54 protein-coding genes (2 of these 54 running past the window's edge) are annotated in these 56,536 nt (G+C 58.5%); 29 read left to right on the forward strand and 25 right to left on the reverse strand.

Translation table 11 applies throughout. The features are described from left to right. Together pepT and A6U86_RS36025 are read left to right on the forward strand one after the other, a co-directional pair. Positions 1-398, forward strand: partial view of a peptidase T gene (gene pepT / locus A6U86_RS15010; RefSeq protein ID WP_068392523.1) — the 3' portion only. It extends 835 nt beyond the left edge of the window; the window shows 398 of its 1,233 coding nt (coding positions 836-1,233); its start codon lies off the left edge, out of view; it ends in the stop codon at positions 396-398. A 280-nt stretch (positions 399-678) separates the two neighbouring features. Then, a complete protein-coding gene (locus A6U86_RS36025; protein WP_068392526.1) occupies positions 679-1,461 on the forward strand; it encodes a hypothetical protein in 783 nt (260 codons plus the stop codon). A gap of 99 nt (positions 1,462-1,560) precedes the next feature. Here the strand turns inward: A6U86_RS36025 and A6U86_RS15020 are convergent, their stop codons facing one another. Together A6U86_RS15020 and A6U86_RS15025 are read right to left on the reverse strand one after the other, a co-directional pair. Next, positions 1,561-2,172 carry a hypothetical protein gene (locus A6U86_RS15020; RefSeq protein WP_068392528.1) on the reverse strand — a complete coding sequence of 204 codons (612 nt, stop codon included), beginning with the start codon at positions 2,170-2,172 and terminating at the stop codon, positions 1,561-1,563. A 142-nt stretch (positions 2,173-2,314) separates the two neighbouring features. Beyond that, the gene (locus A6U86_RS15025; protein ID WP_068392530.1) at positions 2,315-2,938 is read right to left on the reverse strand and encodes a glutathione S-transferase family protein; all 624 of its coding nucleotides are present in this window, start codon (positions 2,936-2,938) and stop codon (positions 2,315-2,317) included. Between the two features lie 280 nt (positions 2,939-3,218). Here A6U86_RS15025 and A6U86_RS15030 point away from each other — a divergent pair, with 280 nt between their 5' ends. The 5 genes from A6U86_RS15030 to A6U86_RS15050 all read left to right on the forward strand — a co-directional run bounded on the left by A6U86_RS15030 (position 3,219) and on the right by A6U86_RS15050 (position 9,125). Then, complete coding sequence (locus A6U86_RS15030) at positions 3,219-4,124, forward strand: hypothetical protein (RefSeq protein ID WP_141683710.1); 906 nt, start codon at positions 3,219-3,221, stop codon at positions 4,122-4,124. Positions 4,125-4,515: 391 nt separating this feature from the next. Next, a complete protein-coding gene (locus A6U86_RS15035) occupies positions 4,516-5,013 on the forward strand; it encodes a spore coat U domain-containing protein (protein ID WP_068392534.1) in 498 nt (165 codons plus the stop codon). Between the two features lie 25 nt (positions 5,014-5,038). After that, a complete protein-coding gene (locus A6U86_RS15040; protein ID WP_068392535.1) occupies positions 5,039-5,758 on the forward strand; it encodes a molecular chaperone in 720 nt (239 codons plus the stop codon). Then, on the forward strand, positions 5,730-8,144 hold the full coding sequence (locus A6U86_RS15045) for a fimbria/pilus outer membrane usher protein (protein WP_068392536.1): 2,415 nt from the start codon (positions 5,730-5,732) through the stop codon (positions 8,142-8,144). The genes A6U86_RS15040 and A6U86_RS15045 overlap by 29 nt, the downstream gene beginning before the upstream one ends. A gap of 15 nt (positions 8,145-8,159) precedes the next feature. Then, positions 8,160-9,125: a spore coat protein U domain-containing protein gene (locus A6U86_RS15050; protein WP_068392539.1), complete on the forward strand. Its 966-nt coding sequence runs from the start codon at positions 8,160-8,162 to the stop codon at positions 9,123-9,125. Between the two features lie 76 nt (positions 9,126-9,201). On the opposite strand, the gene A6U86_RS15055 is transcribed toward A6U86_RS15050, so the two are convergent. Together A6U86_RS15055 and A6U86_RS15060 are read right to left on the reverse strand one after the other, a co-directional pair. After that, positions 9,202-10,932: a GGDEF domain-containing protein gene (locus tag A6U86_RS15055; protein WP_068392541.1), complete on the reverse strand. Its 1,731-nt coding sequence runs from the start codon at positions 10,930-10,932 to the stop codon at positions 9,202-9,204. Positions 10,933-11,209: 277 nt separating this feature from the next. Beyond that, positions 11,210-11,518 carry a hypothetical protein gene (locus tag A6U86_RS15060; protein ID WP_141683711.1) on the reverse strand — a complete coding sequence of 103 codons (309 nt, stop codon included), beginning with the start codon at positions 11,516-11,518 and terminating at the stop codon, positions 11,210-11,212. Positions 11,519-12,078: 560 nt separating this feature from the next. Here A6U86_RS15060 and A6U86_RS15065 point away from each other — a divergent pair. From A6U86_RS15065 to A6U86_RS15075, 3 genes are all read left to right on the forward strand, one after another. Next, entirely contained in the window at positions 12,079-12,624 is a 546-nt protein-coding gene (locus A6U86_RS15065) for a GNAT family N-acetyltransferase (protein ID WP_068392546.1), read from the forward strand. Between the two features lie 79 nt (positions 12,625-12,703). Then, on the forward strand, positions 12,704-13,663 hold the full coding sequence (locus A6U86_RS15070; protein ID WP_068392549.1) for an acetylxylan esterase: 960 nt from the start codon (positions 12,704-12,706) through the stop codon (positions 13,661-13,663). Continuing rightward, a complete protein-coding gene (locus tag A6U86_RS15075) occupies positions 13,660-14,388 on the forward strand; it encodes an esterase family protein (protein WP_068392551.1) in 729 nt (242 codons plus the stop codon). The genes A6U86_RS15070 and A6U86_RS15075 overlap by 4 nt, the downstream gene beginning before the upstream one ends. Positions 14,389-14,429: 41 nt before the next feature. On the opposite strand, the gene A6U86_RS15080 is transcribed toward A6U86_RS15075, so the two are convergent. Then, complete coding sequence (locus A6U86_RS15080) at positions 14,430-14,618, reverse strand: hypothetical protein (protein ID WP_068392552.1); 189 nt, start codon at positions 14,616-14,618, stop codon at positions 14,430-14,432. Between the two features lie 352 nt (positions 14,619-14,970). On the opposite strand from A6U86_RS15080, the gene A6U86_RS15085 reads away from it, so the two are divergent. Further along, on the forward strand, positions 14,971-17,307 hold the full coding sequence (locus A6U86_RS15085; protein ID WP_068392553.1) for a glucose/quinate/shikimate family membrane-bound PQQ-dependent dehydrogenase: 2,337 nt from the start codon (positions 14,971-14,973) through the stop codon (positions 17,305-17,307). A gap of 59 nt (positions 17,308-17,366) precedes the next feature. Here A6U86_RS15085 and A6U86_RS15090 read toward each other — a convergent pair whose 3' ends face one another. From A6U86_RS15090 to A6U86_RS15100, 3 genes are all read right to left on the reverse strand, one after another. After that, positions 17,367-17,945, reverse strand: a complete 579-nt coding sequence (locus A6U86_RS15090; protein ID WP_068392554.1) for a mitochondrial large ribosomal subunit protein uL15m — start codon at positions 17,943-17,945, stop codon at positions 17,367-17,369. 70 nt (positions 17,946-18,015) lie between these two features. Beyond that, on the reverse strand, positions 18,016-19,299 hold the full coding sequence (locus tag A6U86_RS15095) for a DUF763 domain-containing protein (RefSeq protein ID WP_068392556.1): 1,284 nt from the start codon (positions 19,297-19,299) through the stop codon (positions 18,016-18,018). Between the two features lie 111 nt (positions 19,300-19,410). Further along, entirely contained in the window at positions 19,411-20,547 is a 1,137-nt protein-coding gene (locus A6U86_RS15100; protein WP_068393955.1) for an aminotransferase class I/II-fold pyridoxal phosphate-dependent enzyme, read from the reverse strand. Between the two features lie 123 nt (positions 20,548-20,670). Between A6U86_RS15100 and A6U86_RS15105 the strand changes: the two genes are divergently transcribed. Further along, complete coding sequence (locus A6U86_RS15105; RefSeq protein WP_068392558.1) at positions 20,671-21,345, forward strand: transcriptional regulator; 675 nt, start codon at positions 20,671-20,673, stop codon at positions 21,343-21,345. Between the two features lie 45 nt (positions 21,346-21,390). On the opposite strand, the gene A6U86_RS15110 is transcribed toward A6U86_RS15105, so the two are convergent. From A6U86_RS15110 to A6U86_RS15130, 5 genes are all read right to left on the reverse strand, one after another. After that, on the reverse strand, positions 21,391-22,128 hold the full coding sequence (locus A6U86_RS15110) for an aspartate/glutamate racemase family protein (RefSeq protein ID WP_068392561.1): 738 nt from the start codon (positions 22,126-22,128) through the stop codon (positions 21,391-21,393). Between the two features lie 4 nt (positions 22,129-22,132). Then, positions 22,133-22,954 carry an ABC transporter permease gene (locus tag A6U86_RS15115; protein ID WP_068392563.1) on the reverse strand — a complete coding sequence of 274 codons (822 nt, stop codon included), beginning with the start codon at positions 22,952-22,954 and terminating at the stop codon, positions 22,133-22,135. Between the two features lies 1 nt (position 22,955). Further along, on the reverse strand, positions 22,956-23,867 hold the full coding sequence (locus A6U86_RS15120) for an ABC transporter permease (protein WP_068393956.1): 912 nt from the start codon (positions 23,865-23,867) through the stop codon (positions 22,956-22,958). Between the two features lie 66 nt (positions 23,868-23,933). Then, on the reverse strand, positions 23,934-25,232 hold the full coding sequence (locus A6U86_RS15125; protein WP_068392566.1) for a PotD/PotF family extracellular solute-binding protein: 1,299 nt from the start codon (positions 25,230-25,232) through the stop codon (positions 23,934-23,936). A 29-nt stretch (positions 25,233-25,261) separates the two neighbouring features. Continuing rightward, positions 25,262-26,350, reverse strand: a complete 1,089-nt coding sequence (locus A6U86_RS15130) for an ABC transporter ATP-binding protein (protein ID WP_068393958.1) — start codon at positions 26,348-26,350, stop codon at positions 25,262-25,264. A gap of 269 nt (positions 26,351-26,619) precedes the next feature. On the opposite strand from A6U86_RS15130, the gene A6U86_RS15135 reads away from it, so the two are divergent. The 3 genes from A6U86_RS15135 to A6U86_RS15145 are packed head-to-tail and all read left to right on the forward strand — an operon-like array spanning position 26,620 to position 29,865. After that, positions 26,620-27,333: a GntR family transcriptional regulator gene (locus A6U86_RS15135; protein WP_068392568.1), complete on the forward strand. Its 714-nt coding sequence runs from the start codon at positions 26,620-26,622 to the stop codon at positions 27,331-27,333. A gap of 60 nt (positions 27,334-27,393) precedes the next feature. Beyond that, a complete protein-coding gene (locus A6U86_RS15140; protein WP_198929061.1) occupies positions 27,394-28,596 on the forward strand; it encodes an amidohydrolase family protein in 1,203 nt (400 codons plus the stop codon). A 42-nt stretch (positions 28,597-28,638) separates the two neighbouring features. Then, positions 28,639-29,865, forward strand: coding sequence for an amidohydrolase family protein (locus A6U86_RS15145; protein WP_068392570.1), 1,227 nt, complete (start codon positions 28,639-28,641; stop codon positions 29,863-29,865). Positions 29,866-29,895: 30 nt separating this feature from the next. Here the strand turns inward: A6U86_RS15145 and A6U86_RS35625 are convergent, their stop codons facing one another. Both A6U86_RS35625 and A6U86_RS15150 read right to left on the reverse strand, forming a co-directional pair. Continuing rightward, the gene (locus tag A6U86_RS35625; RefSeq protein ID WP_169055480.1) at positions 29,896-30,036 is read right to left on the reverse strand and encodes a hypothetical protein; all 141 of its coding nucleotides are present in this window, start codon (positions 30,034-30,036) and stop codon (positions 29,896-29,898) included. A gap of 402 nt (positions 30,037-30,438) precedes the next feature. Beyond that, on the reverse strand, positions 30,439-30,693 hold the full coding sequence (locus A6U86_RS15150) for a hypothetical protein (RefSeq protein WP_068392571.1): 255 nt from the start codon (positions 30,691-30,693) through the stop codon (positions 30,439-30,441). Positions 30,694-30,903: 210 nt separating this feature from the next. On the opposite strand from A6U86_RS15150, the gene A6U86_RS15155 reads away from it, so the two are divergent. The 6 genes from A6U86_RS15155 to A6U86_RS15180 all read left to right on the forward strand — a co-directional run bounded on the left by A6U86_RS15155 (position 30,904) and on the right by A6U86_RS15180 (position 36,986). Further along, positions 30,904-31,599, forward strand: coding sequence for a FadR/GntR family transcriptional regulator (locus A6U86_RS15155; RefSeq protein WP_068393961.1), 696 nt, complete (start codon positions 30,904-30,906; stop codon positions 31,597-31,599). Then, positions 31,596-32,762: a PLP-dependent transferase gene (locus A6U86_RS15160; RefSeq protein WP_068392573.1), complete on the forward strand. Its 1,167-nt coding sequence runs from the start codon at positions 31,596-31,598 to the stop codon at positions 32,760-32,762. The genes A6U86_RS15155 and A6U86_RS15160 overlap by 4 nt, the downstream gene beginning before the upstream one ends. Before the next feature lie 41 nt (positions 32,763-32,803). Next, positions 32,804-34,063: a sugar ABC transporter substrate-binding protein gene (locus A6U86_RS15165; RefSeq protein WP_068392575.1), complete on the forward strand. Its 1,260-nt coding sequence runs from the start codon at positions 32,804-32,806 to the stop codon at positions 34,061-34,063. A gap of 90 nt (positions 34,064-34,153) precedes the next feature. Next, positions 34,154-35,089: a carbohydrate ABC transporter permease gene (locus tag A6U86_RS15170; RefSeq protein WP_068392578.1), complete on the forward strand. Its 936-nt coding sequence runs from the start codon at positions 34,154-34,156 to the stop codon at positions 35,087-35,089. Between the two features lie 3 nt (positions 35,090-35,092). Beyond that, positions 35,093-35,923, forward strand: coding sequence for a carbohydrate ABC transporter permease (locus A6U86_RS15175; RefSeq protein ID WP_068392580.1), 831 nt, complete (start codon positions 35,093-35,095; stop codon positions 35,921-35,923). 4 nt (positions 35,924-35,927) lie between these two features. Continuing rightward, positions 35,928-36,986 carry an ABC transporter ATP-binding protein gene (locus A6U86_RS15180; protein ID WP_068392585.1) on the forward strand — a complete coding sequence of 353 codons (1,059 nt, stop codon included), beginning with the start codon at positions 35,928-35,930 and terminating at the stop codon, positions 36,984-36,986. A gap of 16 nt (positions 36,987-37,002) precedes the next feature. Here A6U86_RS15180 and A6U86_RS15185 read toward each other — a convergent pair whose 3' ends face one another. After that, the gene (locus A6U86_RS15185) at positions 37,003-38,148 is read right to left on the reverse strand and encodes a Xaa-Pro peptidase family protein (RefSeq protein WP_068392588.1); all 1,146 of its coding nucleotides are present in this window, start codon (positions 38,146-38,148) and stop codon (positions 37,003-37,005) included. A gap of 206 nt (positions 38,149-38,354) precedes the next feature. On the opposite strand from A6U86_RS15185, the gene A6U86_RS15190 reads away from it, so the two are divergent. The 4 genes from A6U86_RS15190 (at position 38,355) to A6U86_RS15200 (ending at position 40,593) form a co-directional block, all read left to right on the forward strand. Then, positions 38,355-38,582, forward strand: a complete 228-nt coding sequence (locus A6U86_RS15190; RefSeq protein ID WP_068393962.1) for a DUF1127 domain-containing protein — start codon at positions 38,355-38,357, stop codon at positions 38,580-38,582. 69 nt (positions 38,583-38,651) lie between these two features. Then, positions 38,652-39,503, forward strand: coding sequence for a helix-turn-helix domain-containing protein (locus tag A6U86_RS15195; RefSeq protein ID WP_068392590.1), 852 nt, complete (start codon positions 38,652-38,654; stop codon positions 39,501-39,503). 80 nt (positions 39,504-39,583) lie between these two features. Beyond that, positions 39,584-39,745, forward strand: coding sequence for a hypothetical protein (locus A6U86_RS35630; protein ID WP_174074365.1), 162 nt, complete (start codon positions 39,584-39,586; stop codon positions 39,743-39,745). A gap of 206 nt (positions 39,746-39,951) precedes the next feature. Next, positions 39,952-40,593, forward strand: coding sequence for a hypothetical protein (locus tag A6U86_RS15200; protein ID WP_068392592.1), 642 nt, complete (start codon positions 39,952-39,954; stop codon positions 40,591-40,593). Positions 40,594-41,358: 765 nt separating this feature from the next. Here the strand turns inward: A6U86_RS15200 and A6U86_RS15205 are convergent. The 9 genes from A6U86_RS15205 to A6U86_RS15245 all read right to left on the reverse strand — a co-directional run bounded on the left by A6U86_RS15205 (position 41,359) and on the right by A6U86_RS15245 (position 51,864). Next, complete coding sequence (locus tag A6U86_RS15205; RefSeq protein ID WP_068392594.1) at positions 41,359-42,624, reverse strand: ATP-binding protein; 1,266 nt, start codon at positions 42,622-42,624, stop codon at positions 41,359-41,361. Next, positions 42,621-43,352, reverse strand: coding sequence for a response regulator (locus tag A6U86_RS15210; RefSeq protein ID WP_068392596.1), 732 nt, complete (start codon positions 43,350-43,352; stop codon positions 42,621-42,623). The genes A6U86_RS15205 and A6U86_RS15210 overlap by 4 nt, the downstream gene beginning before the upstream one ends. Positions 43,353-43,600: 248 nt before the next feature. After that, a complete protein-coding gene (locus tag A6U86_RS15215; RefSeq protein ID WP_068392597.1) occupies positions 43,601-44,656 on the reverse strand; it encodes a hypothetical protein in 1,056 nt (351 codons plus the stop codon). 18 nt (positions 44,657-44,674) lie between these two features. Further along, positions 44,675-46,000: a glycosyltransferase family 1 protein gene (locus tag A6U86_RS15220; RefSeq protein ID WP_068392602.1), complete on the reverse strand. Its 1,326-nt coding sequence runs from the start codon at positions 45,998-46,000 to the stop codon at positions 44,675-44,677. 34 nt (positions 46,001-46,034) lie between these two features. Next, positions 46,035-46,898 carry an FkbM family methyltransferase gene (locus A6U86_RS15225; protein ID WP_068392605.1) on the reverse strand — a complete coding sequence of 288 codons (864 nt, stop codon included), beginning with the start codon at positions 46,896-46,898 and terminating at the stop codon, positions 46,035-46,037. 128 nt (positions 46,899-47,026) lie between these two features. Further along, on the reverse strand, positions 47,027-48,199 hold the full coding sequence (locus tag A6U86_RS15230; RefSeq protein ID WP_068392607.1) for a polysaccharide biosynthesis/export family protein: 1,173 nt from the start codon (positions 48,197-48,199) through the stop codon (positions 47,027-47,029). A gap of 57 nt (positions 48,200-48,256) precedes the next feature. Further along, positions 48,257-49,270 carry a helix-turn-helix transcriptional regulator gene (locus tag A6U86_RS15235; RefSeq protein ID WP_068392609.1) on the reverse strand — a complete coding sequence of 338 codons (1,014 nt, stop codon included), beginning with the start codon at positions 49,268-49,270 and terminating at the stop codon, positions 48,257-48,259. Between the two features lie 657 nt (positions 49,271-49,927). Further along, positions 49,928-50,662 (reverse strand): ABC transporter ATP-binding protein, encoded by a 735-nt coding sequence (locus A6U86_RS15240; protein ID WP_083196843.1) that lies wholly within the window; start codon positions 50,660-50,662, stop codon positions 49,928-49,930. After that, the gene (locus A6U86_RS15245) at positions 50,659-51,864 is read right to left on the reverse strand and encodes a capsule biosynthesis protein (RefSeq protein ID WP_068392612.1); all 1,206 of its coding nucleotides are present in this window, start codon (positions 51,862-51,864) and stop codon (positions 50,659-50,661) included. The genes A6U86_RS15240 and A6U86_RS15245 overlap by 4 nt, the downstream gene beginning before the upstream one ends. 341 nt (positions 51,865-52,205) lie before the next feature. On the opposite strand from A6U86_RS15245, the gene A6U86_RS15250 reads away from it, so the two are divergent. The 4 genes from A6U86_RS15250 to A6U86_RS15265 all read left to right on the forward strand — a co-directional run. After that, complete coding sequence (locus A6U86_RS15250; RefSeq protein WP_068392615.1) at positions 52,206-52,514, forward strand: hypothetical protein; 309 nt, start codon at positions 52,206-52,208, stop codon at positions 52,512-52,514. Positions 52,515-52,537: 23 nt separating this feature from the next. Continuing rightward, a complete protein-coding gene (locus A6U86_RS15255) occupies positions 52,538-54,661 on the forward strand; it encodes a capsular polysaccharide biosynthesis protein (RefSeq protein ID WP_068392618.1) in 2,124 nt (707 codons plus the stop codon). After that, positions 54,661-56,037, forward strand: coding sequence for a glycosyltransferase family 1 protein (locus tag A6U86_RS15260; protein ID WP_068392630.1), 1,377 nt, complete (start codon positions 54,661-54,663; stop codon positions 56,035-56,037). Before A6U86_RS15255 ends, A6U86_RS15260 begins: the two co-directional genes overlap by 1 nt. A 77-nt stretch (positions 56,038-56,114) precedes the next feature. Further along, on the forward strand, positions 56,115-56,536 hold the beginning of the coding sequence (locus tag A6U86_RS15265) for an FkbM family methyltransferase (RefSeq protein WP_068392633.1). The gene runs 631 nt beyond the window's last position; the window shows 422 of its 1,053 coding nt (coding positions 1-422); it begins with the start codon at positions 56,115-56,117; the stop codon falls past the right edge of the window.

The following is a 56,536-nucleotide window of genomic DNA, read 5'->3' on the forward strand; positions in this document are numbered from 1 at the left end:
GTCTCATCATCCGCGATTTCGATGACGCAGGGCTCGCCGTCAAGGAGGCCATGCTGGAGCAGATCGTCAAGGACGTCATGATGTCCTATCCCGGCTCTTCCTATACATTCACGGTCAGGCATCAGTACCGCAATATGAAGGCGCTTCTTAATCGCCATCCGCAGATCGCCGATTATGCCGTGGAGGCGATCCAACGTGCCGGCATGACGCCGGTGCGCGGCAGTATTCGCGGCGGTACGGACGGTTCAAGGCTCTCCTTCATGGGGCTTCCATGCGCCAATCTTTTCGCCGGCGGTCATGCCTTTCACTCTCCGCTCGAATGGGTCAGCCGGCAGGACATGGAGAAATCGGTCAAGACACTTGTCGAATTGGCGAAGATCTGGGCTGAGCGCGCATAGTCGCGCGCTCCCTCGGAATAGATTTCGTTCCTAATACTCAAGCATAACGGCCCTGTTGCAAAATAAGGCATCTCTACCGGTTTGAGGTTGGTAGCGTTGTCATTGCGCAAGGCATTCGTGTAATTTGTTATTGCAGCATTACTAAATTAGATTATACTATAAGTTGGTCTTGGGAGGAAAGAACAATAAGTTTGTCCATTCATTCCAACTCTACGGCGCGCGCGCTCCGACTATCAGAAACTGGCTATTCAAGCAGCCTAAACTGAAACGGAGTTTAGTCATGAGAGTAGGATCTTCACGGATAGCGATCGTCGCATCCGCATTTCTTCTGTTGACTTCGACTGCTTATCCAGAGCCCGGCGGAGGTACGGATCACGGTGGCGGCCGGTCCGGAAGCAGCGGTGGGCTCGGCGCGGGTCTTGGCGTCTCCATTGGTGGAATCAATGCAGGCCTGGGTGCCGGCCTCGGCTCCAAGGGACTTGGTGTCGGTGCCGGCGCTTCCGTTGGCGGCGCGAATGGCGTCAATGCCGGCCTGGGTGCCTCGGTATCCGGAACAAGTGGCGTCAATGCGGGTGTCGGTGCATCCGTCGGCGGATCCAACGGCATTAATGCCGGCGTCGGCGCATCGGCCAATACAGCCGGTGTCAACGCAGGTCTTGGAGCCTCTGTCGGTGGGGCCAGCGGCGTCAATGCCGGCGCTGGCGTCTCTCTCGGCGGGTCCGGGGTCGGCGTTGGGGTCGGTGTGGGAGTCGGCGGCGGTTCAGGTAACGGTAGCGGAGGAACCGGGACCGGCACGGGAACTGGAACTGGAACTGGAACTGGTACGGGCTCCGGCAGCGGTACTGGCGTGACAACCGGCGGAACGAACGGCACGGGCGGTTTCGGCTCGGGACGTACCGGCACAAGCACACGGACGCTGGCCGCTTTCCGCACGATGTCGAGCGCCGAGCAGAAGCGCATGCTGATCGCCTGTCGCCAGGTAACGGCCTCCGGCAATTTCGACGCGGGCCTTGTCAGCCTTTGCCGGCTGCTGCGCAGTACCGCGAGTGCCGGCGGACTATAAGCATCTGCTCCAGCCGCTTTTGGCTAAGTCAAAGCATACGCAGCCGTTGCTGTTCAAACACGGCAACGGCTGCTGATATCTGCTTTCGAAGTTGAGGATTTACCAGTCTGCGTTCGCGACATCGTCAAGCGCCTGTCGACTGCGGCGGAGCATAATGACAGGAGCATCCACGGCGCGGCTCAACAGGTGGCGCGCGCCAGCCAGTGGGCGAAATCCTACCCTTTCCTCCACCACGGGAGGTGGTTCGCTGGCCACGAGAGGCTGCTCGGCCTGGGCATATTCCGCGCCCGCAATCAAGGGGTCGCGTGTTTCACACTGCGGCAGGCAACGGTCGAACCGCTCGGCATCGCCGGAAGCTGCGACCTTGATCTTGACCGTATCGGAACGCGAGGCAACGTGTTTCGCCGGCGCCGGATTTTTCACGGACGCCAAGGGGGATGGCGTAGGAACCGGCACAGTCATCAATTGGCGGGCGGGGCTTGCATCAATCGCGACCTGCAATTCGTTTGTCGTGGGATGTTGCAAGGATTGCGCGTTGCTGATCGTGATGCGACCGCTCTCATCGAAGAACCGCATGGCGCGCTCCGTCGGCGCGGTTTCAACGATCAGATAGAGAGCGCCAACCACCGTTCCGCAAACCGCAAGCGCGGAACCCAGCCTTCGGGTCGCCTCGCTTTGGCCATTCCACCATCTCATAGGCTGCGTATCCATCGACCGCTCCTTTTGACAAGATCTCAGCCAGCCATTTTGGCGAGAACTGTGGCGCGGCTTTTACCGAAACATGGCTAATTGCAGACCTTTTGCAAAGAAATGTTGATGGGGATGGCTTGTTAGCCGGTTCAACACAGAAGGTTTATAGGCCGCCATTCAATCCGAATTCCCTGAAGCCTACCCGCGAACATAGCCGTTCGTAGTAGTCCTCGATAACCGGGAAGTCTGGCTTGGCTGCCGGCAATGCTCGCCAGCGATGGATCGAGAGGCCTATGGGAATATCGGCAAGCGTAAAACTACTGCCGCAGATATAGCCACCATTCCGATCGATCTGCGCAGCGACGCGACCGACCAGATCGGAAAACACGTCCAGAGATTGAGCGATGACGGCCTTGTCCTGATACGCCGGATTCTTGCGCACCAGACCCTGGAAGGCGACGCGCCAGCTATTGTTGAAATCCGAGACCTGCCAGTCCATCCATTTCTCGATGGAAGCACGCTGTTTCAGATCATCCGGCAAGAGATCCGTGCGGCCGCGGCTCGCCGCAAGGTAGCGCAGTATCGTGTTCGATTCCCAAAGGATGAAACCGTCATCATCGATGACGGGCACCATACCGGCCGGATTGAGGCGCAGAAACTCCGGAGACGATGTCGGGCGCGAGCCGCCGCCCCAATCTTCGGTGCTGTAGTTCAGATCGAGCTCGGCGCAAAGCCATAGAACCTTGCGTACATTGATAGATCCGCGATAGCCAAAAATCGTCAACATTACGGGTGATACCTTCACTTCGCTTCAGCGCGATAGTCGCGGCATTGCATCGCGAAGCAATTGCTAAATTGTCATTGCTACAATTCGGGAATGGGCGCGTTTTTCCGAGCCCTGCGAGCAAGCATTTGATGCAGGATCGCATCATTAAGCTTTATCTTTAAAGTTAATCCGGACAGTCAGCAGACAAGCAAATGATCTTGTGATCTTATTATGCCGTGGCTGGAGCTGGGGACTGACCACGATTCCTTCATGAACCTCAAGGCAACGAACTGCGGCGCCCATGGTATTAACGGCAAAAGAGCTTGGTCGTAACGAGCATTTTCTTTCGGCTATACTGCAAAACGCACATGAGCTTATGGCTATTTACAGCGAGAATCCTCGCATAGCCTCGATTATGGCTGCTCAGCAGCGATGGCTTCTTGCGCATGCCGGATTCTCATTGTCGCTCGGTTACCCCGACGAGCCGATACCGGGGCTCTATAGCAGCCGCTTCATCGATTTCGCGGTGAAACATGGCCTTGCCAGCCGCAACACGGCAGCTGCCTTCCTCAAGGAAATGCAGGCCTACAAGTTCATTCAGCCCGTGCCGCGCAGTTCGGATCGCCGTATCACGCTGTTCGAACCGTCCGCTCTCACCCGTGAATATATGGCACGTTGGCTTCACACACATCTCATCGTGCTCGACACGCTCGACGGCGGCGAGCGGATGGCCAAGGTCGCCATCGATCCGGATGTCATCTGGCGGATGCATCCGATCATCGCCAAGCGCATCATGGACAGCGACATTCTTCGCAATCCTGGCGTGACGTTCAGCCTGTTCAACTGGGCGACATCGGGCGGTGCGGTCATGGACTACCTCATTTCACGGATAAGCTCGATCGATTTCGGCGCCGACAAGGTGCTGATCGGCCCACTGTCGATGAAGGTCATGCAGAGCCAGTTCATGATTTCCAGAACGCATCTGAAGCGGCTGTTCAAGCGGGCAGCCGAATTCGGCAGCGTTGGCTGGGTCGGTGCGCCCGGCAAGAGCGGCTTTTGGCTATCCCATACGTTCGTCTCGGAATACTGGAACTATCAGGCCGAGAAATATGCGATGATCGACGCCGTGAGCCATTCGATGCTTTCCGGCTTCAGCTGCAGTCGCGAGAGATCGGATGCGGCAATGTTGGGACTGACCAGCAACTGACGATCTACGGTTCACCCATTCGTCTCATAAAGGCGCCAAGAATAGGCGACATCCAGCGCTCGGAGCATAATGTCTTTGTCGCGGCCTAATGGAATCACATTCTAGCTATTATCATTGTTGAAACTTGATGGCCGCTAGAAGTCAAAAAGGTATTCTCGCTGTAATTGTTGAATCGCAAGACTGGTGAATCGACATAACATTAACCATCTTTCTCAAAAATAACGTTTATATACAAGTATTCGCTAAATAAATTTGGCCTATACTACTGCTTTGGCTCTTTGATACTGCCTCACCACATACACTCGGTTTCTACCTCATTGCCAGAATCGATAACATATGATTAGTTTCTTATATTCTGATGTTTTCGAGAATGTGGTTAGGGGGAATGCGAATGCTGAGAGTATTACGTGGCGCCGTTCTTTTGGGTGCCGCTATGACCATCGCAGAACCATCCGCCATGGCCGCCACTGCGACCGGCAATATGAATGTTCGCATCACCATTCAGGCTCAATGCGTGATCCAGACCGCCAGTGATCTCGATTTTGGCACCAACGGCGTTATCGCTACCAATATCGACCAGACCAGCACCATCGGCGTTCAGTGCACAACGGGGCAGACCTACAATATCGGCTTGAGCGCTGGCGCAGGATCTGGCGCGACGACGGCCGTCCGCGTCATGACGGGTCCGGCGTCGGCGACCATAAATTATGGTCTTTACCGTGACAGTGCACACCTGCAGCCTTGGGGCGTGACGATCGGTACAGACACGGTATCGGACACCGGTAACGGCAGCGTCAAGAATGCTACCGTTTATGGTCGGGTTCCTCCGCAGGCGACACCTGCTCCCGGCGTCTACACCGACACAGTGGCGATCACCGTCACCTACTGAAAACCGAAAAGCCCAGGAGGCCGCCATGCAACGCAGGTTGCCACGCATTGCTGCGACTATGCTTTTGCTTCTGAGTACCTACAGCGTGAATGCCGCATCGTTGCGAGTGGCGCCCACCAGCCTTGAGCTTATCGCGCCCTCGGGAACCGCCGTCCTCAATCTCGGCAATGATGGGGATCATCCCATCAATGTGCAGCTACGCGTCTTCAAATGGAGCCAGGCGGGCGGCGTAGAGCGGCTCGAACCGACGAGAGACGTGGTCGCCAGCCCGCCCTCCGCGAAAATGAGCCCGAACGGCCAGTATGTCGTGAGAGTAGTTCGCACGAGCAAGGCCCCGGTCAGAGCGGAAGAAAGCTATCGGGTCATCGTCGACGAACTGCCGGACGCAACGCGCGCTCGGGCTGGAACAGTTACGCTGATCATGCGCCACTCCATCCCGATTTTTTTCAAAAAAGCCGATGTGAAGCCGGCGGATGTCTCATGGAATATCAGCAGACAAGGCAACGGTCTCTTTCTAACCGGAAAAAATAATGGCGAAAGCCGCTTCCGGCTGTCGAATGTAACACTAGTACAGGGAGCCACGAAGATCGGTGGTCGCAGCGGCCTGGTCGGATACGTCCTGAGTGGCGCAACGATGCAATGGCCCATCACGACAGCAAAATCTGTCTCCGGCACTGCGATTACCTTGCAAGGCCAGAGCGATCTTGGGCCGTTCAATGCCAACGTCGCCGTTACCAAGCGTTAGGGCCGGCACCGTTCTTGTAAGCGTCCTTCTTTCGGTTTCGGTGCTGCGTGCTCAGGAAATTCCCAATCTGCCGGCAGCCGCTGTAACCGCCGACCAGCCCGCGGGCGTGCGCGACGTCTACCTTGAAGTATTCATCAACAATGTTTCGATGAAGATGATCGGCAATTTCAAACAGCGCCCGAATGGTTCGCTCGCAGCAACGGCCGAGGAATTGCGCGAAGTCGGCATAAAGCCCCCGGCAGACACCGGCGACGGCAAGCTTATCGAACTCGGCGCCCTGTCCGGCCTGTCATACCAGGTCGATGACCAAACCCAGCGGCTCTATGTCCAGGCGACCGACAAGGGCCGTACGCCCCACGTCATCAATGTCAGGCAGCAGGAGGAGAGCAAGATTCCGACACCGCAATCCGGCTATGGCGCTGTGCTCAACTACTCCCTCTTTGCGAGCTCCAACAGTCTGACGAAAAGCGACACCAACATCTTCCAGGGAATATCCGGCTCGTTCGATGCCCGCATCTTCAGCCCGTACGGCACACTCAGCCAATCCTTCATTGCCGGCTATTCCAACGGCAGTCTCGACGGCTTGACTCGCCTCAACACCACCTGGAGCTATTCGGATCCGAAAAGGCTGGTCACCTATCGCGCCGGCGATCTGACCACTGGTGGCCTGTCCTGGACGCGGCCGGTCTATTTCGGCGGCATCCAGTTCCAACGCAATTTCGCGTTGCGCTCCGATCTGGTGACCGAACCCCTGCCCGCTTTCGCCGGAAGTGCTGCCGTTCCTTCGACCCTCGAGATCTATACGCAGAATGTCAGGACCTATTCCGGCGATGTCCCCGCCGGGCCGTTCGAAGTCACCAACCTGCCCGTCTTCTCCGGCGGAGGACAGGCAACCGTCGTGTTGCGCGACAGCCTCGGGCGAGAAACGACACAGACATTGCCGTTCTATTCTTCCAATCTGCTGTTGCGCCAGGGCCTTATGGATTTCTCCGCGGAACTCGGCACTCCCCGGCGGAACCTCGGAACGGAATCCGACGACTATGACGGCCGCATCATGGGTGTCGCCACCGCTCGCTACGGGTTGACCGATTGGCTGACACTGGAGGGGCATTTCGAAGGCGGCTCGGACCTGCTGAACGGTGGTGCGGGCGTCGCCTTTCCGGTGGGGACCTGGGGTGTGGCCTCGGTCGCGGGCGCGGCAAGCAAGAGCGGCGACCGGTCCGGCGCGCTTCTGAATGCCTCCCTGGAACTGGACTATGCCAGGTGGTCATTCTATGCGCGCATGCAGCGTGCCTTTGACGATTACGACGATATTGCATCCGTGTCCGCCAGGCCAACGGCCAGTACCTCGGGAGAGTTTACGATATTCAGCGCCGGCGTGCCGCGCGCCATAGATCAGGTCACCCTCAGCGTGCCCACGCCGCTCGACCTTTCCAGCCTCAACCTTTCCTACACGCGGCTTGAAAGCGCCGATCGCACCAAGAGCAATATCGCCAGCCTTTCCTATAGCCAGACGTTCAAGCGCATGACGCTCTACGCCACCGCGTTTACCGACCTTGAGGACCGCAGCAATTTCGGCATATTCGCCGGAATTTCAGTCCCCTTCGGCGGCAACATCAATGCAAACACCGGCGTTCAGAGCGGCCCGAACGGTCTCGATGTCGTCGCCGATGTCTCGAAGTCGCTGCAGCAGGAAAATGGCAGCTTCGGCTGGCGGCTGCGTACATCCGAAGGCCAGGACACCAACCGGGAAGCAGCAGTCAGCTATCGGGCGCCCTTTGCCCAGTTCGAGGCCGGCGTTCAGCAGCAGGATAAGGACGCCCGCGCCACGGCACGAATGGATGGCGCCATCGCCGTGGCCGGGGGAAGCGTCTTTGCCACCAACCGCATCAATGATGCATTTGCTGTTGTCGATGTCGGCGCCCCTGATGTTGAGGTTCAGCAGCAGAACAGGCCTGTCGGCAAGACCAATCAAAGTGGCCGCATCTTGGTGCCCAACCTAAATTCCTACGAGCCGAACACGGTCTCCTTCGATCCGAAGAATCTGCCTGTCGATGCCGATGTGCCGGCAACCAAGGAAATCGTCGTTCCGGCCGACCGCAGTGGCGTCGTCGTCAAGTTCGGCGTGGCTGAAGCGCCGCAGGCGGCGCTTGTTACGATCGAGGACAAGACCGGTGCATTCCTGCGTGCCGGCCTCACCGGCAAATTGCAGGGCGCGGATGAGGAGTTCGTCATCGGCTATGACGGCCAGGCCTATATTCGCGGCCTGCACGGGCAAAACACGATCGAAGTCTCCCTGGAAGACGGAACGAAGTGCCATGCCCAGTTTGCCTACAAGCCACAGCGGGGACAGCAGGTCGTGATCGATAATGTCAGGTGTTTTTGAGAGGGAGCTGGAAAAGTGTTTCGTTCGATTACCTTTCTGCTCGTCCTGTTGCTGCCCTCGTTCGCCCTTGCGCAAAGCTGCAGTTTCAGTGTGGCCAACGTAAATTTCGGTCCCGTCGATACCCTGTCCAACAACCCCGTCAACACCACGTCGACATTGACCGCCAGCTGTACGGGAGGCTTGCTGGATATCGGCAGGCGCCTGCTGATCTGCCCGAATATGGGCACAGGCAGCGGTGGCGCGACATCGGCAACCGCCCGGCAGATGCTGAACGGAACCAATCCATTGAACTATCAGCTTTATTCCGATCCGGGCTACAGTGTGATCTGGGGCTCGAACACATGGTCCTATCCAGCGCGCGCGCCGGCCTATGCCCTGACCATGGCTTTGCTTAGCGGAGGTTCATTGATCGGGGCTTCTGGCAGCTTCACCGTATATGCCTCCGCTCTGGGCAACCAACCGACGGCGGCGACGGGGGCTTTTACGTCCAGTTTCTCGGCTGCCGACACCACTTTCATTTACGGCTACAGCAGCGCCACCACCTGCGCAGCTCCCTCGGGAACCCTGGGATCAGCTCCCTTTACCGTCAATGCAAGTGTTGCCGCTAACTGCCTGATCAATATCCAGAATATCGACTTCGGCACGCAGGGCGTATTGAGAACCAACGTCGATGCCACGGGCTCGGTGACTGCGACCTGCACGCCGGGCACGACCTATACGATCTCGCTGAATGGCGGCACGGCGAATGCCGCCCCGACGGCGCGGAAGATGGCGAAGGGCGCGGAGACGGTGACCTACGGCCTCTACAAGGATCTGAACCGGCTGCAGCCGTGGGGAGATGCCAGCACGCCCGGGAGCACCGTCGCTGGAACGGGAAACGGATTGGCTCAACTTTTGACGGTCTATGGCCGTGTACCGCCGCAGACGACGCCCTCTCCTGGTGTTTACACCGATACGGTGATCGTCACCTTGACCTACTGAACTGGAATAGCGACACGCGGAGACATCCGGCCGGATCAAATGCCGCGTTGTCTAGCGCCGGACGCTTGCAGCTCCATCACGCTGCATCCGCGCCACCTGAGCCATGGTCGCCGTCTCCCGCAGTCGGTGCCGTTGTCTTTTCCGAGGGTAAGTCGGAAGCGCAAACCAGATTGCGGCCGTTACGCTTTGCTTGATAGAGCCGCCTATCTGCAACAATGGCTAATTCTTCCCAGTGGTCGAATGTGCATTGAACCCGCCAGTCGACGCCGAAGCTGGCTGTGACCGTCAGCTGATGCTCTTCGTTGATGATGGTTTTCGCCAGTGTCTCCCGCAGCCGTTCCGCAGCTGCCTGTGCGGATGCCTCGGTGACGTCCGTCAAGACGATGATGAATTCCTCGCCGCCATAGCGAGCGAACAGATCCTGCGAGCGAAGGCACGGGGCCAGGATCTCCGCTGCCCTTTGAAGCACCAGGTCTCCGACAAGGTGGCCATACCGATCGTTGATCGACTTGAAATGGTCGATGTCGAACATGATGACTCCGATGCCGCGGGAACCGCCTCTCGGCACAGTCAGCAATTCCCCAACTGCCTCACCAAGGGCACGACGATTGAGGAGACCGGTCAGCGCATCCGTTTGAGAGAGGCGTCGCAACTCCTCCGTCATCGATTTGCGTTCCATCTCCAGATGCCGCTTGAGGCGCTGTTGTTCCCGAAGCAGATCGAGCCGCTGGAACATCTCGCGCACTTCATGCCCTGCGTGAGGCATCGGTGTTGGCTGCGCGAGATTGCCGGCCGCGATATCGTCGATCTGCCGAATAGCCGCAAGCATAGGCCGGAAAAGCGATCGTCCGAGCAGATAGGCCAAGCCGACGACCACGGATATCGCCACGCCGGCCAGAAGCGTCGAAACCAGCATGGTGTTGAAGGCTTTTTCGCGCGCGGTCTCCAGGGAAGTGAGCGCCGTCTCCTCGATCAATTCGCGCAGGACTTCGGTAGATTTCATGCCCGGAACGTATTTCGCGGTAAATTCTGCTGGGGTTGGCGAATTGTTGCCATTCAATCCAAAGGCAACCCGTTGGGCATAGGGCAATGAGCCGGAGAAATAGTTTACCGTTACCTGATCCAGCAATTGCGCAATGGCCTTGGACTCCAGGGTAGCAGGTGCATAGGTCTTCAAAAGCGCGTTCACCTCGAAAAGCCGGTTCAACTCGCTGTTGAATGCCGCCCGGTAATGCGAGCGCGCCTGCCCCTCCGAAGTCATCATCATGACGACATAGGACCCCACTCGTCCGGCTCGCTCCCTCAGCGTTCCGGCCATGGAGGTCAACATCACTTCGGCACCAGTTTCGGGCGCCAGCGCGATAATCGACCGTCCCGCAACGTCGCGATAATCCTGGGCACGGTCCGCAGCGCGGAACATGGCCTGGATCGCTTCGGCTATCTTTGCGCCGCTGCGTTCGCTGCGCGGAGTTGCCGCCGCCGCGTCGACGGCGGCCCTGCCGGCTTGCAACTGGGCCTTAACCGCCATGAACGAGCTGCGCATCTCCGGTGATGCGCCTATTTCCGTCTGAAAAATAGTCTCGAGCAGCGCGACATCGTGGTCGGTTTGTTTCCGGCTCTCCAGCAGGGCGGCCGTAAACTCAGGCCGTTGCGCATCGGAGGCACCCATGAGGCTGTTTGCAGGCCCACGTTCTCGCGAAATCGCGGCAGCGGCATGCAGGGCGACATGAAAGCGATTGAACTCCGTTACGCCCCGCCTGTAGTTATTGTAGTCCGACAAGCTGAAGACAATCGTCGAGCCGGCCATTATCAAGCAAACCATGATAACGGCTATGGCCCCTATCCATTGCAGCTGTTGAATTTTAAGCCGCCACAAGAAATGCACTCCGCAAGCAAATATCCGGTTCAGATTACACCAGATTTGATAGAATCTTCACTTAACGAATAGACCTAAATATTTCTCCCACACGCCCTGCCGCCTCCGCGTTTCGCAGCAGGTCTTGGCCGTGGTCCATGAATATTAAGCGATGGGAACAAATTGCGGCGAAACGCAGGAAGCTTAAAGTGTTCGTCGTCGCGAAGACTTAATTTTGCTCGAAAACCGGGGGCAGAAGGTTCGCGCGTGCCGAATAATGCGGCTGGCCGACCACGTGTGAGATCATCAAAGCGTAGACCAGAATCGAACCGAGGACGATGGCTATGCCGTTGAGCGGAAGGTTCGTTGTGGCGGGGGCGTTGGGCGGGGTAATCTTCGGCGCATTTGCAAGCGGGCGGTTGATGTCAGACTTTGGCGTCGCTTTAAGGGGGATCTGCAACTCCTGTTCCAAGCGCGCTTGTGCGTCGGTGCGCTTGCCATATTTCATCAAGGGCCTGAACTGGATGATTTCGCCCATTTTCATAGGCTCCCTTTTATCGCGCGGCTATTGGCCATTGTCCTGATTACTATCAGTATCAGTAAAATCGACGCGAACGACAATCTTTTCTGGCCGGTCTCCGCTATGCGGAACTATTACAGTAACGATGCAGCGATTTTCACGCGGCTTGACGGATAATAGCCGCCCTTTTGTCTTTGACAGAACCTGGTCAGCGGCATTCGAGCAATCCTGGATTTGGTCGCCGGATTGAACAACCTGACCCTGCCCCGCCAATACCGGGCCTGCTATCGAGATTCCGACAAGTGCTGCTGAGATCCTGATCATTACAGCAGTATATCCCAACAGGGGCGCGGAGGCGACCTTGGTCGGCAAGAAAGCCAGCCTTTTGCATGATCTTTTCGTTGCCTGTGGCCTAGCCGCCAATGATGCTGCTTGCGCGTTGTCCACCGGGCGCGGTTACACGCTCTAGTGGACATTCCGAGAGAATTCGTGGATGGAGATGCGGCGAAGCTTTTTGGCTTTGCGCAACATGTCGTTCAAAGCACCGCTATATCAACCATTCGCTACAAAGGCCTGCCATGCTTACTCTCGAAACGTCTCGGCTCATTCTGCGGCCATGGCAGGATCGTGATCGTGAGCCTTTTGCAGCCATCAATGCCGATGCCGAAGTGAGGAAATACTATTATCCGAGCCTGCTGACGGCGGCTGAGACGGATGAGCTGATCGATGAAGCCAATGAACAGTTGGCAGAGGACGGATACGGTTTCCTCGCCGTCGAACGGAAGGCCGATGGTGCGCTGATCGGCGGCGGCGGTCTGTCCCGTCCCGGACCGGAAGTGCCCGGTGATTTCGCGCTGGAGATCGGCTGGATTCTCGGGCGCGCCTATTGGCGCCAGGGCTACGCCACGGAGATCAGCCGTTGCTGGCTTGATTTTGCCTGGCGGCAGTTGGAGGCCGATTGCCTCATCGGCTACACCTCGGACATCAATCTTCCCTCCCGGCAGGCGATGGAAAAGATCGGCATGGTTCGCGTCGAGGATGGCGATTTTGACGATATCACCGTACCGCCGGGACATATTCTGCGGCCACATGTGCTCTATCGCATCGACAGGCCGGCGCCGTAGACACCGCAAGTAGCAGACGCGGGGTCGGGCCGCCGATCACGACCTTGCGCCGCCGAGGCATTCACGCGACAATTCCCCCATGAGCATACCGACAATCCATCCCTTCGCCTTCGATCCCACCTATGGCCTTAAGCTCGAGCAGTTACGCGCCATCGAGCCACCGCAAGTGCCTGATGGGTTCGATGATTTCTGGCAGAAGCGCTACACCGCCGCCATTGCAGTCGACCCGCAGCCAAGACTTCGCCATAGCAAACCGCACCATGACAAGTGGCATGTCTTCGATGTCAGCTACACCTCCACCGATTCAATTCAAATCAACGGCTGGCTTCTTATTCCAAGGCATGGGCAGGTCAGTCGTGGCCTTGTTGTCGGGCATGGCTATGGCGGCAGGGACCAGCCCGACTTTGATCTTCCTCTACAAGAGACGGCGGTGCTGTTTCCGTGTTCACGCGGCCTGTCCCTCAGCGCCACTCCGGAAATTCCGGCAGATGCGCCGAGCCATGTTCTGCATGGCATAGAGAGCCGCGATACCTATGTCATCGGCGGCTGTGTCGAAGATCTCTGGCTTGCGGTTTCGGCGCTGGAGACGCTTTATCCCTGGATTGCCGGTCATATCGGCTATAGCGGCATCAGCTTCGGGGGCGGCCTCGGCGCTCTGGCAATTCCTTTCGATGCGCGCATCGATCGCGGCCATCTGATGGTGCCGACCTTCGGCGATCGGAAGGCTTGGCTGACCTTGCCCACCGTCGGCAGCGCCGACTCGGTCCAGGCCTATCAGAAGCAACATGGAAGCGTGTTTGAGACGCTGCGCTTCTTCGATGCCGCCATCGCTGCAAGCCGCATCAAGGTGCCGATGCTGATTGCTCCGGCTCTTTTCGATCCCGCGGTTGCGCCGCCCTGCCAGTTCGCCGTCGCAAATGCGACGCAGAAGTTTAACGAAATCTTCATTCTCGACGCCGGTCATTTCGAATACACTGGCATGGAGGAGCAGAACGCAATTCTGCGAGACAAGGTAGGGCAATTTTTCAAGGTGTCATGAACCGAGAATATCTGCGCTGGTACAGCCCGCGGCTGGAACGAGACATGGAGCTGCTGGTGTTCGGCCATGCAGGCGCCAAAGTCCTGATGTTTCCGACCAGAGACGGGCGCTTCTGGCAATATGAGCAGATCGGGATCGTGGCCAGCCTCGCGGAAAAATTGAACGCGGGACATCTTCAGCTTTACTGTATCGAGGGGCTCGCCGGCGAAACCTTTTACGGGTCGGCTCGCCATCCGGCCGAGCGCATTCGCCGTCACAGGGCTTTCGAGGAATATATCCTGAATGAAGTGCTGCCCTTGATGGCGGAAAAGAACCCGCATGATTGCACCATCGTCCATGGCTGCAGCCTCGGGGCCTTCCAGGCCGCAAGCCTGGTCTTTCGCCACCCTCACCTCTTTCGTAAACTCGTCGCCTTCTCGGGCCGCTACGACCTGACGATGCAGGTGGAATCCTTCAGTGATCTCTTCGACGGCTATTACGACGACGACATCTATTTCCACACACCGACGCACTTCCTGCCCGGACTAGGCTCGGACTGGCATTTGGAAAAGCTGCGGCAGGTCGATATCGTTCTCACGATCGGCGATGCCGATCCGTTTCTAGCCAACAACCGCCATTTGAGCCATCTCCTGGCCAGCAAACAGATCGATCATCGTTTGCATGTCTGGGATGGCCGAGCGCATCGCGCAGGCGCCTGGCGCAGGATGGCGCCGCTCTATATTTGAGACCGCCCTACGGGCTTGATCAGTAGTCGCTGCCAGTCAAATCAGACCAGGCCGACCGGAATGGGTCTCATCACTTTGCGCGCACCATAGTCACGCTCGTGAGACTTACGGTGCTGCTGCTCGTGACTTGCGGAGAACTCGATGTGGCTGCGCTCGACCATACCATCCGGATAGGTTCCGGTGTCATCGGTCTCGACTTCCGACTGCGCAGTGACGATCTTCAAATTCATCTCTAGTCCTCCGGCTTGGCACGGAAACCCTTGATTCCATGGTTTGTTCCGTTAGTATCCGCACAATTGTTAAAAAATTAACTACGTCCGTTAATGAATTTGGGCGTCGTGGTATCGAACTTGAACGGCTGGTTGGATTGCGCCATTGTTGCAATCCAGGCGTTTAGTCTCCGAGTCGGATTGGAGATCGGATGCATCGATACAGTTGGCACCGGACACGACGCCGGCTGTCGTAGTCAACGCAATTTTATGAATTTCGACTTCGTTCGGTGCGTGACCCATTAGAGGTAAGCCGAGCTCTACGTGCCTGCGATCAATCACTGTCAAATCGGCGGATAGACTGGAGCGGATCATGGCCATACTCATAACATCGATCATTCTGGCACTCATCGGTCTGGCGCTCGGCGGCGGCGGGCTTTGGCTCGTGCTGCTTGGCGGCAGCGTCTTCTATCTTCTCGCCGGTCTCGCCTTCCTGGTGACGGGTATCCTGCTTGCCATGCGCAAGGCCGCAGCTCTCTGGCTCTACGCGGCTTTCGTGCTTGCGGCTCTTGCCTGGGCAATATGGGAAGTCGGTTTCGACTGGTGGCAGCTCGGTCCGCGCGGCGGATTGATCATTCTGATCGGTCTATGGCTGCTGACACCATGGATCAGGCGGCCGCTCGGTTTCCGCAGCCTTGATGGTGTCCACTATAGCGCCAATCCCTGGCCGCTGGCAGTAACCCTGATCATTGCCGTCCTGATCGCTGTTTACTCGATGACGACAGACCCTCACGACCTATCTGGCGATCTGCCGACAACGGTGGCGGCGAATGCGCCGACGGGAGGCGATGTGCCCGATGGCGAGTGGCATCACTATGGGCGCACATCCTTCGGCCAACGTTACTCGCCTCTCGACCAGGTCACTGCTCAGAACGTCGCCAACCTCAAGGAGGTCTGGCGCTACCAGACAGGCGATGTGAAACGCGCGGACGATATCGGCGAAACCACTTATCAGGTCACGCCCCTCAAGATCGGCGACACGCTCTTTCTGTGTACGCCGCATAGTTTGGCGATCGCCATCGATGCGAAAGACGGCAAGGAGAAATGGCGTTACGACGCCAATGCCGGCATGAACCCCAATCGCCAGCATCAGACTTGCCGAGGCGTCTCCTATTATCACGACAAGGCCGTGCCTGCCGGCGCGCCTTGCGCCGATCGCGTCTATCTTCCGACCTCCGACGCCCGGCTGATCGCGCTTGACGCAGCCAATGGCAAGGTATGCCCCAACTTCGCCGATCAGGGCACGCTGCATCTCGAAACCGGCATGAAATACAATCCGGCCGGTTACTACTATTCGACATCGCCGCCCGTGATCGTAGCCGACAAGATTATCATCGGTGGCGCTGTCAACGACAACTACTCGACCCAGGAACAATCAGGCGTCATCCGCGCCTTCGACGCCAGGACCGGCGCGCTCATCTGGAACTGGGATTCGGGCAATCCCGACCAGACGACGCCGCTGCCTGCCGGACAGACCTACACGACCAATTCGCCGAACAGCTGGTCGGTCTCCAGCGCTGACGAGGCACTGCGCATGGTCTATGTCCCGCTCGGCAACCAGACGCCTGACCAGCTCGGCATGGCGCGCAGCGCCAATGTCGAGCGCTTCTCCTCCTCCGTGGTGGCGCTTGATATCAACACCGGCCAGCTGAAATGGGTGCAGCAGTTCGTCCATCACGATCTCTGGGACATGGACGTGCCGGCACAACCCGTGCTGTTCGACATGACCAAGGCCGACGGCACCGTCGTTCCCGCGCTGGTCGCCTCGACCAAGCAGGGCGATCTCTACGTGCTGGACCGCCGCACCGGCGCTGCGATCATTCCCTTCAAGGAAATTCCGGCGCCCGGCGGCACCATTCCGGAGGATCACTCTTCACCGACGCAGCCGATCTCCGATCTGACCTTCTCGCCGCCGCCGCTGCAGGAAAAGGACATGTGGGGCGTCTCGCTGTTCGATCAGCTCGCGTGCCGCATCTCCTTCCATCTGCACCAATACGAAGGCCGATACACGCCACCGTCCCTGCGTGGCTCGATCATCTATCCCGGCAATTTCGGCACCTTCAATTGGGGCAGCGTCGCGGTCGATCCGGAGCGCCAGATCATGTTCGGCATGCCGACCTATCTGGCTTTCACCTCGCGGCTGGTGCCCCGCGCCGAGATCCCGCCGAAGGGAGAGGGCGACAAGGGCAGCGAACAGGGATTGAACCGCAATGATGGCTCCCCCTATGGCGTCTATATGGGCCCGTTTCTCAGCCCGCTAGGCGTTCCCTGCCAGGCGCCACCCTGGGGCTATGTCGCTGGTGTCGATCTCAAGACCGGTAAAATTGCCTACAAGCACAAGAACGGCACCATCTACGACATGACGCCGCTGCCGCTGCCCATCAAGGTCGGCGTTCCCGGCATCGGCGGGCCGATTGTCACCAAGGGCGGCGTTGCCTTCCTGGGTGCGGCCGTGGACGATTACCTGCGGGCATATGATGTCACGACGGGTAAGCAGCTCTGGCAGGCGCGCCTGCCGGCGGGCGGCCAATCCACGCCGATGACCTATACCGCCAGCGACAACAAGCAATATGTCGTCATGGTAGCCGGTGGTCATGGCTCGGTCGGAACCAAGCCCGGCGACTATGTTATCGGCTACACGCTGCCATAAATAGGATTGGGCGGGATCGCCCCGCCCTCCATCTCTGGCAGGCTTCAATGCCGAAGCGGCTAGGCAATCTGCTCAACGCGGCATTGCTGGCACAAAGGATAGGTATTCAGGAATGGCGCAAGCCGTTCGCGCATGATTTTGAAATCTGATCCGTACATGTAAAAGGCGGTTTCTTCCGGTCCTTGCCAATGGCTGCTGACCGCTCCAATGCCCTGCAACAGGCGCTGGCATTCCGCAAAGACATGATTGACATCAGAATCACGGTAGACCTCGTCTGGCAGGTCGGTACCGTTCAAATATAATCCCAGGCCCTCCTGCAGGCCGAAATCAATCCGCCGGTTCTGATCGGGGATATTCATCCGCGAGCCCTTGGGAGCCAGCATGGCCTCAAGGGTGCGCATAACCATTTCGATCGTCGCATCGGATGGGTCATCCAACTCGATCTCAATATCGCATTCGCTGACTTCGCCGTCGGGCGCCATCAATGTACCGCCGCCGACGACGCGTACGCCATGCTTGTGTTTCGCCATGGCCGCATCGAGAGCGTCTTCAATATCGGCTCGATCATCCGGTTGCAGGCGCGCGTTCAGTGTGGCCACAACGACCATGGGTTTCTTTTTCTTGAAAAGATTGAACATGGGCTATCTGCTGCCTCCCCCGGCTTCAACGTTGCGAAAATCCCGGTTGTAGTTTGAGTCCCGCAACCGTTTATTGCAACGGCTTATTTCCCGCCGCCACGGCGTCGTCCTCGGAATTTGCCGGAGGCTCCCAGCCGAAGACGCTGCGGCCGCCATAGGAGAATGATCTGTCAAATTCGCCGGCGACGATCTCCTTGAGATCAGGTCCGGTGACATATCGCTCCAGAATTCTCGACTGATCGTCCAGCCGCTTCAGGGCCGACAGTTCCTCATCTCGGCCAAGCCGCCCTTTCCTGACCGCGGATTTCATCACGCTGATGGTCTCGTCATAGACTTTCAATGGCACCGGAAAGGGATGCCGATCCTTACCGCCATGGGCCAGCGAGAAGCGTGCGGGATCGGAAAAGCGGCAGGGCGCGCCGTGAACGACCTCAGCCACCATCGCCAAAGCTTTCACCGTCCGTGCGCCGACGCCGGGCGTCAGCAGTAAATCCTCGAAATCCACCGGGCCGCGATCGGCAGCAGCGGCGAGATTGCCATGCAGGCGGCGCATGTTCACATCTTCCTGGCGGACATCATGATGCGCCGGCATGATGAGGTACGGCAGCATCGGTTGCACATCTTGTTTGCTGATTGCCGGAGCTTGTCCTTCCAGCACATTGAATTCGCGAATGATTTTATCGGGACCAAGCGAGGCAAGCAGATCGAGCTGGCGGTTGCGGGAATGTTCGGCCCGCCGATCGGCGAGATTGATGATCTCTCCCTGCTCCCGTCCCTCGATGGCGGCATGGGGTGAATCCAGAAAGCTCGTCAGCCCCTCGGATAGCCAGTGATATCGCCGTGCCTGCCGGCGGTCGCCGTTCATGCCCTGCTGGACGACGACCCATTTGCCGTCATCGGCCACGATGAAGCCATGCAGATAGAGGTCGAAGCCATCCTGGACCGCTGCGCTGTCCACCTTGGCGATCAGCCGGCTGGTGCTGGCAAGCGATGTTCCATCGATCCCGACGCGCTCGCCGATATGGATCAATTCATCCGGTGTCTTGCGCGAATGCGAGCCGCGACCGCCGCAGACATGGATGCCGAGTTCGCCCGAAAGCGGGGTCAGGCCGCGCTTCAATGCGCCGAGCACGCTTGTGGTGATGCCGGAGGAATGCCAGTCCATGCCCATGACGGCGCCGAAGGACTGGAACCAGAATGGATTGGCCAAGCGGCGAAACAGCTCATCACGTCCATAGTGCTGAACGATCGCCTCGGTGATGACAGCGCCCAATCGCGTCATCCGTTCTCCAAGCCATCGCGGCACGCGGCCGCCATGCAACGGCAGGTCAGCTTTGCCAGTTCTTTGCGCCAAATTCGTCACTCTCGATCTTCGGTGACGAGATTGTAGCGTCGATCGTCGATTTGCACCATACGTTCTCTTTTTGTCCCACTTCGTGGCGTCAGAGAACTGGCGAGACAATCGCTAGGAGTGATTGCGCAGCAAATGGGAGCGCATCGCCGCAATGCCCTCATCGATATTGGCGCGGCCGAACCCAATGCGGAACCGGTCGTCTGGCGTCGCACTGAGATCCGAGTGATAGAGGCTTGCCGGCAAGAGCAGCACGCCTGCCTGTTCCACCAGATTGCGCGTGAAGGTCTCCACGCCATCCGCACCTTTGTAGCGTGGATAGCAGACACAGCCGCCATCGGGCGTATACCACTCGAAAAGATCCTCGAACTCTGAAAACAGAGCCTTCAGCTTTCCGAGGTTGGAAGCGATCAGCCTGTTATTGCGCTCGAGAATCCTGTCGGCATTCAGCAAGGCAATCTTCGCCAGGCTCTCGCTCGGACCTGAATTGCAGATGGAGAGATAATGCTTCATCCGCTCCATTTTCGAAATCAGGGTGTGATCGCGGCAGGCAATCCAGCCAATGCGCAGGCCCGGCAAGCCATAGGCCTTGGACATGACGCCAAGCGAGAGGCCCCGTTCATAGGCGTCGGCAGCGGCCTGCGATACCGGCTTATTATCGACGGTCAGGCCGCGATAGACTTCGTCGCTGAAGAGCCAGATGCCGTGTCGCCGGCAGAGATCCACCAGTGCGTCGAACCTCTCCTTTTCCAGCACCTTGCCTGTAGGATTGTGCGGGAAATTGATCGAGACCAGCTTGGTATTGGGTCTGATTGCCTTGCTGACCACATCGATGTCCAGCGACCAGCCGTCTTCCGGATCAAGTGCTATAGCAGAGACATCGCAAATGCTGAGGGGTATCGTTTCGGACGATTGGTAGTTGGGTGTTACAATGATCGCATGATCGCCCTTGTCGAGAAGCGCATGCATGGCGATGTAGATGCCCTCTTCCGCGCCGGCAAAGCATAGAATATCGGCGCGCTGCATCTGGTGATAAAGCCCGGCGATGATGTCGCGCAATGCCGGATCGCCGAAGGTCTCCGTATAACCAAGCCAGAGATTGTCGTAGGCCGCCCGCTGCTCCGATGTCGCCATGTCAAGCAGCTCAGCCATCGTCATGCTCTGCGCGTCGGAGGCAGTCATGTGATAGCGCGCACTGAACTCCCACTTCGAAAAATGAGTTTCCAGCTTGAAATCTGGCAGCAGCGGCATGACGACATTCTCCAACGGCGGCAGACACACATTCGTGCCGGCCCTTACTGGCTCGATAATTAGTAGCGCATTTACAAATTGTCAAATATATAGTGAATGTAAATCATCAGAAGGAAAGAGGCGATGGCGCGAAAGACAGGCACAAGCAATGAGCAATCAACCGGTTCCGAGGACCTGCTGCGGTTCGCTTCCGTCGCCGATGCTGTTGCGATCCTGCTCAAGCCCCATGCGGAGGTCGTCCTTCACGACCTGAGAACGCAGACGATTGCTCATATCGCCAACAACCTGTCGCGGCGCGAAGTCGGCGGCTCCTCCCTTGCCGAGTTGAAGGATATCGGATCGCTCGGCCTCGATGTCATCGGCCCCTATCGGAAGGTGAATTTCGATGGTCGCCAGCTCAAGTCGATCACTGCTGTTTTGCGCAACGAGGCAGGCGAGCCATTCGGCTTGCTCTGTATCAATTTCGACATCGCACCGATCGAGGCAGCGCGTGATGCGTTAAGCCTTCTGGCGGCTTTTCAGGATGTCGGTCCGCAGCCATCCGCACTATTCCGCTCAGACTGGCAGGAAACCGTCAATGCCGCGATCGCGGACTTTCTCGGCGAACGAGGGCTGGCCGCTTCCGCGCTGGCGAAGGAAGATCATGCCGCTCTCGTCGAGATGCTGGAACAGGAGGGCTATTTCTCCATCCGCAATCTGGTCCCCTATCTCGCGCGGGTGCTCGGCATTTCACGGCCGACCGTTTACAAGCACCTGCGCGAAGCCCGGCAGAGGAAGCTGCCGAAGCCGACGTCTTGACCCCGCCTGGAAGATTGGCGCCAACAAGCCGACAACACACGCGAGTTAGGCAGGCATCGGAGCAAAGCTGCTCATTGCGCCGGAAAAGGGCTTGGGCAAAGGCGAAGCATAGGAACTGCGCTTGCTGGTGGACAGGCCCAGGGAGACCAGTGCTTCGGCCTGCTTGACCGCCGCAGCCACGCCGTCCACCACGGGGACGCCATAGATCTCCTGCAGCTCTCGGGCAAGATCCGTCATGCCAGCGCAACCGAGCACGATCGCTTCCGCGCTATCTTCGGCAAGTGCGCGTTCGATTTCCGCCCGCAGTTTCCCAATCGCGCCAGGAGACGCGTTCTCAAGTTCCAGGACTGGGATATCGGAAGCGCGCACCTTGGCGCGTGCTCCCATGCCGTAGCGCTGGACGAGATTGTCGATCAGGATGCGCGAACGCTCGAGCGTCGTCACCACGCTGAACCGCTGCGCCAGAAAGCCCGCCGTCGCGACAGCCGACTCGCAAAGCCCGACAACGGGCACGTCGCAGAACATGCGGGCGGCTTCGAGACCGGTATCGTCGAAGCAGCAGATGATCGCGGCGTCATAACCGGCGCCTTGCCTCTCCTTCAATTCACGCAGCATGCCGGGTACGGCGAGAGCCCCGTCGTAATAGCCTTCGATCGAGGCCGGCCCCATCTGCGATGTGGCGGCGATGATCTCTGTGCCGGAGGCCGCGACTGCGCGGGCCGCTATCGCGGCCTTCTCTGTCATCGAGGCCGTCGTATTCGGGTTGATAAGCAATAAACGCATGATCTCAGCTTTTCTTGGCCTGGCGGCGGCCAAGCATGGTCATAATCCCGAGTGCCAGGAGAATGATGGTGAAGGAAAACAGCGTCGTCACCGTTCCAAGCGCATAGAGCACCGGCGTCGTGACGTTGGTCGTCATCCCATAGATTTCCAGCGGCAGGGTGTTGTAGGTCCCCGAGGTCATCAAGGTCCGGGCGAACTCGTCATAGGAGAGCGTGAAGCCGAACAGACCGACGCCGATAAGGCTTGGTGCGATCATCGGCAGCACGACATGGCGGAAGGTCTGCCATGACGTGGCGCCCAGATCCCGAGCTGCTTCTTCGTATGCCGGTGAGAAACGGTTGAAGACGGCGAACATGATCAGCACGCCGAAAGGCAAGGTCCAGGTGAGATGCGCGCCGAAGGCCGAGGAATACCAGGCAGGCCCAAGACCACCCTGCTGGAAGACCACGCCGATCCCGAGTGAAATGATGATCGATGGCACCACGAGGCTGGCAACCGTGGCGTAGAACAGAAATGTCGAGCCACGGAAACGGCGGCGAAAGGCAAGGCCTGCCAGCAGCGAGACGACGACGGTCACGATCATCACCATGACGCCGAGGATCAGCGATCGCTGGAACGACGCGCCGAAATCGCCGACCGCCTGCTTCTCGAAGAGGTTGGCGAACCAGTGCAGCGACACGCCGTTCAACGGAAAGGTCAGGCCGCCGTCCGGCCCCTGGAAGGACAGGATAACGATCGCCGACAGAGGGCCGTAGAGGAACAGCACGAAAATGGTGAAGAAGATCGCCAGGACATAGAATTCGAGGCTGCGCTTTTCCCGGTTCATCTCAAAGCTCCTTGCGGATATCGACGATGCGCAGGATAGCGGCAACCATCAGCAGGACGACGATCAAGAGCACCACAGCATTGGCGGCTGCGGCCGGATATTGCAGCAGCGACATCTGGTTCTTCATCATCAAGGCGATGGAAGCGCTCTGGCCGCCCGACATCACCTGGACAGTGGAGAAATCCGCCATGACGAGGGTAACGACGAAAATGCTGCCTATCGCCATGCCGGGCTTGGCAAGCGGGAGCACCACATTCCACAGCACCTGCCACCCGCTGGCACCGGCATCACGAGCTGCCTCGAAAAGCGAGCGGTCAATGCGCATCAGCGTGTTGAAGATCGGCGTTACCATGAACAGGGTGTAGAGGTGCACCATGGCCAGTACCACGGCGAAATCGGAGTAGAGCAGCCATTCGATCGGCTGCGGGATGATGCCCATCTCGATCAGCGTCGAGTTGACCAGCCCATTGCGCCCGAGCACCGGTATCCATGAGATCATGCGGATGATGTTCGACGTCATGAATGGCACGGTGCACACCAGAAAGAGGATCATCTGCGTCGACGTGCGGCGGATGTGGAAGGCGAGGAAATAGGCGACCCAGAAGCCGATGAAGAGCGTCAGCCCCCAGACAATGACAGTGAATTTCAATGTGTTGAGATAGGTTTTCCACGTAACCCATGAACCCAGCGTATCGGTGTAGTTCGTGGTCAGGAAGGCCGGGTAAAGGCTTGCGAAGTCATAGTCCCAGAAACTGACGATACCGATCATCGCAATCGGCAAAAGGAAGAAGAAGCCGAGGATCAGAAAGAGCGGCGTGGCCTGCAGATAGGCGACGGCCCAGGCGGGCACCCCAAATCCGCGTCCAGCTTTCTGTGTTTCCTGCTCCGCGTCCGAGGAAGCGATCGTCGCCATGGTTCGGCTCTCCATTGATGGGCCTCCCCCCGTATCGGCGGGGAGAGGAAATGACGTGTATGCTGTTTAGGCGGCGATGAACTCGTTCCAGCGACGGACCATGTAACGGTCTTCGTCCATGACCGAATTCCAGCAGGCGACAGCGCCCATGCGGGCTTCGAAGGAACCGCCGTCGCGAACGGCGCCGGCCTTCTCCATGACCTTGCCTTCCGGAGACAGGATATCGCCCTGTGCCGGCTTGCCTTCGATCCAGTAGCCCCATTCGTCGGCCGACATGAAGTTCTTGGCGGTGTCCATGCAGGCGGAATAGTAGCCCTGGCGGTTGAGGTAGCCGCCAACCCAACCGGACGTGTACCAGTTGATGTATTCATAGGCTGCGTCGAGCTGGGCGCCTTTGAGATGCGAGGCGAGGCCAAGACCGCCGCCCCAGGCGCGATAGCCTTCCTTCAGCGGCTGGAAGGTGCAGGCGATGCCTTTCGAGCGGACCGCGGCGACGGCCGGCGACCACATCGACTGGATGACGACTTCGCCAGATGCCATCAGGTTGACGCTTTCGTCGAAGGACTTCCAGAAGGCGCGGAACTGGCCGTCGCCCTTGGTTTTGATCAGGAACTCGATCGTCTTGTCGATTTCCGCCTTCGTCATGTTGCCCTTGTCGGCATATTTGATCTTGCCGGCGGCTTCCATGATCATCGCGGCATCCATGATGCCGATCGACGGGATGTTGAGGATGGCGGTCTTGCCCTTGAAGGCCGGATCGAGAATGTCGGCCCAGCTGGTGATCGGGCGGCCTGTCAGGTCGGGGCGAATGCCGAGCGTATCGGCATTGTAGATGGTCGGAACCATCGTCATCCACTGCGTCGGTTCCTTGGCGAATTTCTTCGAGCCCTGCGCTTCGACGAAGCCGACGGTATGCGGAGCCGTGCCCTGAGCGATGACGCTATCCGGCTTCAGCTTGCCGTTGATGAAGAGCGGCACGATCTTGTCGTAATATTTGAGCTTCTTGACGTCCATCGGCTGCAGAACGCCGGCCGGGAATACCTTCTTGGCGATCCAGTATTCGATATCGGCGATGTCGTAGCTATCAGGCTGGGTGACGGCGCGCTGCGCTGCGGCGTCGGAATCGGTCGCGGTCATCTCCAGCGTAATGCCGAGGTCGGCCTTGCACTTCTCGGCGATCGCATTGATGTTCGAAACGCCGGTGCCGAACTGGCGCAGCGTGATTTTCGTTTGCGCCCAGACTGTCGGAAAGCCGGTTATGAGGCCGGAGCCCACAACAGCGCCGGCGGCGGCAGCTCCACCCTTCAGCAGCGACCGGCGGGAAATGCCCTTTGTCGCCTTGGTAGTCTTCGTTTCATTCGTCATGTCTGTTCCCTTTTTTTGATGTTTAGGAGTCATGCGGAAATGCGGCCGAGGAGGATGGCATCCCCCAGAGCCCAACTCAGGGAGACGGCATCGCCGACCGATAGGAATTTGGCTGAAACGTCGTCGTCGCTTGCGATCACGGTGAAATCGTCGCTGCCGGCGCCGATGACCGTGATCTTCACTGTCGCGCCGCGGTATTCGACATTGGAAACGACGCCGTTGAAGCCGAGACCCTTGTCGGCGGATGAGGAAAGGCGGACCCGATCGGTGCGGATACCGATATCGACCGCCTCTCCCACCTGACGACCGGTTCCTCGCACGGAGAAGCTCTGCCCTTCCGGCGCCGTCATGGTGATGATGCCGTCCTCGCTCAGCGTCACTCGCCCGGACAGCACGTTATGATCGCCCATGAAGCGCGCGACGAAGGCAGTTGCGGGACGCTCGAAAACCTCGCGCGGGGAGCCAGCCTGCTCGATCCGCCCATCGTTCATGATGACGATGATATCGGCGAGCGCCATCGCCTCTTCCTGGCTATGCGTGACGTGGACGAAGGTGATGCCAAGCGTCTTCTGCAGCTTCTTCAGCTCCGCGCGCATGCGGATCTTCAAAAAGGGGTCGAGTGCCGAGAGCGGTTCGTCCAGCAGCAGCGCCTCGGGATCGGTGATCAGGGCGCGGGCGAGCGCCACGCGTTGCTGCTGGCCGCCGGAAAGCTGCGCCGGGCGACGGTTGGCATAGGCCTCCATCTGCATGAGCTTCAGCATTTCCAGCGCCTTGGCGCGGCGCTCTTCCTTGTCGACGCCTTTCATCTTCAGGCTGAAGGCGACGTTGTCGATAAGGTCGAGATGCGGAAACAACGCATAGGACTGAAACATCATTGCCGTGCCGCGCTTGGCGGGCGGGAAATCGGTGACGACGATATTGCCAAGCCGCACGTCACCCGATGAAATGCTTTCGTGCCCCGCGATCATGCGCAGCGTCGATGTCTTGCCGCAGCCGGAAGGGCCGAGAAAGCAGCAATAGGACCCTGCCGGTATTTTCAGGCTGATCGCGTGGACGGCCGTCGTGGTGCCGTAGACCTTCGAAACGGACGCTATATCTATCTCTGCCGCTTTCGACATCATCTTCCCCTTTTGTCTGGGAAAGACACTGCATCAATCGTGCCAGTTTTGCTGCGCCGCACTAAATATCTGTAATTCCGATATTTTTATCGGGGTGGCAGATGTTTGCCCTTTATTAGGCAGGTTGCTATTTGCCCATTTTATAGGCTATTGTCTTCGATATATGCAGGTAATTGTATACAATTTAACGCCATGTTTGCGCCAGATTTCATTTAACTTCCGTAGCAAACCACGATATCATTTGCATTAGATACCGGGTCGGCGACTTTATGAACTCTTCAGCAGATGCGCTTCAGGCGCCCAGCGATTCCACGGAAAACGGTGCCCAGCAGATTCGCGACGCAATTCGCGATGCGATCGTCGAGCGCAGGCTTTCGCCAGGCACCAAGCTATCCGAAAGCGATGTCGGCAACCTGTTCAATGTCAGCCGCACGCTGGCGCGCGCTGCCTTGCAGGCTCTTTCCTATGAGGGCCTTGTCAGCGTCGAGAAGAACAGGGGCGCTTTTGTCGCCTACCCTTCCCCGGAAGAGGCCGGGCAGATATTCGCAGCCCGCCGCCTGGTCGAGCCGGGCATTTTGAGGTCCGCGGCCGAGCGGATTACCCCGGTCCAGCTTCGGCAGTTAAGGCAGCTGCTTGTGGAAGAAGGCCGCTTGATGAGCGAGCGGGGTCAGCCTGCCCGCCGCGCCGAAATCAAGGCATCCGGTGATTTCCATTTGATGCTGGCCTCGATATCGGGCAATCTCATCATGCAGCGCTTCATGGAAGAGCTGGTTGCGCGCTCTTCGCTTGTGATCGCGCTGTATGGTCAATCCAGCGTTTCGAGCTGCGGTCATTCAGAGCACGGCGATATTATCGACGCGCTCGAGCGCAAAGACGTCGAGACCGCCTGCCATCTGATGCTTCACCATATTGCGCATATCGAAGCCGACCTCGATTTGCGCGAGCGCAAGAGCTTCGGCCTGAGGGAAGCCTTCGAGCGCTAAAGGCTACCCATATCGGGACCACACCCGAGCGATTGAGTTTCCGCAGTGAAGGAGAAGCATTTGAGCGTGATCGAGACGCTTTTTACCCGCGCCAAGCTCGCCGATGGCTCCATCAGGGATATCGGCGTCACGGACGGCCGCATTGTGGCGATCGAGCCAACGGGATCGGTGGTCGAGGCCGGCCAGATCGTGGAACTTGAGAGTGCATTGGTCGTCCCGGGTTTCGTCGAGGGCCATATTCATCTCGATACCAGCTTTTATGGTGACGCCTGGATACCGCATAAGCCGTGCACCAACGGCTTCGACGTCCACGAACGCGTGGCGTTTCAGGCAGAGAACATGGCGCAGGCAGCGCCCATGGATGTGCGGGCTCGCAACCAGCTCGACCTCTGCATTGCCAACGGCAGCACGCATATGCGCAGCCACGTCATGGTGGACGGTTCCGTCGGGTTGAAATCGCTTGAGACGATACTGGCCGTGCGCGAGGAATATCGCGGACTGATCGATATCCAACTCGTCGCCTTCCCGCAAAGCGGCATTTTGAAGAGCCCGGGAACGCCACAGCTTCTGGACGAGGCGATCACGATGGGTGCCGATCTCGTTGGAGGGCTCGATCCCGCAAGCTTCGATCGCGATATCGAAAGGCATCTCGACGTCGTTTTCGGTGTCGCCGAGAAACATGGCGTTGGTGTCGATATCCACCTCCATGATGGCGGCACGCTTGGCCTGTTCACCATCGAGCAGATCTGTGCCCGCACACGCGCACTCTCCATGGGCGGACATGTGGCCGTCAGCCATGCCTATGGGCTCGGCGATCTCTCAAGCGAGGTGGCAAAGCGGGCGGCAGCTCTGATCGCCGAAAGTGGCATTGCCATCATGACGAATGCGCCGGGCAGCTACTCTTTTCCTCCCGTCGCCCTACTCCGCTCCGCCGGCGTCACCGTCTTCAGCGGCAGCGACAATATCCGCGACTCATGGTGGCCCTATGGCGACGGTGACATGCTCGGGCGAGCGATGATGATCGGTTATCGCTCCGGCTTCTATACGGATGACGAGTTGAAGGCCGCCTTCGACATCGTCACCGAAAGCGGCGCCAGGGCGCTTCGGCTTGAAGACTATGGCTTGCACGTCGGCGCGAAAGCCGATTTTGTAACGTTGAAGGCCGAGCATGTGCCCGAGGCGGTCGTCGCTGTTCCGAAGGGACGCTCCGTCTACAAGGCCGGCAAGCTTGTCGCCAGAGATGGCGCGGTTCTGCGGAGCTGAGACAAGACAACTATCCCACCCTCCAATAACAGCGGTAGCTTCATGCTCGATCTGGTGATTTCGAATGTCCGCTTCGCCAGACAAGAGGGTTGTTTTGACATTGGGGTTAGAGGCGGCAAGATTGCCGCCATTGAACGGACTTTGGCCACCGACGCGCCACGTCATGACATGTGCGGCCGCTTCGCATTCGGCGGCTTTGTCGATAGCCACATCCACCTCGACAAGGCCTGCATTCTAGACCGCTGCCTCATATGCGAAGGCACGCTTGAGGAAGCGGTTCGCGAGACTGCCAAGGCGAAGGTCGGTTTTACGATCGAGGATGTCTATGCCCGCGCCGCCCGCGTGGTCGAGAATGCCATCGTCCATGGCACAACGGCGATGCGGACCTTTGTGGAAATCGATCCGCGCGCCGGTTTTCGGTCGTTCGAAGCGATCAAGCAGATCAGGCACACCTATGCCTGGGCCATCGATATCCAGATCTGCGCCTTCGCACAGGAAGGGCTGACCAACGAGCCCGAGGCGGCGGAAATGCTGGATCGTGCGCTCGAAAGCGGAGCGGATATGATCGGCGGTTGCCCCTATACCGACCCTGATCCTCAAGCCCATATCTCGCGGATATTCGACCTTGCCGAACGTCACGGCGTCGATGTCGATTTTCATCTTGATTTCGACCTGAACCCGTCCGGCTCGGCAATCCCCGCTGTCTTGGCGGAAACCGAGCGGCGTGGCTATGGTGGCCGTGTTTCGATCGGCCACGCCACGAAGCTCTCCGCCATGCCGACGCCATTGGTCAGCGAATTTGCCAGACGGCTCGCCGATGCCGGGGTAGCCGTGACGACTTTGCCGGCGACGGATGTCTTCCTGCTTGGTCGTACTGCTGATCATCTGATCCCGCGTGGCCTGGCGCCGGCAATGCTGCTGATCGACCATGGCGTCAACGTGACCGCCGCAACAAACAATGTCCTGAACCCGTTCACTCCTTACGGCGACGCGTCACTTGCGCGCATGGCCAATTTCTTCGCGAACCTGGCGCAACTGTCGCGGGACGAAGACATTGCGCGGGCGTTCGACATGGTGACCATCAATGCTGCGCGATTAATGCGGCGTGACTATCGGCTGGAACCGGGTGTGACTGCGGATATCGTGGTGGTGGATGCGGCCGATCCATTGTCGCTGGTTCGCGAAATTCGCCAACCAATCGCCGGCTGGAAGAATGGCAGGCAGACTTTTGTCCGCCCGCAGCCGCGTCTGCTGCCACCTAAAAGCTAAGTGGCACCTAAGCCGGATTGCGACGATCTCTTACCGCTTCAACTCACGTTCGAATTTTTCGATCTGTTGTAGAACCCATGGATCATCGGCCGAATATTGAATCGTTTCGGCCTCAAGCCGCTGTCGGCGGCGGCGCTGAATCCAGTCGATGAAGGCGAGAAGCAGCCGCATGGGAATTTCCAAGCTCTTTCAATATCTACGAGGCCCGACGATCAGATTGGCAAGCCAATCGGAAGCCGGGCCTCGAGGACCGCAAGGCGTTGCGGCAGATGCCTTTTGCCCTTGCGAAAATGAACGGTAGCTGAACACATATGCACGTTACGATGTTTTTAATTGCGTAGTTCGCGCAACCATGGAAAATATATTGGTGCCCTACACAACCTTCGAAGAGACGAAGGCGGTGGTGGTAAATTTGCGGCCATTTTTTATGAAAGCGTACCGTTATCGCCAAAACTGACCTAGTCGGAATGAATGACCGCGATTAAAAAACGCCGCGTCGCTTCCGATTTCCCCGGAGCGGCACAAGCTTAGCCTCGCCGATGCGAGGCTTTTTTGTTTTCAGGCATAATTGCCTTAACGGCGCGGCTCGCCGCCGGGTGCATAGACCGTATCCTGCTCGAAGCGGAATACCGAGCCGCAGCGGCAACGCATCATGTGCTTGCGTGGATCAGTCGACGGCCGCTCGGTGGCAAAACCATGCGGCATCTGATCGATCTTGAAATCGCGGCTCGGTGCCCGACGATTGTCCGTCTCGGACACCTCGGCAAAACCGATATGCCCGCACCGCGCGCATTCCAGCTTCCGTGAATATCGATCTCGCGCAGCCATTCTCTTCCAACTCAGAGACTCACATTGCGATCTTTCTATCAGCGCTATCCGCGCTCTTGAAGCCAGAACGATGCCATTTGTCTGTCCGGCCATCTTTCGCGCCGATCCTGTCATTCACGATATCGACCACAGAAAATATGAAATCGCCGGAAAAAAGAGATTGACCTGATGGCAGATGTCAGACCAATTTATCGACCCATGACCAAGGCCATGCTCACACCCCTTCCCTCCATCGACCGGACGCAGCAAGTCATAGAGGCGCTGTCGAGCTTCATCGAATCGTCGAAGCTCCAGGCAGGCGAGCGGCTGCCGACGGAGCGTGAACTGATGGTCGCCCTTTCCGTGGGGCGCTCGACCATCCGCGAGGTGATCACCTATTTCCAGGCTCTGGGGGTGATGGAAACCCGGAAGGGCAGCGGCACCTATCTGTTGAAGCCCGTTTCCAAGGGCACCATCCATATGCCCCTGTCGCTCGATCCGCCGCATCTGCGTGATGCCTTGCTGCAGACGCTCGAAGTTCGCCGCGGCATCGAATGCGAAGCCGGCATGGTGGCCGCGAGGAAGCGCACCGACGAGGACATCGCCAACATCGAGCAGAAGCTGAACGAGATGGAACGCGTCCACATGGCCAAGGGCACATCCGGGCCTGAGGATCTCGCCTTTCACCTGGCGGTCTACGACGCCACGCACAATCCGTTGTTCAAGCAACTACTCGAACAGATGCGTGAAACCTTCGAACGCTTCTGGGACCATCCCTTCGACCGGCAGGATTTCGCCCGCCGATCCTTCCCCTTTCACCGCACGCTGTTCAACGCAATCGTCGACCAGGATCCCGAGGCGGCGCGCGCCGAAACATTGAAAATTCTCGACGTTGTCGAGGAAGACATCAAGGAAATGTCCAAATGACTGACGGGCTAGAGCCGTTCGAACTTGCATCCCTCATTACGGCCCATGACGACGGCAACTTCGCCGATGCCGTGGTGCCGCCGATCTTCCAGACTTCGCTGTTCACCTTCTCCAGCTATGACGAGATGATCGCGTCCTATCGCGGCGAGAAGGTGCGGCCGACCTATACACGCGGCCTCAACCCGACGGTTCGCCTGTTCGAGGAAATGCTGGCGAAGCTCGAGGGTGCTGAGGACGCGCTTGGATTTGCCAGCGGCATGGCCGCAATCTCGTCGGCCGTGTTGAGCTTTGTCGAGCCGGGCGACCGGATCGTCGCGGTCAAGCATGTCTATCCCGATGCCTTCCGTCTCTTCGGCACCATTCTGAAGCGCATGAAGGTCGAAGTGACCTATGTCGACGGCCGGGATGAGGAAGCTGTCGCCAAGGCGTTGCCGGGCGCCAAGGTCTTCTACATGGAAAGCCCGACGAGCTGGGTCATGGAAGCGCATGATGTCGGCGCGCTGGCCGCGCTCGCCAGGAAGCATGGTGTCGTCTCGATGATCGACAACAGCTGGGCTACGCCCTATTTCCAGCAGCCGCTGAAGCTCGGCGTCGACCTCGTCATCCACTCCGCCTCGAAATATCTTGGTGGGCACAGCGATGTGGTTGCCGGCATCGTCGCTGGCTCGAAGGAGATGATCGCGCGGCTGAAGGCCGAAGCCTACCCTTACCTCGGCGGCAAGCTTTCACCCTTTGACGCCTGGTTGCTGATCCGCGGCCTTCGTACCCTGCCGATCCGCATGAGGGCGCATGAAGCCTCGGCCATGACGATCGCCAAGCGCCTGCAGGAACTCGATGTTGTCGAACAGGTCTGCCATCCCGGCCTCGCCAATCGCTTGCCAACCGGGCTGAACGGCACCTCGGGCCTGTTTTCCTTCATCTTCCGCGAAGGCGTCGATATCAGAGCCTTTGCCGACCGTCTCAACCTCTTCAAGCTGGGTGTGAGCTGGGGCGGGCATGAAAGCCTGATCGTCCCGGGCGAAGTCGTATTGCAACAGAAGGCGCAGCCGAATTCCGCGCACACTTTCGGCATCCACCCACGCTCCGTGCGTCTTCATATCGGCCTTGAGGGAACCGAGGCGCTGTGGAGAGAGCTCGAGGAGGCCATCGCCGCCACCTCGTGAAGTCGTCAATCCAAGAGGAACATCTAAAAAGGGGAACCAACATGAAAAGACTGATAACTGCAGCACTCTTTACCGCCTTGATGGGCGGTACCGCCTTTGCCGATACGACGTTAAAGCTCGTCGAAGTGATCACCAGCCCCGAGCGTACCGAGACGCTGAAATCGATCGTCGCCAAGTTCGAGGCGGACAATCCCGGCACCAAGGTCGACATCATCTCCCTGCCCTGGAATGAAGCCTTCCAGAAATTCGCCACCATGGTCTCGGCCGGCGATACGCCCGACGTCATGGAAATGCCCGACACCTGGGTATCGCTCTACGGCAACAACGGCATGCTCGAAAGCCTGGAGCCCTATCTGGCGAAGTGGGAGCACACCAAGGAGCTGACGCCCCGCGCGCTTGAGCTCGGTCGCTACGTCAAGAACACCGCGTATATGCTGCCTTACGGCTTCTATCTGCGTGCCATGTTCTACAACAAGAAGCTTCTCCAGCAGGCCGGCGTCAGCGAGCCGCCGAAGACGATGGATGACTTCGTCAAGGCGTCCGAAGCCGTCTCCAAGCTGCCGGGCAAATACGGCTACTGCATGCGCGGCGGACCGGGCGGCCTGAATGGCTGGATGATCTTCGCGGCCTCCATGGCGGGCGACAACAAATACTTCACGGATGACGGCACCTCCACGATGAACAGCGCCGGCTGGGCCAAGGGCATCGAATGGATGGTCGATCTCTACAAGAAGGGCCTGGCGCCGAAGGATAGCGTCAACTGGGGATTCAATGAAGTCGTCGCCGGCTTCTATTCCGGCACCTGCGCCTTCCTCGATCAGGACCCGGATGCTTTGATCGCCGTCGCCGAGCGCATGAACAAGGACGATTTCGGCGTTGCGCCGCTGCCGAAGGGACCGGACGGCAAGTCCTTCCCGACCATCGGTTATGGCGGCTGGTCGATGTTCTCCACCAGCCAGAACAAGGACCTCTCCTGGAAGCTGATCGCGACGCTCGAAGGCCCGGAAGGCAACCTCACCTGGAACAAGAAGATCGGCGCCTTGCCGGCCTACACCGCCGCTGAGAAGGACCCCTTCTATGCCGGCGATCAGTTCAAGGGCTGGTTCCAGGAGCTGGCGGACAAGGACACGGTTCCGACCGTAATGCCGACCTACCTCGAGGAATTCGCTTTCTTCAAGGATTCGCTCGCCATCAAGACGTCGCAGCAGGCGATGCTCGGCGATATCTCGGCCAAGGACCTTGCCGACCAGTGGGCAGATTACCTGACCAAGGCGCAGCAGAAGTTCCTCGCCAAGAAATAATCGGCGCATTCGGCGGCGGAGCGATCCGCCGCCGCTCTTGCTCACCTGAAACAGACGGCGTCCGAACGTCGCGAACGGGAACTCTTACAGATGACTTCGATCACCGACACGCTCGACAGGCGTCACGACCGCCGGCCGTGGCTGAAGCGCCTCGCCGACGCCTCGGAACCGTATCTCTACAGCGCCCCTGCCCTCATCCTCATCATCGCCGTGATGCTGGTGCCGCTGGCGATCGGCATTTCCTATGCCTTCCGCGATATCCAGCTGCTCAATCCATTTTCCGGCGGCTTCATCGGCCTGGAGCACTTTCGTGATCTCTCCAAGGACACGGCCTTTTACTGGGCGTTGAAGAATACCCTCTGGTGGACCGGTGCTTCCGTGGCGCTGCAGTTCATCTTCGGGCTGATCCTGGCTCTACTGCTGGACAAGCCCTTCTACGGCAGGGGGATCGTGCAGGCATTGGTGTTTCTGCCCTGGGCCGTTCCGTCCTTCCTGGCCGGTCTCAATTGGTCGTGGCTGTTCAACCCCGTCATCGGGCCGATACCGCACTGGCTTTATGCGCTCGGCCTGATGAGCGAGCCTAGCAACATTCTGTCCGACCCGAACTATGCGATGTGGGGACCGATCGTCGCCAATGTCTGGTGGGGTATTCCGTTCTTTGCAATCACGCTGCTGGCAGCCCTTCAGGCGATCCCGCGCGATCTCTATGAGGCGGCTTCCATCGACGGCGCCGGCTGGTTCGAACGTTTCCGCTCGATCACGCTTCCCTTCCTCGCACCGACCATCGCCATTACCGTGCTATTGCGCACCGTCTGGGTCTCCAACTTCGCCGACCTGATCGTGGTCATGACCGGCGGTGGTCCCGCGGACCGCACGCAGATCGTCGCCAGCTACATCTTCACGCAGGCCTTCAAGCGGCTCGACTTCGGTTATGCCTCGGCCATTGCGCTGGTGCTCCTCGTTCTGCTTCTCGCCTATTCCATGCTGATCATCCTGCTGCGGCAGACCCTGCTGAACAAGGATTGAGCCATGAGACGATCCATCCTTCCCACCATCGCACATCGGCTGGCGATCCTCTGCTATGTTCTCTTCGCACTCTTCCCGCTCTTCTGGCTGCTGAAGGTCTCTGTCACGCCGAATGACTTGCTCTATACGGAAGGCGTGCGCATGTGGCCGTCGCGCACGACGTGGGAACACTATGCCTTCGTGCTGCAGCACAGCGACTTTCCGACCTTCTTCAAGAACAGCGTGATTGTCGCCGGTTCGACGGCAATTGCGGTGACCATCTGCTCTTCGCTCTCCGGCTACGCGCTCTCCCGTTTCAATTTCCGCGCCAAATACTGGATCGTGGCGTTGATGCTGCTGACGCAGATGTTTCCGCTGGTCATGCTTGTCGCGCCGATCTTCAAGATCCTGACGCCGCTGCATCTGACGAACAGTCTCACCGGCCTCGTCATCGTCTATACGGCCTTCAACGTGCCCTTCGCCACCTTCCTGATGCAGTCCTTCTTCGATGGCATTCCGAAGGATCTTGAAGAGGCGGCCATGATCGATGGCGCAACGCAATTCACCGCCTTCCGGCAGATCATCCTGCCGCTGACGCTGCCTGGGATCGCCGCGACGCTTGGCTTCGTCTTCACGGCTGCCTGGAGCGAACTGCTCTTCGCGCTGATGCTGATCAATGGCAATCAGGCCGCGACCTTCCCGGTCGGGCTTCTCACCTTCGTCTCAAAATTCTCCGTGGATTTCGGGCAAATGATGGCAGCGGGCGTCATGGCGCTCATTCCGGCCGCGCTCTTCTTCCTGCTCATCCAACGTTATCTTGTGCAGGGCCTGACGGCCGGCGCGGTCAAGGGTTAGTCAAATGGCATCGATCGATATCCAGAACGTCAAGAAGGCATACGGCCATGTGCAGGTGCTGCACGACATCGATCTGAGGATCAAGGACGGCGAGTTTGTCGTCCTCGTCGGCCCGTCCGGTTGCGGCAAGTCCACCTTGCTCAGGATGATTGCGGGCCTTGAAGACATTAGCGGCGGCGAAATCCGCATTGCCGACAATCGTGTCAACGAGCTGCATCCGAAGGACCGTGACATAGCCATGGTCTTCCAGTCCTATGCGCTCTATCCGCATATGAATGTCGCCGGCAACATGAGCTACAGCCTGCGGCTCCGGAAAATGGCGAAGGAGAGCATTGCCAAGGCGGTCGCAGGAGCTGCCACGAAGCTCGGCCTCGATCCGCTGCTCGAACGCCGGCCGAAGGCGCTTTCCGGCGGCCAGCGTCAGCGCGTCGCCATGGGCCGCGCCATTGTGCGCCAGCCGAAAGCCTTCCTCTTCGATGAGCCGTTGTCGAACCTCGACGCCCGTCTGCGCGAACAGATGCGGGCCGAGATCAAGAAATTGCATGGCGACCTGAAAGCGACCTCGATCTACGTCACCCACGACCAGATCGAGGCAATGACGCTGGCGGACCGGATCGTCGCCATGCATGGCGGGGTGGTTCAGCAGGTCGGCAGCCCGCTGGAACTCTACGACCGCCCCGCCAATCTCTTCGTTGCCGGCTTCATCGGCTCGCCCGGCATGAATTTTCTGGATGCGATCTATCAGGAGGGTGGCGTCAAGCTGAAGGATGGCACCTTCGTGCCGCTTGCTGAATCGCTAAAGCTGACGCCCGGCGCAAAGGTAACTCTCGGCATCCGCCCGGAACATGTCGTCCTGTCCTCGGATCAATCCAACATGGCCGCAACCGTCGAGCTCATCGAACCCACGGGCTTCGGCATCATCCTGCATCTTTCGCTGCATGGCCTGCCGTTCAAGGTGTTTACGTTGGACCGCAGTGCGCTCAGCGCCGGGAACCACGTCAATGTCGCCTTCCCGTCGCAGCATCTGCACGTCTTCGATGAGGACGGAAAAAGGGCGGCCTGAGCCGCCCTTTCAGACCTCAATCCACAAACGGGTTCGTTGGCCCGTTGGACGGCGGCGTAAACCAGCGCGGGCCGTCCGCCGTCATGTAGATATGATCCTCGAGCCTGATGCCGAATTTCTGCGGAAAGACGATCATCGGCTCGTTCGAGAAGCACATGCCGACTTCAAGCGGTGTTGCATTGCCGCGCACGATATAGGGCTCCTCATGGATCTCCAGCCCCAGGCCGTGACCGGCGCGATGCGGCAATCCGGGCAGCTTGTAGTCGGGACCCAGCGAATGTTTCGCGAGAACCGAACGCGCGGCATCATCAAGGCTCGAGCAGGCAGCGCCGAGCTTGGCGGCATCGAAGACCGCCTGCTGCGCTTCCCGCTCGATCGCCCAGGCATCTTCGAAGACGCTATCGCCGGCTTTCAGCTTGTATGTTCGCGTCAGATCGGAGTGATAGCCGTCAATGCGGGTGCCGGTGTCCACGAGGATGACATCGTCTTCGGCGAGCGTCTGGTCACCATTGGCGCCATGCGGCAGCGATGTCGCCTCGCCGAAGGAGACGATGCAGAAGGTCGAGCCGCCGTGAGCGCCAACCTCGCGATGCCGTCGATCGATGAACTCAACCACTTCGGAGGCGCGGATACCGGGCTTGAGCAAGGTGTGGGCCTGCTTGTGGATGCCAAGCGTCAGGTTCATCGCATATTGAATGAGCGCGATTTCAGCAGGAGACTTGATGCGGCGCAGGCGGTTGATGATCGGCCCACCATTTTTCAACCGCTCGGCACCGAGTTCCGCAGCCAGCGCATGGTAGAAGAACAGCGGCATGTTGTCGTCAAGCGCCAGAATGCCCTTGTTGCCGAGCAGACGTGCGATGAGAGCTGCGCTGCTCTCCTCCTCCTGCCATTCGAGGATTTCGGCGGGCAAATGCGTCAGCGTCTCGAGGCGACTACGTTCGAAACCAGGAACGATGTAGTAAAGCTCGGTCGGCGTCACCAGCGCCCCGAGGAAGCGTTCACTGGCATGCCAGACAAGGCCGGTGAAGTAGCGCAGGCTTTCACTCGGCCCAAGCAGCATGCCGGCCAAACCCTCCGCATCCAGCAACTGGCGAAGCCATGCAAGACGTGCTTGCTTTTCCTCGTCAGTGATCCGGGGGACTGGATGTTGCCACGACATTTTTCGACTCCTCAATATTCCAAATCGCATAGGCCTCGCGCCGTATCGGCACGGTGACAGCGACACTAATAATCTTGTAGGCAAAATGTCGACAAGGAAAAAGAAATCACCGCATCAGGCGTTGCGATCGCTAAATTATCTGACAGCGCGAATAGGCCGCGAGTGGTTGATTGTCTCCATCGAAACACATGGTCGAGGAGATCAAAATGCAAACTCCAAGCATCGCAATCCAGTCCGCACGCGTTCGGACTTCAAGCAGATCCCGGCGCACGTCGTTCTCGGTTCTCATGGGAACGATGCGGTTGCTCACGCGCAAGCTGGCCGAGCGGCGCAACCGAAATGCATTGATGGAGCTTTCGGACGATCAGCTGAAGGATATCGGCCTTTCGCGCGGCCAATCCGGGAGCGACGTTCATATTTACAGCCGCTACTAAAAAGATGGCGCAGAACATGTTAGTTTCATGCAATGCGACCGGCATATGCGGCATAATGGGGATTGCGGCATGTCACTGATTTCGACAGCTCTACTGCTGAAAACGAATACGGTTATCATCCGCGATGTCGTGTGTAACGGCGAATGCCGTCACAAGAGCGACGAGGAGTGTGCGCACAAGACAAGCCTCGTCTATCCCTATCGTGGCGTCTTCAAGCGCCATGTAGGCCAGAATGACGTGGTCGCCGAGGCCAATCAGGTCGTGTTCTTCAATGGCGGGCAGGACTATCGGATCAGCCATCCCGTCGATGGCGGCGATTCCTGTCTCGACCTTTCGATCGACGAGTCCGTCCTTCATGAACTTGCTCCGGCGGACCAGGTGCAGACCGGCGAAGGCGTCGTCTTTCGCCGGCAGCGCCGTCGCGTCGATCCGCGCGCCCAGGCCCTCGTCGCACTTCTTCGTCACGGGTTGAGCCGCAACATCGCCGAAAGCCTTGAAGGCGAAACCCTGGCCTTGACGCTCGTGCGCCGCTCGCTCGGTGAGCGGACATCACATGCGGCCGGCGCGAGCTTTGGGCGGCAGAAACTCGTCGATCGGGCAAAGCTCGTCCTGTCTTCCGATCTTGCCCGGCGCTGGACGCTTGCCGAGATCGCCAGGGAGGTCGGAGTCTCGCCGGTCTACCTAACGCAGGTCTTCCAGCAGGTCGAGGCCATGCCGCTCTATCGTTATCAGTTGCGGCTGCGGCTGGCGCGTGCGCTCGATCTTCTTGGCCAATATAACGACCTGACCATGCTCGGGCTCGATCTTGGTTTTTCCAGCCATAGCCATTTCAGCGCCAGCTTCAAGCAGACCTATGGCCTCACGCCCGCAGAATTCCAGCGTTCGGCGCAATTGAAGCCGAAGCACTATACGACTCGCTAAAGATTCCGACAGCGCCGACCTGGCGGTCGGTGGTCTGATGATCCTGCCCTGATTGAGGGATTTTCGAAAAGGATCAAGCCATGAAGAAAACCACATGTGCCGCCTGCGACTGCGAACTCGGTACCGATGTCATCAAGGTCAACCTCGGAGGCAAGTCCGTCGAGGTCTGCTGTGAGGAATGTGCAACGGCATTGAGGGAGGCCGATCAGTCGACTTCGGCGTCTTCGCTCGGCAAGGAATAAAGACCCGAGTCGCCTGCCAATGAAGCCGGGCCCGGAACTCGGCTTCATTGGCGGAAAGTTGTAATGAATTGTTGCCTCGGGCTTCATAGCAAACTTCGTTCGCAACATTCCCCCGTCAGGACATATTCGGAAATATCGAGAACTATTGCGTTCATACGATCTCGTTAGCCTTGGCGTTAGTAATCGCAACAAAGGCAATACTGATCATGAAGCAACGATATATCATCGCAACCTTGCTAGTGACAGCGATCGGCGGCATGACTGCTTCGGCTCTCGCCGCCGAACCGACTGCCACATCAGACGCGCAAAACCCCGCTCTCGCGGAAGCGGCACAGCCCGCACAGGATCACGCGCCGCCGGCCGGTTGGCCCTGGCCCGGCCCGCACATGCATCCGCCAATGATGGCCTTTGGCGAAGGTGGCCCCATGCCTCCCTTCGGACCTCCCGGCGGCTTCCCCCATGGCCCGAATCCCGCGCTGGAACTCGCCGGCAAGCTTTCGGCCATGGAAACGCTGATCGGCATTCGCAGCACCCAGCTTGACGCCTGGAGGGACTACACCAACGCACTGACGGATCTGCTGGCCTTTCCAAAGCATTGGCAGCCGGGTCAGCCAGAGACGGGTGACGACGCCGCGTCACAGCCCGCGCAGGGTGCCAACAATCAGGCCGATGGTTCGAAGGAATTCTTTGGCGAGCGGATAGCCGATCGCGTGCTGGATCGCGCCGCCAAGGCGACTGTCCTCAAGGATAAGGCCGCTGCGCTGCGTAATGTTTTGACTGCCGATCAAGTGGCCAAACTCGAGGACGCCGAGCGCTCGCTCGTTCCGGGTCCCCACATGTTCCGCTGATCCAGCCACACGGACGGAACACGCCTTCCTCTCCGCATCCGGCCGATTGAGTTTCCCCCCGGACGCCCTCATCGGCTGGACAGAGCGGCCCATCAAAGGGCCGAAAGGCTCGGGAGCACCCCGCCCGGTGCTCCCGAGCCTGTGCCATTGGCGCAACATCCGCCGTGCCCGAACGCCAGTCAGGACCGACGGTCCTATCCCGCCCCGTGAGGTGACGCATTGGCGACCTCATCAATAAAATTCTCTACTGGTGATCATTGGGTTGTCGCTGACAGCACCGGCCGATACCAGCTCCGGTCCGCATCGGACCATGTCGAGCTTGCCAAACCCGCAACGCCTTGATCCAATCAAGGCACTCTCCGGACAACAATTTTTCAGGGAATTTCTGTCCCGCTTCAAGGGTAATCCGGCTTCGCCAGTCGTGTTGGGGGCGTCATGGCGAAGCCGGGTATGCGGGGCGATCAAAGCCTGCTCGAGCACAGCATCCGATCGACTGCAATTCTACATTAGTTGGCTGGCCGAGCATTTCCGAACGTTGCTGAAAAGAGGCATTTTAGCGAAATTTAGTGTCTCGGCTTTTCTATCTCGCTGTTATTATTTGATAAGTTTTGAGAACTTAACGCAGTACTACCATCTATTGAAACTTTCGAAAATTCTATGCAAGTAAATCCTGCTTTGATACAAAGTTCCAGTGAAAAATCTGAGGATGTTTCGCTTTTTCATCTGGAATGGCCGAGCTGATTCTCCCCTCGGCTCAAATTGAGCCTAGCTCGCGGATTTGCAGTCGGCACTCTTGAACGATACAACCTGTTCCAGACCCGTGGGCTGCCGGTTGCGCACGACGATCTCCCCCCCGAAGCGGGTGACGATTTCACGCGCGATGGCCATGCCGAGACCGGCGCCGGGAAAGGATTTTTGCCTGGCGATGTCGATCCGGAAAAATGGCTCGAACACCTGATTGAGCCGCTCCTCGGGTATGCCCGGGCCAGTGTCGATGATCCTCACCACCGCCCTGTTGCCAAGATGCGTGACCGTCACCGTCGCCGATTGGCCGTGCGTCGCACTGTTTATCAGCAGATTGCGCAGCGCCCGCGTGACGGCCAACGGCCCGGCACTGATCGTGGTCGGCTCCAGCTCGCCGCTGCTGACATTCATATCGATTGCCTTTAGCTCGCCAACGATGTCGCTGACAATTGCATCGAGCCTGACCTGCTCCAGGCTGTCGTTGGAAATCTCCTCGCGCACCAGCCTGATGGCGCTGTCGGCAATCCTGTCGAGCTCCTCGAGGTCGGCGAGCCATTTCTGCCGCTCTTCGTCGTCCTTGATGAACTCGGCGCGCAAGCGCATGCGCGTCATGGGCGTCCTGAGATCGTGCCCCGCGGCGGCGACAAGCCGCATGCGGCTTTCGGTGGCGGCCTTCACCCTGGCCGAGAGGCCGTTCAGCGCTTGGGCGGTAACGCGGATTTCTCCGGGGCCGCTTTCCGGTATGTGCGGCAGTGTGCCGTCAGGATTGATGGCCGCCACAGCCTCTTCCAGCAGACGAAGCGGCTTCATGATTTTCGATGCCGCAAAAATGGAAACAAGGACGCTGCCGATGATGATCAGGCCCAGCCATCCCACCAGTATTTTCCAACCTCCCGGCGGCGGCCCGTGTTGTGGCATCGGCGTGATGAGCCATGTGCCATCTGAGAGCTTCAGCGAAACAATCATCTCCCCTGCCGATTGGTGAGATATGATCGCCTCGCGCATGCCGGAAATCCGGAACAGCGCCTCCATGAGGAAACGGGATAGTTCCTCATCCCGCGGGCCGTCGGCAGGCACCGGAGCGAAAATCAACCCGGCGGAAGCCGCCGTTGCTTTGTCTTTCTCGGCAAAGGTCGCCATAATGGCGAGCTGACGGGCCATCGGCTCGATCATCATGTTGGGTCGGGGACCGCGCATCACGAGGCTTGCCACGAATGATGAGGAGATGACGACCAAGACGATGGCTGTCAGCAAGAGCAACGCCAGACGCGCGCCCAACGACCTCATGAATCACCCTTGACCGCCACGACCGGCACGACAAGCTGATAGCCGCCATTGCGGATCGTCCTGAAGATCGGTTCGTCGGCTGTCTCGCCAAGCTTGCGGCGCAGCCGGCTCATCAGAACATCGATCGAGCGATCGGCGGGGTCGCGATCGCGGCCCTGGGTCAAATCGAGCAGTTGGTCGCGCGACAGCAACCGGCCAGCGCGTTCCAGAAATGCTTTCAGCAGATCGAATTCGGCTCCGGTCAGCGAGATCGCCTCGCCATTATCCCTGGTGACCCGGCGAAGCTGCGGATCGAGCATCATGTCGCCAAACTGAAACCGTCTTTGTTCGGGTTCGACCGAAAGATCTTCATGAGTACGACGCAGGACGGCGCGGATGCGGGCCGCCAGCTCGCGCGGATTGAACGGCTTGCCGAGATAGTCGTCCGCGCCGATCTCGAGCCCGAGAATTCGATCTATGTCCTCCTTGAGGGCAGTCAGCAGAATGACCGGCACCCGTGGACGCCGGTTTCGCAGGTCACGGCAAAGATCGAGGCCCGATCCGTCGGGAAGCATCACGTCGAGGACAATAAGGTCGGGAGGGCGACGGTTGAGCGCATCGTTGCATCCGCGGAGATCGCCTGCCGTGGAGACGCGAAAACCCTGCTCCTCTAGATAGCGGCTGAGGAGTGAGCGAATCTCGTGATCGTCGTCGACTATCAGGACATCCGGCGCGGCGGTCGCATTCATAGGCTTCATTCCATTTTTCCCAACCGTTATACGAGTTATCAACCTGCTGAAAAGGAGGGTTTTGCGGCACTAATACGGAAAATCCGCCACGGGAAACCTTGGTTTACAAAATTCCCGGCGCCGGAAACGTTCAGCAATACAATAATGTCATCAGGCAAAGTAGAGCGCGGCCAGTGAGGCGAGAAAATGCGGGAAGTCGCCCGGTATCCGGTACCCTTAAAGCGACGATATAAGGGGTGTCGCTTATGCTATGCGGCCCGGAGCCATTCGATGCTCCAGGCGGAGAGCCGCCCTTCGATAGCCCCGCTATCCATCATCAGCCGAATTTCGATCGGCGTACGTGGATCGAGCACTTCAACCGGAACCGCCGTCTCGAAAGGGCCGGTGCCTTGCGGGCAGACGCGCAGCTTTCCCAGCAGTTCCTTGGCGTGGATCTCAAGGGTGAAGATCTGGCCGTGGCAATCTTCCTCCACTTCGAAGAAGAATTTGGCATCCCAGCGGCCGGGAGGCAGATGAAGATAGGGGCCATAGATGAGGCAGCGAGCGCCGCCAGTCAGGTCGAGGCTACTATCGAGACCTTCTCCCAATCTGTCGCCCGCCAGAAATGTTTCACGAGGCCAGAAGATGGAGGGAATCGCAGCCTCGGAGTGACCGAACTGCAGTGGCCGAAGAACCTTGCCCGCGAGCTCACGCAATGATTCGCTAAGCTCCGGCACTTCCTCTTTTGGTGTCAGATACCCCACGATAACCGCCGCCGCCGCTTCCTCCAGCTTCGGTACGCCCGTGCCGGAGGCGGCCTCCGGAGAACCCATGCCGACATGCCGCAGCGCGCTGGAAATCTGCTCGAAGGTAAGCTCGGTGCTGAAATGTTCGTCTATCTTCTTCAGCAGCAGATCAATGCTGCTGCGCTGGCCTATGTCATTGCGCCGCAAGACGAGCCCGGCCGACGCGCTTGCCAGCGGTTCCAGGCAGGCGAGACTGGCCGAAACGGCCCTGACCAGCCCGAAGTCGCGCTGGTCGGTCGCCCTTGCCAGATAGGAGACTGCATCGATCGGATCTTCGAGACACAACAGAAAAGGCACGTTAATCCTGACAATCAGCTCCGATAGCCTGGCCTCGGGAAATTGCGAGACCAGCACGGCATGCGTGCCGGACCGGCTCTGGACATGCTGCTTTAGGTCCTCGATCGTATCCGTCGTGATGATCGTGTATTCCCCAAAAGCTTCACGCGCCAATGCATGGACGGCAGCGACGCCCCAGGAAGACATGACGCCCGGCATGCCGAAAGCAAAGAGGATGGTCATTGTTGAACCCTCCCATTCCTATCCGTTGAGGAGAGTATCATAAAGCGTACTCACCTTCTGCTGATATCGTTCCGTCGAGAAACGCGCTGCCTGCTTCGGTCCGGCCTTGGCGTAGGCGTCGCATAGTGCATCGTCCTGATCGAGGCTGGTGATCGCCTTGCGCATGTCCTCGGTGTTGTAGGGGTCGACGAGCAATGCAGACCTTCCAGCGATTTCGGGGATGGATCCCTCGGTCGAGCTCAGGACCGGCGTCCCCAATTGCATGGATTCGAGAACCGGCAGGCCGAACCCCTCGTAAAGCGAGGGGAAAAGCACCGCTCGTGCGCCGCGTATCAAGCTGATCAGCAGCGGATAGGATACGAAATCGAAACGCTGGATCTGCCGCTGTGGGACGATCCTATCTTCGGAACGCACGTAGAAGCGGAAGCGATCGTCATCGATCAATTCCTTCGTCTCCGCGCCTTTCCAGCCCGGCGCGCCAACGATGATCAGTGGCTTTGTCGTCTTTGCCGCGAGATAGGCCTCGATCAGCCGGGAGATGTTCTTTTTCGGCTCGAAGGCGCCGAAGAATAGGAAATATCCCTTCCAATCGAGGTGAAAGATGCCGGCAATCTCATCGGCGACGACATCCTCCGTCTTTTCCCGCAGCGACTCGGGCACATGGACGGCCTGATAGGTGTTGGTAATGCGGGATTCGTCGACGCCAAGCACATTGATGATATCGGCCCGCGAGGTATCGGAGACCGTGACGATGTGGTCGGCGCGCTTCACCAGCGCCTTCAGCATCCTGTAATGATAGCGCTTGTCGTCCTCGGTCAGATAGGGCAAGCGCAACGGAACCAGGTCGTGGATCGTGTAGACGTTCAGAGCCCTCTTCGCCACGAGCGGCAGAGGATAGGTGCAGTGCAGGAGGTCGGGCTGCGCGTCGAACTTCATGGACAGGCTGTTGCCGTACCGTTTGAAATGATGGCGTGCGAGCTGGAACACATCGTTCGACGCATAGACCATGCCGGAATCGCCGAACTGCGACTGAACCGATTTCAGAATGACAGTCCCGCTGAATGTTATCGGAACAGGCTTCACTCCGAATGGGGCGCCGATCTGCCGGCGCAGCCAGCGGCGAGCGATAAAGGCGGCTCCAGGCTTTCGGTTGCTGGTATCATCGAACAACACCACTTCCCGCAGGATGGGATCCTTTGGAACCTTTCCTGCCAGTCCATGGACGACCCCGGTCTGATATCCGAGCGAATGGGCAGCCGACATCAGCCCCCTGGTATAGGTGGCGACACCGGTTCCCTTGCTCAGTGAAAGATTGAGACCGTCATAAAGGATCGTCTTGCTCACACTTGGCCCTCCTCTGTTTCAGCCGTCGCCGGTCTCACGCCGGCTTGTTGGGGGAGAGAACAAGCAGGGAATCATCGCTTGCGTATTTCGACAGCAGGTCCTCGCGCGCAACCGGCACGGCCTCACCACTGAAATCGAGGCGCCGTATCGAGCCGTAAATGGCGGCAAGCCGATCAAGAAAGCCGCCGGGGTCGCTGTAGCGTACCGGATTGAATTCGACGACGATCATCGGCCGATGACGGCTTATGGTTTCGTTCATCCCTTCGAAAATGAATTCCTCGGCCCCTTCCGCGTCGATCTTGATGAAATCGACACGCTCGCACGATCCGCACAGCCGATCGAGTGTCGTGACCGGAACCCTGATGAGCTTGCCGTGCTCGATGTGGGGGACAAAGCCCTCCAGAACGATCTGCGCGTTCTTCGGCTCATTGTGGGGGACGTAGAGAGGCGCATCGCCCGAGGCGATCTTGCCGAGAGCCAGACCTTCGATGCGTGTGCGCCCTATCATCCCGTTCAGCTCGGTGCTGCGACGCAGGAAATCCGCAGCATGGGGATTGGGCTCGACGGCGACCACCTGGCCCTTGGCGCCGACGAGCTCGGCCAGAAGCACGGAATAATAGCCAAAGTTCGCGCCGACATCGATGGCGGTCATGCCACGCTTCACATTGCGGGCGCAGAACAGTGTCAGCCAGATTTCCCAAAAACCATCGAGAAGGATGTGAGATCCAAAGCCTCTATCGCGGGTATCGACGTAAAGCTTGTAGCGTCCGAGCACGCGTACGAGGGCGGTATCGTTGCCGAGGTAGGCGCTGCTCACACGCTGCAGAATGGCAATCTCCGCCTGCTGCCGATCGAAAGCCATCAATTCGTGGAGGTGTAGCAGCGCGGACGTACTCATTCTATTCCCCTCAAACCAACCTGCGTTTAGTGCAGTCCGTAGGCCGGACAACATCGTGATGGCTCCCTCGATCTCTGCTACGTCATTTCCGCTTTCCGCGTCGGTGGCTTGCCGGCAAACCTATGCCATCAGTTCGCCGTGGTTGCCGCTATGCCTACGGATGCCGCATTCAATGCTGTTCCGGTGAGGCCTTGGAAGAGACCCATGAATTTCTGGATATCGATCGACGAGGCGTTGGAAATGTAGATGATATCCCGTGGCTGGACCTCGAAGTTCTGCATCGTCAGGAGCGTCGAACCATTCTTCAAGTCGAAGCGGTATACGATCGGAACCATGCCGCCACGCCGAAGAAGCGGATTGTTGGGAGCGACGACACGGCGCGCCACTTCCTGCGGTTCGTAGCGGAAGAGGAAGACACCCGAGACATCTGCGCGAGTATCCTGCAGCCCTCCGGCACGGGCGACTGCATTGGCCATGCTGAGATGCTGCACACTGAAGGGCACCTCGCCATTCTGGCCGGACGCGCCGAGGATCGTATAGGTGTTCGGCGAGCGGACGACGGTGATCACGTCTTCCGGGCGCAATCTTATATTCTCGCGCGGGCTCTGAACGATCGCGGTGAATGGGAGATGCATCGTTCTTCCCTGCCTCGTCAGGTAGACGACGCTCTCGTTGACGCCCGCGCGCAATCCTCCCGCCGCAGCGATTGCATCAAGCACCCGATCGCCGGCCGGCGAAAGCGAAACACGAGCGCCGCCGGCAACTTCGCCGGTGACGGTGACGGTATTCGCGACGCTTTGCTGCACGGTGACCAGCGCTTGAGGCTGAACGGCCTTTCCGGCAAGACCGGAGACGACGGCACGCTCGACGGCGGCAGGGGTCTGGCCGGCAGCGGTTATGCGGCCCACATAGGGTATGCTGATCGTCCTGTCGGCATTTACCGTCTGCGGCGGGATCGTTACGGCGCTTCCCGTTGCCTGCTGTTGGCTGGAGACAGCGGAGGCCGTTCCAAACAGGCTGCCGGGAGGCGCCTCCCAGAGGCTCACCGAAACGACGTCACCTACCGCAATCCGCAGCCCGGGATCTTTCCTGCCTTCGCCGAAATAGGCAGCCAGGCTTGGCTGCGGCCTTGCAGCAAAGTTGATCATTACCGGGGATGTCACGTTGACCAATGCAAACGGCGGTACCGCGCGTCCCGCCGCCTCGTCCAGTATTCGGGAGGCCTTGGGTCCGGCCTCCGGTAGTGCACAGCCCGTAAGAACGCAGGCAAGAACAAATAGCAGTCCGAACTTCAATGGCATTGACTATCCTGAACGGCATGGAGGCGGTTATGACTGGGCTTCGATGTGCTCAGCGCACTATGCTGTCCTGGCATCGTCGCTATGCTCCCGGGTAAAACGAAGGATCGAAGAGGGGCTAAAGCCATAGGCGTGCTTGTAGAGAACGGAGAACCGTCCGGGATTGGAGAACTGCAGGCTCATCGCCAGATCGGTGATGCTCTCCGCCTGCCCGCCCTTGATGGCCCCGTGTGCGGCGGCAAGGCGGTAATTGCATAATATTCCCATCGGCGTATCGCCGCGGTAAGTCTTGAACATGCGTTGCAGGGCGCGCGCACTGCAGCTGGCGGCGTTGGCCAGATCCTCCAGCATGATCGAGTTATGCAGATTGTCGCGCATGAATGCCTCGGCTCGCAGAAGCTGCCGCGGTGCATCCTCCAATGTACCTCGGCTAAAGGCGTCGGTGAGATTATGCGGGAGCTTTGCAAACAGCTTGACGAGCAGCAGTTCGCTATAGGCCTTTGCCAGCATCACCCGTTCGGCCGGGCGCGCGGTCATGAGATCTTTTTCAGCCTGGCGAAGAGTTTGGTAGAGGCCTTGGGCACCGCCCTGGCGGAAGCTGACCGGCGAGAGAGAGAACTCTTGCACATAGGGCTTGCCCGTCAATTCCTCGAAATGCTGCCTTAGAACGGGTTCCGGTATTTGAAACACGAGCCAGGAGCTTCGTGGTTTGATATCCAGCCTCTTGCCATTGCGGTCGGTGATGCTGGCGACACTGTTGGCGGGGATGCGCAATCGCTTCTGCATCCGCCTGTGGTTGACCTCGATCTCTCCCGCCAGGACAAATATGATGCTCACGCGCGGCAGATCGTGTTTGGCCACTCCTTCCAGCGCTCCGGAATGTTCCGCGCTTATGATAGAGGTGGATTGAAGGGGTTGCTTGCTGAATTTGAAAGAATAGTCACCGCTGGAATCCGAGGGAACCGACCATTTCCAGTTTGGCTCAAGCACGTCAAGATTGCGAACTATTGCATCCCGAGAGTATACCTCAAAAGTCCCAACGCATTGTTCGACAACTCTTCCCAGCATCGCCATCCGGTATCCTACTCAAAATCTCAAGTTGCATATTAGAAATCACTTACTTTTGATTTCTACCCAGGTCAGATTTTTTTTCGTCCGCTACGATGACTCCATTGTCTCATCCCCTTCGATGGTCCTAACGGGGTATAATCATTCAGCTTACCTTACATTATTCATTGTTAAATTAGCACATCAATTTTTGACAGCACAGTACAGATAGTGACGATGTTATACAGAATCCTACCGCCTCTCATTCTCGCAGAAGGCGAAATCGCGCTCGCGACAACGTCGGACAAAATGCATCCAGTCAAATAGCTAGATTGACCGGGCATGTTATCAAGGGTTGAATATTGATATTCTAATTTAGAAAGTACAGCCACGCGTAGAGATAGTTGCGTGCGCGGTATCAAAACACCGCCGGAGAAACGCCGAAAAGCAGACGATGCAATTCAAGCAATCGATGAGCGCGTAAGGTCACTCCATTTGTGCGATATACGAACATAATCGACATCAAGGTCTCCGCGACGGCATGCGGCGGTTGAATCGACTTTAAAGTCGGATCGAACATGGAAGAGCCTTCTGCCGATCGGCCTCTGATACTGTATCACTTTGGAAACACGGCATGCCGCGTCGCCTCCAGCCTGCGAAGCCAGCAACGCGAAAATGACATATCTACAATGTAGAGTAGATTCTAAACGCCGCTTCAATGTCATGAAAGACGCGACCGCGGCCCTTTTTTAGCACAAGTGCCGACGTGCAGAGATCGGCAATCACGTTGAGATTGTGTCCCACAATGATCATGGAACGGTCTTTGCGTTTGACGAAAAGCTCCTCGAACGAGCGAGTCTGGAAGCGTTTGTCGCCGACTGCCAGTACCTCGTCGATGAGATAGCAGTCGAAATCGATGGCAAGGGACATGCCAAAAGCCAATCGCGCACGCATGCCCGATGAGTATGTCCGGATGGGCATGCGCAGATAACGGCCCAGCTCGCTGAACTCGTCGACCTGGTCCCTGATTTCGGCAAACGACTTGTTGTAGATTCGCGACAGGAAGCGCATGCAGTCGTATCCGGTCATCGAACCGCCGAAACCACCACTCAAGGCAATGGGCCATGACATGGACATGTTTCGGACCACCTTGCCGGAGGTTGGTTCCTCTATGCCGGCGATCATGCGGACAAGTGTCGACTTGCCGGCGCCATTGTGCCCGAGAACAGCGATCTTCTCGCCGTGACCGATCTTGAAGGTCAGGCCGTCGAGCACCCGGTGCATGCGGCCGTTCACTTCATATTCCTTGACGAGATCGAAGACGCCGACGATTCCGTCCTCCAGCTCCGGATTCAGGTTTTGCGGAGCCGGCACATCGGAGGAGGTGAATTGCGAAAGACTGGAAGGAAGACCGCTCATTGCTGTGCCGCGTGCTCGTAGACCTGATTGATAAAGAAGCGCGTGATCCAGAAACCGGCAAAGCAAATGGCGAGCAGCATCAGGAATGCGATGATCCGCTTCGGATAGAGCGCATGATCCGGCAGGTTCGGGTCAGCGATTCGTTCCAGATACAGTTGTTGCCGCTGCGCATCGATTTTTGCGTTCTCAAGGGATACCGTGGCCGAAGTCAGCATCTTGGCCGCCATCTCCCGCTCCAGCAAAAGCTGTTCATATTGTGCGATACGCGGGGCCATCGAGCCATCATTGCCGACGATGCGGGCCCTTTCTTCGCTGATCTGACGCTCCATCGCAGTCACTCGTGCACGCAATGCCTCCCCTTGCGGGCTTTGCGGCGCCTGCTCGTCAAGAGCGGAGAGACGCGTCTTGCTTGCGGCCAGATCGTCCGAAAGCCGGGCAATCATGTCGAGCGCCGCTGTCGATTGCTTCGTGGGGTCGACGAGCGATTCGCGATTACGAAAATCGGTCAACGTCTTCTGCATGTTCGATAGCCTGACCTGGCTGTCGCCCACCTCGACCTGCGCGTAGCGTATGGCATCGGCCCGGGCGCGGTCGTTAAGACGATTGATGAGTTCCTCGGCATGCTGCACCAATGCGCTTGCCAGGCGCTGGGCGTCTTCAGCCCGAAAAGCGCGCACGCTTAGCGTGGTAACGCCGCTACCCGTATCGGTGCGAATATTGATGATATCAAGATAGTGCTTGAACAGCCCCTCGCCGTTGGCCTCGCTCCAATACAACGGATAGCGACTGAGGAAATCCGCCTCGGGGCGAGAAAGCTTTTCCTTCAGACCGTCCTTCTCGACAAGCGCGTCGACGGCTGCTCGGGATTTGATGAACTGAGTGACGATATAGCTGTCGTCCTGGGCACGGACAAAGCCTGTGCTCTGCAGGAATCCGCTCAGCAGGCCTGCGCTATTCCGGTTCGGGCTGCGCACGACGAACTGCGTTTCGGAAATATATTGATCGGCGCAGACGTAGCCGTAGTAGATGCCTCCGAGCACGCCCGGAATGACGACCATCAGAATCAGCAGTAATTGCGAACGGATCCATTTCGCAAACGATTGCGGCCACGAAAGCGGCCGACCAATAACCACGCTGGAGGAGCGCGCCGTTACCAAAGTAACGAAATCCGCAAACTCTCTGTTGTTCTCGATGCGGCTCATTTGAAGACCATCAAATCTCTCTTTTCGAGAAAAGCCGGAGCCCTTCACCCGTATTTTCGAAATCCCCGCAAGACGCCGGAAACTCCGCTGTTCGTCGCATTTCCGCTCGCATGTACAACATCCGAGAAGCCCTTATTTTCGGGAAAGCTTCCACATATATCCTTGATTTGTCAAATATAATTCTCAAAATCGCAAAATTTAATCTCAACAACTAAGAATAGACGGAAAACTGTCGCAATTAATACTTTGGCGACGCGATCCGTATGGCGAGGCGAAATTGCGGCGGCGATAACTGCCCTTCTATTAGCAATCTCTCTCATTACTGGCTCAAGGAATTCGGAATGGGAAAGCCCGGGGATATCTCGAACAGTGGCAACGATATCGCCCAGCCGCGCCGCCAGGCGGTGGGGCCGCTTCTCGGCCGATTCCAGGCTTGGACTGGCACCTTGTTCATTTCCCAGCCCCGCTTCTTCCTGACGCAAATTCTCATCGGCGGCGCTTCCCGTCTTGAACTGAGCCTTTTCGGCCGCGATCGCAGCCAGGGCTTTCGGACACGGCTTCCCATCCCCCAGGGAGCTATTCCGCTCTTGCTGCCCGCGGAAGCGCGGCGCCGGCGCCATCCGCGCCTTGGCAACTACGACCGCTTCTGACCGGGGCATTTGGGGGGATATACATGCATTCAGACTTGACGATTTCTTCCCAGGAGATGCCGCTCTCATCCGCGGATCGACAGGGACGCGCGTCCTGGCTGCCCCCGGCCAATTCACGGCTGCTCGCATTTCTGTCGACCCGTCAGCATTTTCCGCTGATCGGCCCTGCGATCTCCGCATCACTAAGGCCGATCGAATTGGCGATGGGCGCCGCCGACGGTGTCGTCGGATGGGGAGGAAGACCCCATGCTCGCCTTGCTCATTTCTATGCGCGCATTCACCGGCTCCCATTCTGGGCACTTGGGGATGGCTTCCTGCGATCGGTCGGCGGCGATCCTTCAGCACCGTCGGTTTCCATGGTTACCGACGATCTCGGCATCCATTTTTCCGCTCATGGCCCGTCTCGGCTCGAGGCGCTGATCGAAAGCTCCCTTTGCGATAGCGACCGTGAACGCGCCCGGAACCTGCGGCAATGGATCGTTCGCGAGCGGCTTTCCAAGTACAATCACCTGCCCGAAGGCGCAGTGTCGCTGCGTCGAAGCAGCCATAAGCGTATCCTGCTGGTGGATCAGGTCGTGGGCGATCGTTCCGTTGAAGGCGCCGGCGCGGATGCCGCTACATTCGAAAGAATGTGGAATGCTGCGCTTGCCGAGAAGAATGCCGATATCATCATCAAGAGCCATCCAGACGTTGTCGCGGGACGTGCCAGAGGGTTCCTCGCTCCACACGCCCATGGCGGTCGGGCACAACTCATCGATAGCGCCGTTTCTGCCCATTCGGTGCTGGACGCGGTGGACGAGGTCTGGACCGTATCGAGCCAGCTCGGGCTGGAAGCACTCCTCCGGAACATTCCGGTCACCACCTTCGGCATGCCGGCCTATGCAGGATGGGGACTTACAGAGGATCGTGCCGAAGGCGTCGTGGCGACAGCTACGCGCGCGCGTCGCAAACGGCGCGTCAACATCGATGAATTCGCGGATGCGGCATTCCTTCAATATTCGCGATACGTCGATCCGGTATCACGTCGATCGATCACCGCCGAACAGGCAGTCGACCGTCTGCTGGAATGGCGCAGCCGCGCGCAATCGCTTTCCGGTCGCTATCTCTGCGTAAATTTCTCTCTGCACAAGCGTTCGGTCATGCGGCGTTATCTGACCGGACCGCGATCGCAGGTCCAGTTCGCAACCAATCCGACCGCAGCCCAGATTGCAGATGCAGATACTATCGTCCTGTGGGGGAATGCGCCGCCGCCAGACGAAAGCCTGCTATCGAGACAGGGCAAGAGATTGCCGATCGTCCGCATCGAAGACGGCTTCATTCGGTCGGCGGGTCTTGGCACCTCGCTGGTGCCCCCTTCGTCTCTGTGCTTCGACGCGGAAGGCATCTATTTCAACGCATCCGCGCCAAGCCAACTCGAAACGATCCTGAACGAAACGGACTTCGACGCCGCTCTCCTGGAGCGCGCTAGAAATCTTCGTCAAGCCGTCGTTTCGATGGGCATCACCAAATACAACCTTCCTCCGCAACCGGCTCCCGACTATCGGGCCTTGGCGGAGAAGCGCGCCATTGTTCTCGTAGCCGGGCAGGTTCCCAATGATGCTTCCCTGCGCTTCGGCATGGCGAGCCATGCTTCCGACATCGAACTGCTGAGAGCCGTTCGCCGCCTCAGGCCCAATGCGTTCATCATCTACAAGCAGCATCCGGATCTCCTGGCCAAGGCCGAGGCAAATCAGTCGGACTTGTTGTCGCCAATAGATGTTACGGACCTGGTCATCGGCAATGTCGATCTGGATCAGCTCTTGAGTGCTGTCGACGAAGTACATGTCGCAACCTCGCAGATTGGATTCGAGGCACTCCTGCGGGAAAAGCCGGTCTGGTGTTATGGCCTGCCATTTTACGCTGGCTGGGGTCTTACGCGCGACAGTGTGGTCTCGCTTCGGCGCAAACGCATGTTGAGCCTCGATGCGCTGGTTGCCGGCACATTGATTCTCTACCCGCGCTACTGGTCGAATATTACAAATCTGCCATGCAAGCCTGAAGACGTTATTGCCGAGCTCTACAACGCCCGGCTGGGCACCGCGCCCAATCCGTCGCGTCGCCGATTAATGACGCAGATCATCCACATGCTTGACAAGAGAAAATCGTGATGAACCCGATTGTAATGGATATATCGCGATTGATGGAACGGGCGCATTGCTCGACTCCGACAGGCATCGACCGCTACGAGCTGCATTATGCGGACTGGCTGAACGAGCGTCGCAAACGCGCTGCGCCGACGCATGATTCGAGGCAGCCGCAATCGCCCTGGTTTGTCGAAACCGGCCACCACGGGGCAATTTCAGTCGGGAGCGAGCGGGCCGACAGGCTGGTGTCGATGCTCAACACCCGCTGGGCATCGACCGAGGTCTCGGCTCCTCAGGCGGCTCTTCTCGAACGGATCTTCGCCGCCATTGACGGCAAGATCCGGTGGGAGACGGCTGCGGAGCTAAAGACGGGTGAGGTTCAGTCGCAAAGACTTCGCAAGATCGCGCATGTCGTCGCCAACCACTTCGCACAAGGCGTGACGCTTCCCGGCAGCGCATCTTTCGTGCACGTATCTCATAGCCGTCTTGAGCGAACATCCGCCTTTTCCTGGCTCGGGGAGACCAGCAGGAAGAGCGTGTTCTACGTCCACGATCTCATTCCCTTGTCTCATCCCGAATTCGTGCGGCCCGAAGAGCCGGAACGGCATCGCCGACGGATGGAAACGGTATTGCAGCACGCCAGCCTCATTCTGTGCAATTCGCAGGTGACGGCACGTGCCTTGCGCACTTTCGCGCAAGAAAACAACAAGAGGCTGCCCTCCATCGCTGTGCTGCCTCCGGGCGTCGAACAATGCTTCCAGGGGGCGACGGATGATTTCGCTTTTCCCCAGAAGCCGTATTTCGTGGCGATCGGCACGATCGAGCCGCGCAAGAACCACATGTTGCTCCTTCGCCTGTGGCAGTACCTGGCCGAACGCGACGGCCCGAACGCGCCGCCTTTGGTGATCGTGGGCAAGAGAGGGTGGGAAAACAGCCATATCCTGGCGATGCTGGAGCGCTGCCCTGCCCTGCCGGGGCTCGTCATCGAAGTGCCAGGCTTGGAAGATGCCGCCTTGGCACGATTGGTGGCCGGAGCCGCGGCCTTGCTCTCACCGTCCTTTGCGGAAGGTTACGGCATGCCGATTACCGAGGCGCTCGCTCTGGGCACACCGGTTGTCGCGTCCAACATATCCGCGCATCGCGAGGCTGCCGCCGGCCAGGCCGCGATTTTCCTCGATCCTCTCGACGGGCTGAGCTGGAGAGCCGCGGTGGACATGATTGCCGCTGCCCGCCAACACCGAACCAGGCCGAGCTTCGCCATGGGATGGGATACGCATTTCGACGACCTGGAAGCTCTCATCGAAGCCGATTTTTCGGCACGGCGCTATGCCGCACAACGAGCGCCACAGCGCATGCGGGGACTGCTATCCGGCGCGACCCTGCAGCGATCGACGACATGAAAGTGGAAAACAACAATACAGACGCAACAAGGGATCAGAATTTATCTGGATCGTCTGCAGGACGAAGGGGCAACAAAGTGACGAGTTTTTACGATATCGAGAATTGTTACAAGTTTATCCTTGGCCGCCCGATAAACGAGGATGAGCGCAACGCGATCGGGCAAAATTTGCTGCAGCTCACGGACATTCCGCTCGAGGAACATCGCAGGCGTTTTCTGAGCTCGAATGAATTTCACGAGCGTCACGGTGAGCTGATTTTCAACAATTTCGTTCCGAAGTCGATCTTCGTGCTGTTTGAAACGAAGTACAATTTCAAATTGTATCTAGATCTTCGCCAGTACCATATTTCATTCGGCATCATGAACGGCGAATATGAGAAGTTCGATATCGATCTCGTCAAGGCGATCCTCCCCGACAAGGGGCAGTTGATCGATGTCGGCGGCAATGTCGGCTATTATTCCCTTTCCGCCGCGGCACATCCGTCCTTTAGAGGCACGGT

It is taken from the genome of Rhizobium sp. AC27/96, assembly GCF_001692325.1.
Classification (GTDB): domain Bacteria; phylum Pseudomonadota; class Alphaproteobacteria; order Rhizobiales; family Rhizobiaceae; genus Rhizobium.

Excerpts from the sequence above, each read along its gene's own strand:
- A6U86_RS36025 (WP_068392526.1), top strand. The coding sequence starts at position 679 with ATGAGAGTAGGATCTTCACGGATAGCGATCGTCGCATCCGCATTTCTT.
- A6U86_RS15020 (WP_068392528.1), bottom strand. The coding sequence starts at position 2,172 with ATGGATACGCAGCCTATGAGATGGTGGAATGGCCAAAGCGAGGCGACC.
- A6U86_RS15025 (WP_068392530.1), bottom strand. The coding sequence starts at position 2,938 with ATGTTGACGATTTTTGGCTATCGCGGATCTATCAATGTACGCAAGGTT.
- A6U86_RS15030 (WP_141683710.1), top strand. The coding sequence starts at position 3,219 with ATGGTATTAACGGCAAAAGAGCTTGGTCGTAACGAGCATTTTCTTTCG.
- A6U86_RS15035 (WP_068392534.1), top strand. The coding sequence starts at position 4,516 with ATGCTGAGAGTATTACGTGGCGCCGTTCTTTTGGGTGCCGCTATGACC.
- A6U86_RS15040 (WP_068392535.1), top strand. The coding sequence starts at position 5,039 with ATGCAACGCAGGTTGCCACGCATTGCTGCGACTATGCTTTTGCTTCTG.
- A6U86_RS15045 (WP_068392536.1), top strand. The coding sequence starts at position 5,730 with ATGCCAACGTCGCCGTTACCAAGCGTTAGGGCCGGCACCGTTCTTGTA.
- A6U86_RS15055 (WP_068392541.1), bottom strand. The coding sequence starts at position 10,932 with ATGGCCGGCTCGACGATTGTCTTCAGCTTGTCGGACTACAATAACTAC.
- A6U86_RS15060 (WP_141683711.1), bottom strand. The coding sequence starts at position 11,518 with ATGGGCGAAATCATCCAGTTCAGGCCCTTGATGAAATATGGCAAGCGC.
- A6U86_RS15065 (WP_068392546.1), top strand. The coding sequence starts at position 12,079 with ATGCTTACTCTCGAAACGTCTCGGCTCATTCTGCGGCCATGGCAGGAT.
- A6U86_RS15070 (WP_068392549.1), top strand. The coding sequence starts at position 12,704 with ATGAGCATACCGACAATCCATCCCTTCGCCTTCGATCCCACCTATGGC.
- A6U86_RS15075 (WP_068392551.1), top strand. The coding sequence starts at position 13,660 with ATGAACCGAGAATATCTGCGCTGGTACAGCCCGCGGCTGGAACGAGAC.
- A6U86_RS15080 (WP_068392552.1), bottom strand. The coding sequence starts at position 14,618 with ATGAATTTGAAGATCGTCACTGCGCAGTCGGAAGTCGAGACCGATGAC.
- A6U86_RS15085 (WP_068392553.1), top strand. The coding sequence starts at position 14,971 with ATGGCCATACTCATAACATCGATCATTCTGGCACTCATCGGTCTGGCG.
- A6U86_RS15090 (WP_068392554.1), bottom strand. The coding sequence starts at position 17,945 with ATGTTCAATCTTTTCAAGAAAAAGAAACCCATGGTCGTTGTGGCCACA.
- A6U86_RS15100 (WP_068393955.1), bottom strand. The coding sequence starts at position 20,547 with ATGCCGCTGCTGCCAGATTTCAAGCTGGAAACTCATTTTTCGAAGTGG.
- A6U86_RS15105 (WP_068392558.1), top strand. The coding sequence starts at position 20,671 with ATGGCGCGAAAGACAGGCACAAGCAATGAGCAATCAACCGGTTCCGAG.
- A6U86_RS15110 (WP_068392561.1), bottom strand. The coding sequence starts at position 22,128 with ATGCGTTTATTGCTTATCAACCCGAATACGACGGCCTCGATGACAGAG.
- A6U86_RS15115 (WP_068392563.1), bottom strand. The coding sequence starts at position 22,954 with ATGAACCGGGAAAAGCGCAGCCTCGAATTCTATGTCCTGGCGATCTTC.
- A6U86_RS15120 (WP_068393956.1), bottom strand. The coding sequence starts at position 23,867 with ATGGCGACGATCGCTTCCTCGGACGCGGAGCAGGAAACACAGAAAGCT.
- A6U86_RS15125 (WP_068392566.1), bottom strand. The coding sequence starts at position 25,232 with ATGACGAATGAAACGAAGACTACCAAGGCGACAAAGGGCATTTCCCGC.
- A6U86_RS15130 (WP_068393958.1), bottom strand. The coding sequence starts at position 26,350 with ATGTCGAAAGCGGCAGAGATAGATATAGCGTCCGTTTCGAAGGTCTAC.
- A6U86_RS15135 (WP_068392568.1), top strand. The coding sequence starts at position 26,620 with ATGAACTCTTCAGCAGATGCGCTTCAGGCGCCCAGCGATTCCACGGAA.
- A6U86_RS15145 (WP_068392570.1), top strand. The coding sequence starts at position 28,639 with ATGCTCGATCTGGTGATTTCGAATGTCCGCTTCGCCAGACAAGAGGGT.
- A6U86_RS35625 (WP_169055480.1), bottom strand. The coding sequence starts at position 30,036 with ATGCGGCTGCTTCTCGCCTTCATCGACTGGATTCAGCGCCGCCGCCGA.
- A6U86_RS15150 (WP_068392571.1), bottom strand. The coding sequence starts at position 30,693 with ATGGCTGCGCGAGATCGATATTCACGGAAGCTGGAATGCGCGCGGTGC.
- A6U86_RS15155 (WP_068393961.1), top strand. The coding sequence starts at position 30,904 with ATGCTCACACCCCTTCCCTCCATCGACCGGACGCAGCAAGTCATAGAG.
- A6U86_RS15160 (WP_068392573.1), top strand. The coding sequence starts at position 31,596 with ATGACTGACGGGCTAGAGCCGTTCGAACTTGCATCCCTCATTACGGCC.
- A6U86_RS15165 (WP_068392575.1), top strand. The coding sequence starts at position 32,804 with ATGAAAAGACTGATAACTGCAGCACTCTTTACCGCCTTGATGGGCGGT.
- A6U86_RS15170 (WP_068392578.1), top strand. The coding sequence starts at position 34,154 with ATGACTTCGATCACCGACACGCTCGACAGGCGTCACGACCGCCGGCCG.
- A6U86_RS15175 (WP_068392580.1), top strand. The coding sequence starts at position 35,093 with ATGAGACGATCCATCCTTCCCACCATCGCACATCGGCTGGCGATCCTC.
- A6U86_RS15180 (WP_068392585.1), top strand. The coding sequence starts at position 35,928 with ATGGCATCGATCGATATCCAGAACGTCAAGAAGGCATACGGCCATGTG.
- A6U86_RS15185 (WP_068392588.1), bottom strand. The coding sequence starts at position 38,148 with ATGTCGTGGCAACATCCAGTCCCCCGGATCACTGACGAGGAAAAGCAA.
- A6U86_RS15190 (WP_068393962.1), top strand. The coding sequence starts at position 38,355 with ATGCAAACTCCAAGCATCGCAATCCAGTCCGCACGCGTTCGGACTTCA.
- A6U86_RS15195 (WP_068392590.1), top strand. The coding sequence starts at position 38,652 with ATGTCACTGATTTCGACAGCTCTACTGCTGAAAACGAATACGGTTATC.
- A6U86_RS35630 (WP_174074365.1), top strand. The coding sequence starts at position 39,584 with ATGAAGAAAACCACATGTGCCGCCTGCGACTGCGAACTCGGTACCGAT.
- A6U86_RS15200 (WP_068392592.1), top strand. The coding sequence starts at position 39,952 with ATGAAGCAACGATATATCATCGCAACCTTGCTAGTGACAGCGATCGGC.
- A6U86_RS15205 (WP_068392594.1), bottom strand. The coding sequence starts at position 42,624 with ATGAGGTCGTTGGGCGCGCGTCTGGCGTTGCTCTTGCTGACAGCCATC.
- A6U86_RS15210 (WP_068392596.1), bottom strand. The coding sequence starts at position 43,352 with ATGAATGCGACCGCCGCGCCGGATGTCCTGATAGTCGACGACGATCAC.
- A6U86_RS15215 (WP_068392597.1), bottom strand. The coding sequence starts at position 44,656 with ATGACCATCCTCTTTGCTTTCGGCATGCCGGGCGTCATGTCTTCCTGG.
- A6U86_RS15225 (WP_068392605.1), bottom strand. The coding sequence starts at position 46,898 with ATGAGTACGTCCGCGCTGCTACACCTCCACGAATTGATGGCTTTCGAT.
- A6U86_RS15230 (WP_068392607.1), bottom strand. The coding sequence starts at position 48,199 with ATGCCATTGAAGTTCGGACTGCTATTTGTTCTTGCCTGCGTTCTTACG.
- A6U86_RS15235 (WP_068392609.1), bottom strand. The coding sequence starts at position 49,270 with ATGGCGATGCTGGGAAGAGTTGTCGAACAATGCGTTGGGACTTTTGAG.
- A6U86_RS15240 (WP_083196843.1), bottom strand. The coding sequence starts at position 50,662 with ATGAGCGGTCTTCCTTCCAGTCTTTCGCAATTCACCTCCTCCGATGTG.
- A6U86_RS15245 (WP_068392612.1), bottom strand. The coding sequence starts at position 51,864 with ATGAGCCGCATCGAGAACAACAGAGAGTTTGCGGATTTCGTTACTTTG.
- A6U86_RS15250 (WP_068392615.1), top strand. The coding sequence starts at position 52,206 with ATGGGAAAGCCCGGGGATATCTCGAACAGTGGCAACGATATCGCCCAG.
- A6U86_RS15255 (WP_068392618.1), top strand. The coding sequence starts at position 52,538 with ATGCATTCAGACTTGACGATTTCTTCCCAGGAGATGCCGCTCTCATCC.
- A6U86_RS15260 (WP_068392630.1), top strand. The coding sequence starts at position 54,661 with ATGAACCCGATTGTAATGGATATATCGCGATTGATGGAACGGGCGCAT.